General features: G+C 63.2%; 47 protein-coding genes, 4 tRNA genes, 2 pseudogenes and 1 riboswitch (1 of these 54 cut by a window edge). Of the genes and pseudogenes, 22 read left to right on the top strand and 31 right to left on the bottom strand.

Annotated features, from left to right (window positions below):
* Positions 1-435 carry the 5' portion of an MBL fold metallo-hydrolase gene (locus AB5Y72_RS13255; protein WP_325783295.1) on the bottom strand. 336 nt of this gene lie to the left of the window's left edge, so only the first 435 of its 771 coding nucleotides appear in the window; its start codon is at positions 433-435; the stop codon falls past the left edge of the window.
* Positions 436-691: 256 nt separating this feature from the next.
* On the opposite strand from AB5Y72_RS13255, the gene AB5Y72_RS13250 reads away from it, so the two are divergent.
* Entirely contained in the window at positions 692-1,105 is a 414-nt protein-coding gene (locus AB5Y72_RS13250) for an Hsp20 family protein (protein WP_043808971.1), read from the top strand.
* A 95-nt stretch (positions 1,106-1,200) separates the two neighbouring features.
* Positions 1,201-1,641 carry an Hsp20 family protein gene (locus AB5Y72_RS13245; RefSeq protein ID WP_325783296.1) on the top strand — a complete coding sequence of 147 codons (441 nt, stop codon included), beginning with the start codon at positions 1,201-1,203 and terminating at the stop codon, positions 1,639-1,641.
* A gap of 75 nt (positions 1,642-1,716) precedes the next feature.
* Here the strand turns inward: AB5Y72_RS13245 and AB5Y72_RS13240 are convergent, their stop codons facing one another.
* Complete coding sequence (locus AB5Y72_RS13240; protein ID WP_325783297.1) at positions 1,717-2,967, bottom strand: valine--pyruvate transaminase; 1,251 nt, start codon at positions 2,965-2,967, stop codon at positions 1,717-1,719.
* A 283-nt stretch (positions 2,968-3,250) separates the two neighbouring features.
* Between AB5Y72_RS13240 and AB5Y72_RS13235 the strand changes: the two genes are divergently transcribed.
* The gene (locus AB5Y72_RS13235) at positions 3,251-3,484 is read left to right on the top strand and encodes a hypothetical protein (protein ID WP_042079061.1); all 234 of its coding nucleotides are present in this window, start codon (positions 3,251-3,253) and stop codon (positions 3,482-3,484) included.
* On the opposite strand, the gene AB5Y72_RS13230 is transcribed toward AB5Y72_RS13235, so the two are convergent.
* Complete coding sequence (locus tag AB5Y72_RS13230; protein ID WP_318162335.1) at positions 3,414-4,238, bottom strand: helix-turn-helix transcriptional regulator; 825 nt, start codon at positions 4,236-4,238, stop codon at positions 3,414-3,416. The two genes, AB5Y72_RS13235 and AB5Y72_RS13230, sit on opposite strands and share 71 nt — an antisense overlap.
* Before the next feature lie 90 nt (positions 4,239-4,328).
* Here AB5Y72_RS13230 and AB5Y72_RS13225 point away from each other — a divergent pair, with 90 nt between their 5' ends.
* Positions 4,329-5,456, top strand: coding sequence for a multidrug effflux MFS transporter (locus AB5Y72_RS13225; protein ID WP_368199068.1), 1,128 nt, complete (start codon positions 4,329-4,331; stop codon positions 5,454-5,456).
* 96 nt (positions 5,457-5,552) lie between these two features.
* On the opposite strand, the gene AB5Y72_RS13220 is transcribed toward AB5Y72_RS13225, so the two are convergent.
* The 10 genes from AB5Y72_RS13220 to AB5Y72_RS13175 form a co-directional block, all read right to left on the bottom strand.
* Positions 5,553-6,236, bottom strand: a complete 684-nt coding sequence (locus AB5Y72_RS13220) for a response regulator (RefSeq protein ID WP_325783299.1) — start codon at positions 6,234-6,236, stop codon at positions 5,553-5,555.
* Positions 6,237-6,289: 53 nt separating this feature from the next.
* Positions 6,290-8,878, bottom strand: coding sequence for a sensor histidine kinase KdpD (locus AB5Y72_RS13215; RefSeq protein ID WP_325783300.1), 2,589 nt, complete (start codon positions 8,876-8,878; stop codon positions 6,290-6,292).
* Between the two features lie 118 nt (positions 8,879-8,996).
* On the bottom strand, positions 8,997-9,524 hold the full coding sequence (locus AB5Y72_RS13210; protein WP_325783301.1) for a potassium-transporting ATPase subunit C: 528 nt from the start codon (positions 9,522-9,524) through the stop codon (positions 8,997-8,999).
* Positions 9,525-9,682: 158 nt separating this feature from the next.
* Entirely contained in the window at positions 9,683-11,740 is a 2,058-nt protein-coding gene (gene kdpB / locus AB5Y72_RS13205; protein WP_368199067.1) for a potassium-transporting ATPase subunit KdpB, read from the bottom strand.
* Positions 11,741-11,795: 55 nt separating this feature from the next.
* Positions 11,796-13,478, bottom strand: coding sequence for a potassium-transporting ATPase subunit KdpA (kdpA, locus tag AB5Y72_RS13200; RefSeq protein ID WP_368199066.1), 1,683 nt, complete (start codon positions 13,476-13,478; stop codon positions 11,796-11,798).
* A gap of 325 nt (positions 13,479-13,803) precedes the next feature.
* Positions 13,804-15,153: a glutathione-disulfide reductase gene (gene gorA, locus AB5Y72_RS13195; RefSeq protein WP_368199065.1), complete on the bottom strand. Its 1,350-nt coding sequence runs from the start codon at positions 15,151-15,153 to the stop codon at positions 13,804-13,806.
* Positions 15,154-15,229: 76 nt separating this feature from the next.
* On the bottom strand, positions 15,230-17,188 hold the full coding sequence (locus tag AB5Y72_RS13190) for an ATP-binding protein (RefSeq protein WP_368199064.1): 1,959 nt from the start codon (positions 17,186-17,188) through the stop codon (positions 15,230-15,232).
* 120 nt (positions 17,189-17,308) lie between these two features.
* Positions 17,309-20,389 carry a multidrug efflux RND transporter permease subunit gene (locus tag AB5Y72_RS13185; RefSeq protein ID WP_042079049.1) on the bottom strand — a complete coding sequence of 1,027 codons (3,081 nt, stop codon included), beginning with the start codon at positions 20,387-20,389 and terminating at the stop codon, positions 17,309-17,311.
* A 15-nt stretch (positions 20,390-20,404) separates the two neighbouring features.
* On the bottom strand, positions 20,405-21,511 hold the full coding sequence (locus AB5Y72_RS13180; RefSeq protein WP_368199063.1) for an efflux RND transporter periplasmic adaptor subunit: 1,107 nt from the start codon (positions 21,509-21,511) through the stop codon (positions 20,405-20,407).
* A complete protein-coding gene (locus AB5Y72_RS13175) occupies positions 21,508-22,098 on the bottom strand; it encodes a TetR/AcrR family transcriptional regulator (protein WP_042079047.1) in 591 nt (196 codons plus the stop codon). The genes AB5Y72_RS13180 and AB5Y72_RS13175 overlap by 4 nt, the downstream gene beginning before the upstream one ends.
* Positions 22,099-22,367: 269 nt before the next feature.
* On the opposite strand from AB5Y72_RS13175, the gene AB5Y72_RS13170 reads away from it, so the two are divergent.
* The 5 genes and pseudogenes from AB5Y72_RS13170 (at position 22,368) to AB5Y72_RS13150 (ending at position 23,509) form a co-directional block, all read left to right on the top strand.
* Positions 22,368-22,444: transfer RNA gene (locus AB5Y72_RS13170), tRNA-Arg, on the top strand.
* 51 nt (positions 22,445-22,495) lie between these two features.
* Positions 22,496-22,571: transfer RNA gene (locus AB5Y72_RS13165), tRNA-His, on the top strand.
* A 20-nt stretch (positions 22,572-22,591) separates the two neighbouring features.
* Positions 22,592-22,677: transfer RNA gene (locus tag AB5Y72_RS13160), tRNA-Leu, on the top strand.
* Between the two features lie 64 nt (positions 22,678-22,741).
* Positions 22,742-22,818 (top strand) — tRNA-Pro (locus AB5Y72_RS13155).
* A 179-nt stretch (positions 22,819-22,997) separates the two neighbouring features.
* A pseudogene (locus tag AB5Y72_RS13150) lies at positions 22,998-23,509 on the top strand (ricin-type beta-trefoil lectin domain protein).
* Between the two features lie 58 nt (positions 23,510-23,567).
* Here AB5Y72_RS13150 and AB5Y72_RS13145 read toward each other — a convergent pair.
* The 8 genes and pseudogenes from AB5Y72_RS13145 to AB5Y72_RS13110 all read right to left on the bottom strand — a co-directional run bounded on the left by AB5Y72_RS13145 (position 23,568) and on the right by AB5Y72_RS13110 (position 31,060).
* On the bottom strand, positions 23,568-24,380 hold the full coding sequence (locus AB5Y72_RS13145; protein WP_325783309.1) for a Cof-type HAD-IIB family hydrolase: 813 nt from the start codon (positions 24,378-24,380) through the stop codon (positions 23,568-23,570).
* Between the two features lie 93 nt (positions 24,381-24,473).
* Entirely contained in the window at positions 24,474-25,514 is a 1,041-nt protein-coding gene (locus AB5Y72_RS13140; protein WP_325783310.1) for an alpha/beta fold hydrolase, read from the bottom strand.
* Positions 25,504-26,250 (bottom strand): tRNA (guanosine(18)-2'-O)-methyltransferase TrmH, encoded by a 747-nt coding sequence (gene trmH / locus AB5Y72_RS13135; RefSeq protein ID WP_368199072.1) that lies wholly within the window; start codon positions 26,248-26,250, stop codon positions 25,504-25,506. Before trmH ends, AB5Y72_RS13140 begins: the two co-directional genes overlap by 11 nt.
* A gap of 15 nt (positions 26,251-26,265) precedes the next feature.
* Positions 26,266-26,362 (bottom strand): annotated as a pseudogene (locus AB5Y72_RS13130) (tRNA (guanosine(18)-2'-O)-methyltransferase TrmH); the annotation flags it as partial.
* Between the two features lie 107 nt (positions 26,363-26,469).
* The gene (gene spoT / locus AB5Y72_RS13125) at positions 26,470-28,587 is read right to left on the bottom strand and encodes a bifunctional GTP diphosphokinase/guanosine-3',5'-bis pyrophosphate 3'-pyrophosphohydrolase (protein WP_042079042.1); all 2,118 of its coding nucleotides are present in this window, start codon (positions 28,585-28,587) and stop codon (positions 26,470-26,472) included.
* A gap of 135 nt (positions 28,588-28,722) precedes the next feature.
* Positions 28,723-28,998 (bottom strand): DNA-directed RNA polymerase subunit omega, encoded by a 276-nt coding sequence (rpoZ, locus tag AB5Y72_RS13120; RefSeq protein WP_005307060.1) that lies wholly within the window; start codon positions 28,996-28,998, stop codon positions 28,723-28,725.
* Between the two features lie 79 nt (positions 28,999-29,077).
* Complete coding sequence (gene gmk, locus AB5Y72_RS13115; protein WP_325783313.1) at positions 29,078-29,704, bottom strand: guanylate kinase; 627 nt, start codon at positions 29,702-29,704, stop codon at positions 29,078-29,080.
* 255 nt (positions 29,705-29,959) lie between these two features.
* On the bottom strand, positions 29,960-31,060 hold the full coding sequence (locus AB5Y72_RS13110; protein ID WP_325783314.1) for a glycosyltransferase family 9 protein: 1,101 nt from the start codon (positions 31,058-31,060) through the stop codon (positions 29,960-29,962).
* Between the two features lie 139 nt (positions 31,061-31,199).
* Here AB5Y72_RS13110 and AB5Y72_RS13105 point away from each other — a divergent pair, with 139 nt between their 5' ends.
* The gene (locus AB5Y72_RS13105; RefSeq protein WP_209794827.1) at positions 31,200-31,913 is read left to right on the top strand and encodes a 3-deoxy-D-manno-octulosonic acid kinase; all 714 of its coding nucleotides are present in this window, start codon (positions 31,200-31,202) and stop codon (positions 31,911-31,913) included.
* 238 nt (positions 31,914-32,151) lie between these two features.
* On the top strand, positions 32,152-33,015 hold the full coding sequence (locus AB5Y72_RS13100; protein ID WP_200163980.1) for a sensor domain-containing diguanylate cyclase: 864 nt from the start codon (positions 32,152-32,154) through the stop codon (positions 33,013-33,015).
* Positions 33,016-33,090: 75 nt separating this feature from the next.
* Here AB5Y72_RS13100 and AB5Y72_RS13095 read toward each other — a convergent pair whose 3' ends face one another.
* Entirely contained in the window at positions 33,091-33,945 is an 855-nt protein-coding gene (locus AB5Y72_RS13095; RefSeq protein ID WP_042079038.1) for a carboxylate/amino acid/amine transporter, read from the bottom strand.
* Positions 33,946-33,987: 42 nt separating this feature from the next.
* On the opposite strand from AB5Y72_RS13095, the gene AB5Y72_RS13090 reads away from it, so the two are divergent.
* Positions 33,988-34,458, top strand: coding sequence for a DUF6314 family protein (locus tag AB5Y72_RS13090; protein ID WP_325783325.1), 471 nt, complete (start codon positions 33,988-33,990; stop codon positions 34,456-34,458).
* A gap of 106 nt (positions 34,459-34,564) precedes the next feature.
* Here the strand turns inward: AB5Y72_RS13090 and AB5Y72_RS13085 are convergent, their stop codons facing one another.
* Together AB5Y72_RS13085 and AB5Y72_RS13080 are read right to left on the bottom strand one after the other, a co-directional pair.
* On the bottom strand, positions 34,565-34,726 hold the full coding sequence (locus AB5Y72_RS13085) for a hypothetical protein (RefSeq protein WP_084203067.1): 162 nt from the start codon (positions 34,724-34,726) through the stop codon (positions 34,565-34,567).
* Positions 34,711-35,610 carry a DMT family transporter gene (locus tag AB5Y72_RS13080; RefSeq protein WP_042079037.1) on the bottom strand — a complete coding sequence of 300 codons (900 nt, stop codon included), beginning with the start codon at positions 35,608-35,610 and terminating at the stop codon, positions 34,711-34,713. Before AB5Y72_RS13080 ends, AB5Y72_RS13085 begins: the two co-directional genes overlap by 16 nt.
* 91 nt (positions 35,611-35,701) lie before the next feature.
* On the opposite strand from AB5Y72_RS13080, the gene AB5Y72_RS13075 reads away from it, so the two are divergent.
* Positions 35,702-36,661 (top strand): LysR family transcriptional regulator, encoded by a 960-nt coding sequence (locus tag AB5Y72_RS13075; RefSeq protein ID WP_209794810.1) that lies wholly within the window; start codon positions 35,702-35,704, stop codon positions 36,659-36,661.
* On the opposite strand, the gene trpS is transcribed toward AB5Y72_RS13075, so the two are convergent.
* Both trpS and AB5Y72_RS13065 read right to left on the bottom strand, forming a co-directional pair.
* Complete coding sequence (trpS, locus tag AB5Y72_RS13070) at positions 36,640-37,653, bottom strand: tryptophan--tRNA ligase (RefSeq protein ID WP_368199062.1); 1,014 nt, start codon at positions 37,651-37,653, stop codon at positions 36,640-36,642. The genes AB5Y72_RS13075 and trpS overlap by 22 nt on opposite strands.
* A gap of 192 nt (positions 37,654-37,845) precedes the next feature.
* Positions 37,846-38,280, bottom strand: a complete 435-nt coding sequence (locus tag AB5Y72_RS13065) for a universal stress protein (protein WP_042079034.1) — start codon at positions 38,278-38,280, stop codon at positions 37,846-37,848.
* A gap of 454 nt (positions 38,281-38,734) precedes the next feature.
* Between AB5Y72_RS13065 and fabV the strand changes: the two genes are divergently transcribed.
* The gene (fabV, locus tag AB5Y72_RS13060) at positions 38,735-39,922 is read left to right on the top strand and encodes an enoyl-ACP reductase FabV (RefSeq protein ID WP_325783318.1); all 1,188 of its coding nucleotides are present in this window, start codon (positions 38,735-38,737) and stop codon (positions 39,920-39,922) included.
* 27 nt (positions 39,923-39,949) lie between these two features.
* Here the strand turns inward: fabV and AB5Y72_RS13055 are convergent, their stop codons facing one another.
* A complete protein-coding gene (locus tag AB5Y72_RS13055; RefSeq protein ID WP_042079032.1) occupies positions 39,950-41,731 on the bottom strand; it encodes a diguanylate cyclase in 1,782 nt (593 codons plus the stop codon).
* A gap of 209 nt (positions 41,732-41,940) precedes the next feature.
* Between AB5Y72_RS13055 and ftnA the strand changes: the two genes are divergently transcribed.
* The gene (gene ftnA / locus AB5Y72_RS13050; RefSeq protein ID WP_042079031.1) at positions 41,941-42,465 is read left to right on the top strand and encodes a non-heme ferritin; all 525 of its coding nucleotides are present in this window, start codon (positions 41,941-41,943) and stop codon (positions 42,463-42,465) included.
* A 158-nt stretch (positions 42,466-42,623) separates the two neighbouring features.
* The gene (locus AB5Y72_RS13045; protein WP_368199071.1) at positions 42,624-43,808 is read left to right on the top strand and encodes an NAD(P)/FAD-dependent oxidoreductase; all 1,185 of its coding nucleotides are present in this window, start codon (positions 42,624-42,626) and stop codon (positions 43,806-43,808) included.
* 75 nt (positions 43,809-43,883) lie between these two features.
* On the opposite strand, the gene AB5Y72_RS13040 is transcribed toward AB5Y72_RS13045, so the two are convergent.
* Complete coding sequence (locus tag AB5Y72_RS13040) at positions 43,884-45,101, bottom strand: MFS transporter (protein WP_216991396.1); 1,218 nt, start codon at positions 45,099-45,101, stop codon at positions 43,884-43,886.
* 299 nt (positions 45,102-45,400) lie between these two features.
* On the opposite strand from AB5Y72_RS13040, the gene leuE reads away from it, so the two are divergent.
* From leuE to AB5Y72_RS13020, 4 genes are all read left to right on the top strand, one after another.
* Positions 45,401-46,039 (top strand): leucine efflux protein LeuE, encoded by a 639-nt coding sequence (gene leuE, locus AB5Y72_RS13035; protein WP_216991397.1) that lies wholly within the window; start codon positions 45,401-45,403, stop codon positions 46,037-46,039.
* 196 nt (positions 46,040-46,235) lie between these two features.
* Positions 46,236-47,909 (top strand): sensor histidine kinase, encoded by a 1,674-nt coding sequence (locus tag AB5Y72_RS13030; RefSeq protein ID WP_325783319.1) that lies wholly within the window; start codon positions 46,236-46,238, stop codon positions 47,907-47,909.
* Positions 47,910-47,955: 46 nt separating this feature from the next.
* Positions 47,956-48,684, top strand: a complete 729-nt coding sequence (locus AB5Y72_RS13025) for a LytTR family DNA-binding domain-containing protein (protein WP_042079012.1) — start codon at positions 47,956-47,958, stop codon at positions 48,682-48,684.
* A gap of 109 nt (positions 48,685-48,793) precedes the next feature.
* Positions 48,794-49,990: an MFS transporter gene (locus AB5Y72_RS13020; protein ID WP_368199061.1), complete on the top strand. Its 1,197-nt coding sequence runs from the start codon at positions 48,794-48,796 to the stop codon at positions 49,988-49,990.
* Positions 49,991-50,061: 71 nt separating this feature from the next.
* Here the strand turns inward: AB5Y72_RS13020 and AB5Y72_RS13015 are convergent, their stop codons facing one another.
* Positions 50,062-51,186, bottom strand: a complete 1,125-nt coding sequence (locus tag AB5Y72_RS13015) for a 5-(carboxyamino)imidazole ribonucleotide synthase (RefSeq protein WP_368199060.1) — start codon at positions 51,184-51,186, stop codon at positions 50,062-50,064.
* Positions 51,183-51,692, bottom strand: coding sequence for a 5-(carboxyamino)imidazole ribonucleotide mutase (purE, locus tag AB5Y72_RS13010; RefSeq protein WP_029313402.1), 510 nt, complete (start codon positions 51,690-51,692; stop codon positions 51,183-51,185). The genes AB5Y72_RS13015 and purE overlap by 4 nt, the downstream gene beginning before the upstream one ends.
* A 207-nt stretch (positions 51,693-51,899) precedes the next feature.
* Positions 51,900-52,078: riboswitch (cobalamin riboswitch) on the top strand.
* A 51-nt stretch (positions 52,079-52,129) separates the two neighbouring features.
* Here purE and AB5Y72_RS13005 point away from each other — a divergent pair.
* Positions 52,130-53,995 carry a TonB-dependent receptor gene (locus tag AB5Y72_RS13005; RefSeq protein WP_325783322.1) on the top strand — a complete coding sequence of 622 codons (1,866 nt, stop codon included), beginning with the start codon at positions 52,130-52,132 and terminating at the stop codon, positions 53,993-53,995.
* A 108-nt stretch (positions 53,996-54,103) separates the two neighbouring features.
* Complete coding sequence (murI, locus tag AB5Y72_RS13000) at positions 54,104-54,892, top strand: glutamate racemase (RefSeq protein ID WP_325783323.1); 789 nt, start codon at positions 54,104-54,106, stop codon at positions 54,890-54,892.
* A gap of 4 nt (positions 54,893-54,896) precedes the next feature.
* On the opposite strand, the gene AB5Y72_RS12995 is transcribed toward murI, so the two are convergent.
* Positions 54,897-55,391, bottom strand: a complete 495-nt coding sequence (locus AB5Y72_RS12995; protein WP_042079006.1) for an RNA-binding protein — start codon at positions 55,389-55,391, stop codon at positions 54,897-54,899.
* Between the last annotated feature and the right edge of the window lie 536 nt (positions 55,392-55,927).

Below are 55,927 nucleotides of genomic sequence, written 5' to 3'. Positions count from 1 at the left end.
CCCGCTGACCTCGCCAAGGCGATCTCCCAGCAAGGCCATGATGGTGTCGCTGCCGTGTCGGCCTTCCGTCTGTTGCAGGCGGATGCCGGCGAACTCGCCGACCTCGCCCAGCAGGCGCACATCCTCGAAGCCGCATCCCCTCATGGTGTCGGCATCTTTCTGATGCTGTACGAACAGAGGGAGGTGCCTGGGGACCCGTTGCTGCGCGGCCGGGTCCCAGTGATCCAGATGGTCATGGGTGACGATCACCGCATCCACGTCCAGCAGGGTCGCCATGGGCAGCGGCAGCTCTACCAGGGGGTTACGAAGATGGCTGTTGGCCATGCCTTCGAAGCCGGGGTAGCTCCCCTTGGGGGCCAGCATGGGGTCGATGAGGAAGCGGGCTCCTGCGTAGTGGATGAGCAGGGTGGCGTTGCGAACCTGGGTAATCTTCATGGCGTGCTCCGGTTTCTCGTTGGGGACACGGCCAGTATGGAGGGATGGGGGGCGGATCATGAGTGGCCCGCAGGCAAATTATCGATCTAATCGGGCCATTCTTGATGGCCGGTATTTCTTTTGTTTTTACCCCTTGAAAGCCAAATGCTGGCCCCTATATAGATAACAAGGCCGGAACGCTCGACAGAGGTTTCGACCAGGCGCCCGTCCATCAGGAGGGCAAACAATCCGTTATCGCTCAAAAGAGGGTAATACTATGCGTTCTATCGACTTCTCTCCGCTCTATCGTTCTGCCATCGGTTTCGATCGTCTGGCCACTCTCATCGAATCTGCCGCCAGCAATGGCAATGCCGGTTACCCCCCCTACAACATCGAGCAGCTGGGTGACAGCGACTACCGCATCAGCATGGCGGTGGCGGGCTTTACCCAGGAAGAGCTGGAGCTGAGCTTCCAGGAGAATCTGCTGACGGTGAAGGGCAACAAACAGGCCGACACCGAGCGCAACTACCTCTATCAAGGCATAGCCGAACGCGGCTTCGAGCGTCGCTTCCAGCTGGCCGACTATGTGCGGGTGAAGGGCGCCGACCTGAAAAACGGTCTGCTGCACATCGACCTAGTGCGCGAAGTGCCCGAGGCGATGAAGCCCCGCAAGATCGAGATCAACGGCTGACAGCCAGACCTCGTTGCATTGTTGATGTTTCCCGGGTGCCGATTGACGGGCCCGTGGAGAGAGTAAACCCTGTTGCTTTATAGAAGGATAGGATCATGCGTAACCTCGATTTTTCTCATCTCTATTCCAATGCCGTCGGCTTCGAGCGGATGGCCCGCGAGCTGGAAGGCCTGTTCGATCAGAAGACCTCGGCCTACCCCCCGTACAACATCGAAAAGCGGGATCAGGACGGCTATCGCATCACGGTTGCCGTGGCTGGTTTCGATCGCAATGAGCTGGAGCTGGAGACCGAAAACGGCACCCTCAAGGTGAAGGGGCGCAAGGTCGCCTCCATGGGCGAGCGCCAGTTCCTTCATCAGGGGATCGCCGAGCGGGACTTCGAGCTCGCCTTCAAGCTGAGCCAGCACGTGGAAGTGCAGGGGGCCAAACTGGAGCACGGTCTGCTGACCATAGAGCTGGCCCGGGAGCTGCCGGAGGCGCTCAAGCCCCGCGCCATCCCCATCGGCAAACCCGAGCAACTGGCGCTGCCCGGCTAAACAGTATCGCTGACCACCCGATAGAAGAGAGGCCTGCATTTGCAGGCCTCTCTGTTTTTGTATCGCCGAGAGGGATTAGCCGGCGTAGAGAGCGTTGATCTCGTCGGCCAGAATGGCGATGCCGCGGCGTACCAGTTCCTCGCTCTGGGCATAGTTGAGGCGGATGCACTCCTGGCTGTGGCGCCACTCGGGGTCGTCGATGCCGGGGAAGAAGTAGTGGCCGGGCACGATCAGCAGGTTCTTCTCCTTCAACCGCTCGTAGAGCGCCTGACTGTGGATCGGCAGGTCTTCGAACCAGAGCCAGAGGAAGAGGGCACCCTCCGGCTTGTGGATGTGGAAGCGCGGATCCGGAATGGCCTCGCGCAGCAACTGGACCGCGAAAGCGGCTTTCTGCTGGTAGAAGGGTTTCACCACCTGTTCGCTCAGGGTGATGATGTCACCGCTCTCTATCATTGGAATGGTGATGGCGGGGCCCAGGCTGCCCGGCGCCAGATTGATGATGCCGCTCAGGTTGGTGATGGCCCGGATGATCTTCTCGTCGGCGATGACGATGCCGCAACGGGTGCCCGGCAGACCGAGCTTGGAGAGGCTCATGCAGAGGATGGTGTTGGCGTTCCAGAACGGCCTGGCTTCGCTGAAGATGATGCCGGGGAAGGGGACGCCGTAGGCGTTGTCGATGAGAAGCGGGATCCCCTTGTCACGGGCGATCTGATCGAGGTGCTCGATCTCCTCGTCGGTGAGCACGTTGCCGGTGGGGTTGGTTGGCCGGGAGACGCAGATCACCCCGATGTCGTCGCCCACCTGCAGGCTCTCGAAATCCACGTGGTATTTGAACTGGCCGTCGGGCAGCTTCTCTATGGTGGGCTTGTAGGCGACGAAGTGATCCTCCGAGAGGGCCGAGTCGGCATAGCCGATGTATTCGGGGGCAAGCGGGAACAGCACCTTCTTCTTGCGGCCGTCGGCGAACTCACCGGCCAGCAGGTTGAACAGATAGAAGAAGGCGTTCTGGCTGCCATTGGTCAGGGCGATGTTGCGGGACGAGATCGCCCAGCCCAGCTCCTTGCTGAGCAGCCCGGCCAGCGCTCTGGTGAATCTGTCCTTGCCCTGGGGGCCATCGTAGTTGGCCATGGCCTTGATCAGTTCGCCGTTGTCGAGCAGGGTTTTGGCCTCGGCCTGAAAGCGTTCCAGCATGGCGGGGATGGGGGCCGGGTTGCCGCCTCCCAGCATGATGGCGTCTGGGTTCAGCAGTCCCTGATTGAGGTCATCCATGAGTTGGGTAATACCGGCGTGGCGAGTGAACTTCTCGCCGAACAAGGAGAATTCCATTCGGTGGCAAATCCAGAGTCAGTTAGAGGAAGAGCTAGCACCATAGCTCACTTCAAAAGCGGGTGTCGATGAAAAAAACGGGACGTTCCACGTGGAACAGGGTTGCCATTATGGAGGTGGTAAAAAAAACCATTTATAGGTTTTAAAATAACCAATATTCGATCCGGGAAGGGGCGTGGAGGCATCAAAAAATTATTTATATCAATAAAATCATGATTTTATAAATCTGGCACAACTATTGGAATAACTCTCTGGTCATCTCAACCACACCGGAGCACACCAGATGAAGATCCTGATCGCTACCCTGATTGCCAGCAGCCTGAGCCTGAATGCCATGGCCGCCGAGAACCCCAGACCCGAACTGGACAGCGCCGGGTTGCAGCAGGAGGTGCTGGCCCTGCAGCAGCAGGCATCCCATGACGTAGTGGCAGAGGCCATCCACAACCTCAAGCCGCTGGCCCTGGAGACCCTGGTGGTGGAGGCGAGCTCGGCCGATGCGACTCACCCCGAGAGTTGAGGTAGCGCAAGGGGGTCTGCCCCGTGTGCTGCCTGAAGAAGCTGATGAAGGCGCTGTCGCTGGCAAACTCCAGGGCAGCCGCCACCCGGCTGATGGGCTCGGCATCGGCCAGCAGTTCCATGGCCCGCAACAGCCGCCACTGCTGGCGCCAGGCCTGGTAGCTCATGCCGGTCTCCCGCATGAAGATGCGACCTATGGTCTTGTCACTGGCACCCACCCGTTCGGCCAGCCGGTTGAGCCGATCGGGCAGGGTGTCACCCCGCTTTATCTCCTGCAGCCAGTCGACCAGACGCCCGTCTGACGGCAGCGGCAGCTGCCAGGATTCCCGCGGCGCTTGCGCCAGCTCCTCCTTCAGCAGCGCCAGGGTGCAATGCTGTTCCACCTCCGGTTTGTCCCACGGCCAGAGTGCCATCCGCTCGATGATCTCCCGCAGCAGCGGGTTGACCGCCAGCACCGCCATCTCGGTCGGCAATGCTGGTCTCGGCTGGAAATAGAGGGAGCGATAGGCCACCACCCCGCGCATCAGCACCCGATGGGGCAGGCCCGCTGGCAGCCAGGCTGCCCGCGTCGGCGGGAGCAGGCAGACCCGATTGTCCAGCTCTATGGTCATGCAGCCGGCCTGGGCGAACAGCAGCTGATGACGCCGGTGTTGATGGCGGCCGGAGTCGTGCCAGCCGAGGGCAGCGGCGATGCCAACCACGGGGCCATAGTGCTGGTCGGGGTCGAAGGGGTGATCGGGAAGAATAAAGGCCATGTGTCCGATTATTGATGTTTATAGTCCTGCTTATTGTAATCGGACAATCGGTGACTCTCTAGAATGACGCCTTTGTGAAGGAGGTATGTCATGAGCAACAGGTTGCCGCCGCGCTGGCTGCTGGTGGCTTTGATGATGTTTCCCCAGATAGTGGAGACCATCTACAGCCCGGTACTGACCCAGATCGCCACTGAGTTTCGGGTGAGCGATGGGCAGGCATCCCAGACCCTGTCGGTCTATTTTCTGGCGTTTGCGGCGGGCGTGGTCTGCTGGGGCCGGCTGTGCGATCTGGTCGGGCGGCGCCCCGCCATGCTGGCGGGGTTATTTACCTATGGCACCGGCACTCTGCTGGCGCTGCTGGCCACTCAATTTGAAACTCTGCTGCTGGCCCGGCTCATCGCGGCCTTCGGCGCCGCCGTGGGCTCCGTGGTGACCCAGACCATGCTGCGCGACAGCTATCGGGGCAGCGAGCTGGCGCGGGTCTTCTCGGTGATGGGCATAGCGCTCTCCCTGAGCCCGGTGCTGGGGTTGGTGAGCGGCGGCCAGCTGGTGAGCTGGTTCGGCTATCTCGGGGTGTTCGGCGCCCTGCTGGTGTTGGCCGCCGGATTGCTGTTGGTGGCCTGCTGGCAACTGCCGGAGACCCGCCCAGCCATCACGCAACAGATAGCCCTCTGGCCGCTGGCATGCCGGATGGCCCGTGACCCGGGCTTGTGGCGCAGCGCCGCTCTGGTGGCCCTGTTCAACACCATGCTGTTCGGTTACTACAGCCTGGCGCCCTTCCTGTTTGCCGGGTTGGGGCTGAGCGCGGGCGAGTTTGGTTACACAGGGATCCTGCTTGCTCTGGCGACCCTGGGGGGCAGCCTCCTGAACCAGCGGCTGCTGGGGCTTGGTTGGCCGCAGGCCTCAGTGGTTCGGCTAGCCTGCGGCCTGGCACTCATCTGCGGGGCCTGGGTGTGGCTCAGTCAGGGCGGCCTCTGGTTCCTGTTGCCCATGATGGGGGTGGTGGTGGCGTTTGGGCTGGCGATCCCCAATGTGCTGAGCCAGGCGCTGCTGGCCTATCGGGAGGTGGCGGGCAGTGCCGGCGCCCTGTTCGGGCTCGGCTACTATCTGCTGCTCGGTCTGGGGTTGGCCATCGCCGCCCTGTTGCAGGATCTTGGCCTGCTGCTCGGCGGCTGCGGTCTGCTGGCATTGATCTGCGGCTGGCGTCGTTCCACGTGAAACATCAGCTGCCGATAAAGCGGTAGCCGATGCCGGACTCAGTCTCGATAAGGGTGGGTTACTGGGAATGTTGCCGCCCAGCTTCTTGCTGCAACATCAACTGCCGATAAAGCGGTAGCCAATGCCGGATTCAGTCTCGATAAGGGTGGGTTGATGGGGATTGTCCCCCAGCTTCTTGCGCAGGCTGGCGATGAGGATGCGCAGGTAGTGGGTGTCCTCCTTGTGACTCGGTCCCCAGATGTCGTTGAGCAGCTGGGTCTGCTGCACCAGCTTGCCGGGGTGGCACACCAGTGCCTGCAACAGGGCGAACTCCTTGCGGGAGAGGGGGATCTCTTCGCCTTGCAGCGTGACTCTGTGGCTGCTGCTGTCCAGGGTCAGCCCGCACTGGGGGAAGTGGCGGCACTCGCCGCTGGTGGCCCCCGCACGCTGGCGCAGCAGCACCCGGATGCGGGCCATCATCTCGCCGACGCCGAACGGCTTGCTCATGTAGTCGTTCGCTCCCGCATCCAGCAATCGCACCTTCTCCTGCTCGGAGTCCCGCGCCGACAGCACCAGCACGGGGTTGGCGTGGTGCTCGCGAATGGCCTGCAGCACCTGGAGACCGTCACCGTCCGGCAGGCCGAGATCCAGAATCACCAGGTCGGGATTGAGGTGGCGATACTGCGCCAGCCCCTCGCCGATACTCACGGCTTCGCTCACCTGGTGCCCCTCGGCGACCAGGCTGATGCGCAGGAAGCGGCGGATGGCCGCTTCATCATCTATGACCAGGATATGGGCCATTCGACCTCCGGCAGTGAAGATGGAAGAGAGAGAAACCGGCCAGGCCTGTGCATCTACACCTCGGGCGCATTGAGGGCCAGCGGCAGGGAGATGCGCATGCAGGTGCCGTTGCCGTTTGGCCCGGCGAATGCCCAGATGCGGCCGCCGTGGGCCTCTATCATAGCGCGGGAAATGGCGAGGCCAAGCCCGGTGCCGCGGCTGCCGCAGTCGCCGACCGGCTGGGTGTAGAAGAGGTTGAAGATCTTGTCCCTGTCCGACTCGGCGATGCCGACCCCGATATCGATGATGTCGATGATGAGGTCGGGGTCCGCCAGCATCACCTTGAACTCGATGGGGGTGCCAGCTGGTGAGTAGCGGGAGGCATTGTCGAGGATGTTGACCAGCACCTGCTCGATCAGGGCGCCGTGCACATAGAGCCGGGGGAGCTGCTGATCGAAGTGCACCAGCAGCTTGTGCTGGCGCCAGGAGGAGTCGAGCCGCTTGCGGGCGCTCTCCACCAGATCGGCGAGCTCGACCCAGTCCCGCTTCAGCTGGAAGTCCGGCGAGCCGATGCGGGTCATGTCCAGCAGGTTCTGCACATAGCTGTGCAGGCGGCGCGCCTCGTCCTGCACCGAGTGCAGCAGTTCGCTGCGATCCTCCGCACTTATCCGATCACCGTATTCCAGCAGGGTGCTGCCGGCCCCCATGATGGTGGCGAGCGGCGTCTTCAGATCGTGGGAGACGGAGGAGAGCAGGGCGGCACGCATCCGATCCGTCTCCGCCTGCAGCTGGCTGTCCGCCAGCCGCTCGTTAAGATCGATACGGGCCAGGGCGGCACGGATGTCGGTGAGCAGCGCCTGCAGTTGATGCTCGGCGGAGGAGGCGAGCGGTTTGGCCAGCCGGATGCCGAGCACCAGCTCGTCGCTGAGGTGATGATACTGGGCCTCGGCCGCGTTGAGGGTGGCGGTGTGGGCGCCGGCGCTCTGCTTCTGGGCCAGGCACCAGTCGATAGCCGCCTTGTCGGTCTGGCCGGGTCCCCGCAGTTCGTCACCGGCCCTGTGCTGGTAATCCTCGTCGAGGGCAAACACCGGCTGGCCCAGGGCCAGGGCGATGGCCTGAGTGCCCTGTCGCAGCACTTCCACCGGGTTGCTGGCGGTGGCCAACCCCTGGCTCAACGACAGCAGGGCAGTGCCGAGCTGCTGGGTCTCGCGCAGCCCCACCAGCTGCTGGCGCTGGCGTGAGGCGAGCCGGCCGGCCGCGATGCCGACAATAAGCAGCACGAACAGGGTGAGCAGGTCGCTTTGGCTGGCCACGCTGAGTGAGAAATAGGGGGGCGTGAACAACAGGTTGTGGGCCACGAAGCCGAGCACCGCCGCCAGGATGGCGGGCACCAGGCTGGTGGTGAGGGCGGTGGCCAGCACCCCCAGCACGAACAGCATGGGCAGGGAGGCGGGTGGCAGCCAGTGGGAGAGCCCCCAGACGACGGCCGAGGTCGCGCCCATGATGGCGACTGCCAGCAGGCTCTGGCGGATGTCCTTGGGACCGACGGGGTGCAGACCCTTACCGGGCTTGCGCGTCTCCGTATCCACTAGCGTGATCTCGAACCCCTTGGCCTGTTTCAGCAGGTGCTGCACCAGGGAGCGGCGCCAGGGGGGATTGTGCGGTTTACCGAGCAGCAGCTGCGATACCTGCTGCTGCTCGGCGGTCTCCAGCAGGGCATCGGCCACCGCCGGGTTGGAGAGGGTCAGCACCCTGGCGCCGAGCTGGGAGGCCAGCGCCAGCGCCTGCTCCACCTCGGCCGAGCGTTGCCCCTTGCTGTCGATGTGCACCACCAGCCAGGGTAGCTGCCGGCGCTGGGCGAAGCGGTGGCCGTAGCGCACCAGGGAGGCGCCGTGCTGTTCGCCGAGACAGACCATCAGCTTGCCCCGCAGCGGCAGGGTGCTCTTGCCCGCCGCCTGCCACTGCAGTTGCAGATCCCCCTCCACATGGCTGGCGGCAGTCTGCATCGCCAGCTCGCGCAAGGCGGTCAGGTTGTTGAGGGAGAAGAAGGATTGCAGGGCGGCCTTGGCCTGGTGGGGCACATAGACCTTGCCCTCCTTGAGGCGGTCGAGCAGCTCCTTGGGGGGCAGGTCGATCAGGATGATGCTGTCGGCATCCAGCAGCACCTGATCCGGCAGGGTCTCCTTGACCCTGACCCCGGTCAGCTGCCACACCAGATCGTTGAGGCTCTCCAGGTGCTGCACGTTCAGGGTGGTGTAGACGTCGATGCCGGCGCCGAGCAATTCCTCCACATCCTGCCAGCGCTTCTCGTGGCGGCTGCCCGGGGCATTGGTGTGGGCCAGCTCGTCCACCACGGCGATGGCGGGCTTGCGCTCAAGCAGGCCATCGAGGTCCATCTCTTCCAGCCGCTGTTGACGGTGAGAGTAGAGTTGGCGCGGCTGGATGGGCAGTTTGTCCAGCAGGGCCAGGGTCTCCTGGCGGCCGTGGGTCTCCACCACGCCGATCAGGATGTCGACACCCTCCCTGGCCTGTTCCCGCACCGCCTGCAACATGGCGTAGGTCTTGCCGACCCCGGGGGCGGCGCCGAGGAAGACTTTCAGCTTGCCCTTGTGTTCCTCTTCCAGGCTGGCCAGCAAGGCGTCGGCCCTCACCTCATCACGCATCCCCGTGCTCCCGTTGCGTCGGCCTTACCGCGGCCGTGACCTCATTGCTCATGCTTGTCCCCGGCGGGCCCTGCGGCTGCGTTGAAAGGGGTGATCTACTGCATCGCAAGGAGCGCCCTCAGGCGCCCTTTTGATGATCGAGTTGCAGGTTCAACTGGAGAATGTTGACCACCTGCGGGCCAAGGATACCAGCTTGTGTCGCCGATTTGACCCGCTCCGTCAGCACGGCGGGATCCAGTCCCCGTTCCTTGGCCACCCTGTCCACCTGGGACAGCACAGCATCCAGCGGCAGGTGGGGATCCAGCCCCGAGCCGGAGCGCGTCAGCAGGGTCGGTGACGGGTTGCCGGGCTGGGCCTTGGCCGCCTCATTGGCAAACTCGGCCCGCAGGGGGGAGCTCATGCCGAGGTTGCTGGCGCCGCTGCCGATGGTGGCGAAGTCGCTGGCGGAGGGGCGGGAGTGGAAGTACTCCGCCCGCTCGAACTTCTGGGCCAGCAGGGCGCTGCCGATCAGCTGTTGCTTGTCGTCGTGCAGCTGGCTGCCGTTGGCCTGCCAGGGGAACAGCACCTGGGCCAGCCCGGTGACGGCCAGCGGATACGCCACCCCCAGCAGCAGGGTCAGGGTCAGCAGGGTTCTGATTGCGATCATGATGTAGTTGCTCCAAATGTGTTGAGTGGATGCGGGTCTGCCCCGCATCCGTTGATGCCGTTACACCAGCCCCAGGCCGGTGATGACCAGGTCGATCAACTTGATGCCGATGTATGGGTGCACGATCGGGCCGTAGATACCATTGCGCGGCGTTTTCATCACACCAGCCCCAGGCCGGTGATAACCAGGTCGATCAGCTTGATACCGATAAAGGGCACTATCAGACCGCCGACGCCGTAGATCAGCAGGTTGCGGCGCAGCAGGCTGGCGGCCGTGCCCTGCAGGCTGACCCCGCGCAGGGCCAGGGGCACCAGCGCGACGATGATCAGAGCGTTGAAGATGATGGCCGACAGGATGGCGCTCTCCGGACTGCCCAGCTGCATCAGGTTCAGCGCTCCCAGCTGCGGATAGGCGGCGATGAACAGGGCCGGCAGGATGGCGAAGTACTTGGCCACGTCGTTGGCGATGGAGAAGGTGGTCAGGGCGCCGCGGGTCACCAGCAGCTGCTTGCCCACCAGCACCACGTCCAGCAGCTTGGTAGGGTTGGAGTCGAGATCCACCAAGTTGCCCGCCTCCTTGGCGGCCTGGGTACCCTCGTTCATGGCCAGGCCCATGTCGGCCTGGGCCAGCGCCGGTGCATCGTTGGCGCCGTCCCCGCACATGGCGACCAGCCGGCCGTCTGCCTGCTCCTGGCGGATGTAGGCCAGCTTCTTCTCCGGGGTCGCCTCGGCGATGAAGTCGTCCACCCCGGCCTCGGCGGCGATGGCTGCGGCGGTCAGCGGGTTGTCCCCGGTGATCATCACAGTGCGTATCCCCATGTGGCGCAGGGTCTGGAAGCGTGCCTTGATGCCGGGCTTGATGATGTCCTTGAGGTACACCACCCCCAGCAGCTGCTCGTGGGTGCAGACCAGCAGCGGTGTGCCCCCCTGGCGGGCGATGTGATCGACGGATTTGAGGATGAGCTCGGGCACCCCCTTGCGCTCGAGGGAGAGGTAGCGCAGCACCGCATCCACCGCCCCCTTGCGGTATTGGTGGCCGTTGCGATCCAGCCCGCTCAACCGGGTTTCGGCGCTGAAGGGGATCACCTTGTCGCTCTCCAGCTGACTCGGCTTGGCCATGCTCTTGCCGGCCAGGGTCAAGATGGATTTGCCCTCCGGGGTGTTGTCACCCAGGGAGGCCAGCATGGCCGCCTGGGCCAGCAAGGAGGGATCCACCCCGGGTGCCGGGATCAGCTCGTCCGCCATCCGGTTGCCGAAGGTGATGGTGCCGGTCTTGTCCAGCAGCAGGGTGCGTACGTCACCGGCGGCCTCCACGGCACGGCCGGACTTGGCGATCACGTTGAGCTTCACCAGCCTGTCCATGCCGGCGATGCCGATGGCGGAGAGCAGGCCGCCTATGGTGGTCGGGATCAGAGTGATGAAGAGCGCGATCAGATAGAGACGCGGGACCTGGGTGTCGTTGTAGTCGAGGAACCAGGGCAGGGTGGCGACCACCAGCAGGAAGATCAGGGTCAACCCCACCAGCAGGGTGTCCAGTGCCATCTCGTTCGGGGTCTTCTGGCGCTTGGCCCCTTCCACCAGGGCGATCATGCGATCCAGGGTGCTTTCACCCGGGTTGTTGCTGACCCGGATCCAGATCTCGTCGGAGACGACTGTGGTGTTGCCGGTCACGCCGCTGCGGTCGGTGCCCGACTCGCGGATCACGGGGGCGGATTCCCCGGTGATGGCCGCCTCGTTGACCGAGGCGATGCCGGCGATGACCTCACCGTCTGCCGGGATCATCTCGCCGCTGCGAACCAGCACCAGGTCTCCCTTGAGCAGGCTGGTGGCCGGCACCCATTCCCCTTGCCCATCCCTGGGGTCTGTGACACGACGTGCCTTGAGCTGGCTCATGCCCGCCTTCAGGCTGTCGGCCCGCGCCTTGCCGCGACCTTCGGCCAGGGTTTCGGCGAAGTTCGCAAACCAGAGGGTCAGCCAGAGCCAGGCGGTGAGCTGCCAGGCCAGCGAAGGAGCGACTCCGGAGAGCGGTTGCCCCAGCAGCGACTCCAGGGTCGCCATCACGGCCGCCAGCCAGAGAGTGAACAGGATGGGGCTGCCCAGCAGTGCCCTGGGGTTGAAGCGATAGAGGGCTTCCACCATAGCCTGCAGGATCTGTGATTTCTGTTTCTTGCCCTTCACCTTGAGGGTGTCGGTGCTCATTGAAGCGGACTTGCTCATTGGAAAGCTCCCAGCATCGAATAGTTGGTCACGCAGATCAGTCGGGTGTGCAGCATCAGAAGGCACCTCCCAGCAGGCTCAGGTGTTCCGCCACCGGGCCCAGCGCCAGCACCGGCAGGAAGGAGAGACCCCCCATCAGCAGCACGGTGACGATCAGCAGGGTGATGAAGAGCGGGCCGCTGACGGGGAAGTCCCCTTCACTTCGCTCCTGACGAGGGGCGCGGGCCAGCTGGCCGGCGATGGCCAGCACGGGGATGATGTAGCCGAAGCGACCGAGCAGCATGGCCAGCCCGATGGCGATGCACTGCCAGCTGTCGGCGGCGGCAAAGCCTGCGAAGGCGGAGCCGTTGTTGCCGGCGGCCGAGGCGTAGGCATAGATCAGCCGTGACAGACCGTGGGGGCCATCGTGACCGATGACGGTGGCGGAGTCCGGCATCAGCAGGGTAATGCCGCCGATCACCAATACCCCGACCGGCATCACCAGCATGCTGGCGACCACCCACTTCATCTCGGTGATGCCGAGCCGTTTGCCCAGATAGGTGGGGGTGCGCCCCACCATCAGGCCGCACAGGAACACGGTGAGCAGCACGAACAGCATCATGCCGTAGATGCCGGCGCCGACGCCGCCGAACACCACTTCACCCAGCAGCATGTTGATCATGCCGACCATGCCGGCGAGGGGGGTGAAGCTGTCGTGCATGGCGTTGACCGAGCCGTTGGAGGCGGCGGTGGTGGCCACTTCCCAGATGCTGGACAGCACGGGGCCGAAACGGCTCTCCTTGCCTTCCCAATTGCCGGCTTCGCTGGTGAGGTGGGAGAGGGCGGGATCCGGTTTCAGCTCCTGGCCGATGGCGAGGCAGAGCCCCAGCACCAGCATGATGGTCATGGCGATGAGAATGGCGCGGCTGTGGGCCAGATCCTTCACGTAGCGACCCAGGGTGCAGACCATGGCGGCAGCCAGAGTCAGCAGGGCGACCATCTCCAGCCAGTTGGAGAGGGCGGTGGGGTTTTCGAACGGATGGGCCGAGTTGATGCCGAAGAAGCCGCCGCCGTTGGAGCCGAGCTGCTTGATGGCGATCTGGGAGGCGGCCGGGCCGAGCGGCAGCAGCTGTTCCTGGCCTTCCAGTCCGTGGAACGGCAGGTAGGCCGACAGGCTCTGGGGCACCCCCTGCCAGACCAGCAGCAGCGCCAGGATCAGCGCCATCGGCAGCAGCACATAGAGGCAGAAACGCACCAGATCCTGCCAGAAGTTGCCGAGGTGGGTGGTCTGCTGGCGGGCGATGCCGCGGAACAGGGCGACGGCGACGGCGGCACCGGTGCCGGCGGAGACGAAGTTCTGGGTGGTGAGCCCCACCATCTGGCTGAAGTAGGAGAGGCTGGCTTCGCCGGAGTAGGCCTGCCAGTTGGTGTTGGTCATGAAGCTGACCGCGGTGTTGAAGGCGAGTTGCCAGTTCAGCCCGGGCAGCTGTTGCGGGTTGAGGGGCAGCAGCCCCTGCGCCAGCAGGCTCAGGAACAGCAGGCCGAAGCCGGCGCCGTTGAAGGCCAGCAGGCTGAGGGCGTAGGACTTCCAGTCCTGCTCGCGCCCGTCCGTGCCACAGCAGGCCAGGGTGGCGCGCTCAAGCGGGGCCAGCCAGCGACTCTTGCCTTCAAACACCCGATAGAGGTAGTTGCCAAGCAGAGGTGCCGGCAGCAGCACCAGCAGCACGAACGCGACGGGATAGATGATCTCTTGCCACATATCCGGTTCCTCACTCATGGGTGCGCGCGAGGGCGCGCAGCAGATAACCCGCGAGGGCGAGGACCAGCAGCAGATATAGCCAATTCATAACGACTCCGTTGAGGTAATTAGCGTCAGGGACCGATGCATATCCGTGTCGATCCCAGAGGTGTCATTGACGCTGAAAGGGTATGAAAGAGGGGCGTAAAGGCGCCATAAAGCGGCCGGGAGCGGGCGTAAAATCGGCGTAAAGAAGGCGGGTGTTGCCGGCTGGTGGACGGGCAAGGCACAAAAAACCCGGCCTGGGCCGGGTTTGGTAGCAAGTTGCTGTGACCTTGATATGCGGTTAGCGCATGGTCACAAACTCTTCCGCACTGGTGGGGTGAATGGCGACGCAGTTGTCGAAGTCCGCCTTGGTGGCGCCCATCTTCATGGCGACGCCGAAGCCTTGCAGGATCTCGTCCATGGCGAAGCCGATGCCGTGCAGGCCGACCACCTTCTCTTCCGGCCCGACGCAGACCAGTTTCATCCGGGTGGGCTGGCGATGCTGGGTCAGGGCCGAGTACATGGCGGTGAACTGGCTGCGGTAGACCTTGACCTTATCTTCACCGTATTTGGCGACGGCTTCCGGCTCGGTCAGCCCTATGGTGCCGATGGGCGGGTGGCTGAACACCACGGTCGGCACCAGATCGTAGTTGAGGTGCTCGCCCGGCTTGTTGTTGAACAGCCGCTCGGAGAGGCGGCGGCCCGCCGCGACAGCCACCGGGGTGAGCTGGATGCGGCCTGTGTTGTCACCGACGGCATAGACGTTGGCGACATTGGTGTTCTGGAACTTGTCGGTCGGGATAAAGCCCTTCTCGTCCAGCTCGATGCCGGCGGCGGCCAGATTGAGGTTGTCGGTGGCCGGGACGCGGCCGATGGCCCAGATCAGGCAGTCGACGGTGAGGTGGCGACCATCTTCCAGTTGCAGGGTCAGGCTGTCGTCGGCGTTCTTGACCACCGCTTTCGGGATGGCGTGGGTGTGCAGCCTGGGCCCTTCCTGCGCCATGATCTCCACCAGGGTCTCGTGGATCATGGGGTCGAAGTTGCGCAGCGGCGCGTGCTTGCGCACCACCAGATGGGTCTCCGAGCCGAGCGCCTGCATCACGCCTGCGATCTCCACGGCGATGTAGCCGGCCCCCACCACGGCGACCCGTTTGGGCTGGCTTTGCAGGTCGAAGAAACCGTCGGAGTCGATGCCCAGTTCGGCGCCCGGAATGGTCGGGACCTCGGGGCGGCCGCCGGTGGCGATCAGTATGTGATCGGCCGTGTACTGCTCGCCGTTCACCTCGACGGTATGGTTGTCGACGAAGCGGGCGAAGCCCTTGATGACGGTGATCTGGTTCTTGCCCAGCACGTTCTGGTAGGACTGATGAATGCGGCCGATGTAGGCCTGGCGGGACTCGACCAGCCTGGCCCAGCTGAAGTGGTTGAGGGTGGTGTCGAAGCCGTAGTCGGCACCGTATTTCAGGGCATCGGCGATCTGGCCTGCATACCACATGGCCTTCTTCGGCACGCAGCCGACGTTGACGCAGGTGCCACCCAGCTCTTTGGCTTCGATCAGGGCGACTCTCTTGCCGTACATGGCGGCCCGGTTGGCCGAGGCGATGCCGCCGCTGCCGCCGCCGATGGCGATGTAGTCAAAATGCTGTGCCATTGCGAGGTTCTCCGCTCGTTGAGGATGCAATCACAGCATGATGGGGACAAAGCGGCCGGCTCACAAGAGCCGGTGCTCAGTTCTGCTGGATGGGCAGGCGAATGTGGAACTGGGCACCCTGCCCCGGTTCGCTGGCGCAGTGGATGCGGCCGCGCAGCAGTTGCACCACCAGGTTGTAGATGATGTGGGTGCCGAGCCCGCTGCCGCCATGGCCCCGCTTGGAGGTGACGAAGGGATCGAAGATGCGCGGCAGTATCTCCGGCGGGATGCCGCGACCGTTGTCGCTGTAGTCGATGACCAGCTCGTCTCCCTGCTGCTCCACCTTGATGGTGATCTTTCTGGGTCTGTCCCAGTCATCGAAACCGTGATGGATGGAGTTGAGGATCAGGTTGGAATAGATCTGGGTGAAGCTGCCAGGGAAGGAGTAGAGGGTCAGCTTGGGATCGCATTGAATGTCGACCTCGCACTGGGCCTTCTTCAGCTTGTAGCCGAGGGAGACCACCACCTGGTGCAGGTTGTCGGCGAGGCTGAAGTTGTAGCGCGCCTCGGACGACTGATCGACCGCCACCTGCTTGAAGCTGGCGATGAGCTCGGAGGCACGCCTCAGGTTGCCTTGCAGCAGCTGCATCGACTCGTCGAGATTCTGGGTGAACTCGTTGAGGTAGGAACGGGAGAGCTGCTTGGCCTCGAGGTGCTGCTTGAAGTCGGCGACTCGCTCCTGCAGATAGGAGGAGGCGGTCACGCTGATGCCGATGGGGGTGTTGATCTCGTGGGCCACGCCGGCGACAAGGGATCCGAGGGAGGCCATCTTCTCCGATTCCACCAGGGTCTGCTGGGCCTGCTTGAGATCGTCGTAGGCCTTGCCGAGCTGCTCGTTGGCATCGCTCAGGCTGCGGGTACGCTCCGCCACCTTGCCCTCCAGCTGCTCGTTGAACAGGGTGATCTCCCGCTCCACCTTCTTGAGGGGAGTGATGTCGTAGCCAAAGCCGATCAGGTACTTGAGATTGGGCCCCTCGTAGAAGGGGGCGAAGGTCCACTGCAGGACCAGCTCGTTGCCCTGCTGGTCGTGCATGGTGATCTCCCTGTCCTCCAGCGCCCCCTGTTCGGTCAGGATGGCGGCCAGCTCGTCGCGCTGCTCCTGGCTGACGAACAGATCCAGCCAGTTGTGCTGCAGCAGCTCCTCATGGTGATAGCCGGTCAGCAGTATGGCCGCCGGGTTGATGCTGGCGATGTTGAGATCCGGCTCCATGCAGCAGATGACCATGTTGGCGGAGTTGATCAGGGTGGCGGAGAAGTCCCGCTCCTGTTGCAGCTGATCGGCGGCCTGGTGGCGGGCCGTGAACTCGTCGTTCAGCCGGGTGCGCATCTGGTTGAGGGTGGCGGCCAGCGTATCGAACTCGTCCGGGTGCTTGCGGGGCAGGGGGCGCCCCTCCAGGGTCAGCTCGACCGCCAGGCGATCCAGGCTAAGTTTCTGGGCGTAGCTGACGATGCGGTTGATATGACGGATCACCAGATAGTAGATGATGACCAGGATGCAGAAGGAGACCACCAGGGTCTTGATGGTCTGGCTGACCAGGATCAGCACGGACTTCTCGATGAGGCGCTGATAGACCTGATCCAGCGAGGCGGCGACGAACAGCTTGCCAACCACTTCCCCCTGGTAGCTGAGGGTGAATTCGCGGGAGATGTCGTACTGGGCCTGCTCCACTCCCTGGGTTAGCAGGGGCACCTCGGAGTTGCCCAGCATCTCCTTGACCATGACGAACTGCATGTTGGGCAGGTTCATGATGCCTTCGATCTGCACCTTGACCTGCTCTTCATCCAAGTTCCACAGGCTGGCGGAGATGGGCTGCAGGAAGGAGGCCTCGATCTGGTCGATGCTGGCCTCGATGACGGTCACGTCCTTGTTGTAGTCCCAGGCGAGCTGCAGCACAGTGATGGCCAGCGCCAGCAACGTGCTGCAGATCAGAATGTAGGAAAGCAGACGATATGAGAGTCCGTTAAGGCCGACGGCCTTGGAGAAGAGTCCTGACATGGCGTCCTTGCGGTCTGGATTGAGAACGGTTTAGTGTAACTGCTTCATGGACTTGTGTCGTGTGTGATCAAATGGATAAAAATAAGGCCCCTTTCGGGGCCTTATTTGTGTGGGCAGGGATCAGTGACCGCCCTTGGCCTTGGCCGGAATGGACTCGTCGAATTCCGGCAGCGGCTTGTGCTCCGAGGCCAGGAAGGTGTAGATCACCGGCAGCACGAACAGGGTGAACAGGGTGCCGATGGCCAGTCCCGCCACGATGACGATGCCGATGCTGAAGCGCTGGGCCGCGCCCGCCCCCGAGGCATAGAGCAGGGGGATCAGACCGGCGATCATGGCTGCCGTGGTCATCAGGATGGGGCGCAGACGCACCTTGGCGGCCTGCATCACGGCCTGCATCCGGTTCAGGCCGTGCAGCAGCTGCTCCTCCTTCGCCACCTCGCAGATCAAAATACCATGCTTGGTAATCAGACCGACCAGGGTGATGAGACCGACCTGGGAGTAGATGTTCATGGTGGCCATGCCCCATGCCAGGGCGATCAGCGCGCCGCTGATGGCGAGCGGCACCGACACCATGATCACCAGGGGATCGCGCACCGATTCGAACTGGATGGCCAGCACCAGGAAGATGATGGCCAGGGCCAGGGCGAAGGTGGCGTAGAGCGCATTGCCTTCGGTCACGAACTGGCGGGCTTCCCCCATGAAGTCATAACGATAGCCTTGGGGCAGCTTCTCTTCCGCGGTGGCCTTGAACCAGTTGATCGCATCCCCCATGGCCACGCCAGGTGCCGGAACGGCGCCTATGGTGGCGGAGTTCAGCTGGTTGAAGTGGGGCAGGGCACGGGGCTCGCCCACCACCTCAATCTTGATCAGGCTGCCCAGCGGGATCGACTTGCCGTCGGCGGCACGCACGTAGTAGCCCTTGAGGGACTCGGGGTTCAGGCGGTACTTGCGTTCCACCTGCGGGATCACCTCGTAGGAGCGGCCATCCAGATCGATACGGTTGACGTAACCGTCCGCCATCATGGTGCCCATGGTGATGCCGATGTCCTGCATGGTGATGCCGTAGGCACCCGCCTTGTCCTTGTCGATGCTGATCTTCATGGTGGCCGAGTCGTAGTTCAGATCGAGATCCGAATAGACGAACTGGCCGTTGGCCTGGGTGGCCGCCAGCATCTCACCCGCGATCAGGAACAGGCTCTCGAAGCTGTTCGGGGTGGTGATGACGAACTGGATGGGCAGACCGCTCGACGCACCCGGCAGCTCGGGGAACTGGAAGGTGGTGATGGCCATCCCGGGGATGCCCTGCACCAGACCGGCGACCCGATCCAGCACCTCTTTCTGGCTCGCCTCACGCTGGCTCCAGGGCACCATGGAGGCGATGCCGAAGGCCTGGTTGGCGTTGAACACCCCGGAGAAGACCTGGGAGTAGGCGATCTCGGGCTGGTCGTCCAGGATCTTGTTCACGTCCGCCATGGTGTTTTCGATGTAGTCCAGGTTGGCGTTGGAGGGCGCCGTGCCCAGCACGGCCATGACCCCCTTGTCCTCGGACGGCGCCAATTCGCTCGGGATGAACTTGAACAGCAGCGGCAGGCTGGCGAACACGATGACGGCGAACAGGATGACCACGATGCGCTTTTGCATCACGGCATGCAGCATGCTGTCGTAGCGGGCCGTCATCCGGTCCAGCAGATCGTGCACGGTACGCTCGAACTTGCCCGGCTCCTCGTTGGCCCTGAGCATCTTGGCGCACATCATGGGCGACAGGGTCAGGGCGATGATGCCGGAGACGAAGACCGCCCCCGCCAGGGTCAGCGCGAACTCCTTGAACAGGGAGCCTGTGATGCCCCCCATCAGGGCGATGGGCGCGTACACCGCGGCCAGGGTGACCGTCATGGCGATGACGGGCACGGCGATCTCCCGGGTGCCTATGATGGCGGCCCGGAACGGCTCTTCCCCTTCCTTGATGTGACGGTCGACGTTCTCCAGCACCACGATGGCGTCATCCACCACCAGGCCGATCGCCAGCACCATGGCCAGCAGGGTCATCAGGTTTATCGAGAAGCCGAACATGTCCATCATCATCACCACCCCGATGAGGCTCAGCGGTATGGTGATGATGGGGATGATGACCGCCCGGAACGAACCCAGGAACAGGGTGATCACGACCAGCACTATAGCGGCCGCCTCCAGTATGGTCTTGATGACCTCGTGGATGGACTCGTTGATGGCGATGGTGGAGTCATACAGGACGTTCACCTGCATGGTGCTCGGCATGTTGCTCTTCAGGCTCGGCAGCAGCTCCAGCACATCGTGGGCGATGTTGATGGGGTTGGCGGTCGGTGCCGCGTTGATGGCCAGTACCACGGCCTCGCGGCCGTTGGCGCTGGCGCGATAGATGTCGTGGCTCTTCTCCAACGACACCTTGGCGATGTCGGAGAGGCGGATCACCTTGCTGTCCCGGGTCGCCACCACCAGGCGCTTGAGCTCCTCGATGTTGCTGACCTGGGTTTCGGCGTTGCCGTTGAACAGGGTGAAGTAACCCGTGGCCTGGCCGGTGGCAGACTGATAGTTGTTGCTGTTGAGCACAGTCATCACGTCGCTGGAGGTCAGGTCAAAGGCGGCCATCTTGGCCGGATCCAGCCACACCCGCAGGGCGAACTCGACCCCACCGTACAGATCCACCTTGGAGACCCCCCCCACGGTGAACAGCTGGGGCTTGATGACCCGTTCCAGGTAGTCGGTGATCTGGCTGGAGTTGAGCTCAGGGCTGGTGAAGCCCATGTAGAGCACCGCCGTGGTGGAGCCGGTGGAGGAGGTGACCGAGGGGTCTTCCGCCTCTTTGGGCAACTGGGAACGCACCGAGTTGACCTTGGCCAGGATGTCGGACAGCGCGGCATTGGGATCGGTGTTCAGCTTCATGTAGGCCGTTACCGTGGAGCTGCCCAGCTGGCTCGAGGAGGTCATGAAGTCGATGTTGTCGGCTTGTGCGACCGCCTGCTCCAGCGGCTGGGTGATGAAGCCCTGGATCAGGTCCGAACTGGCGCCGTAGTAGCTGGTGGTGACCGTGATCACCGTGTTGGTGACCTCGGGGTATTCCCGCACCTGCATCTTGAAGATGGCCTGGAAGCCCAGCAGGGCTATCAGGAAGCTGAGCGAGATCGCCAGCACCGGCCGTTTTATGAATATGTCGGTAAATCGCATCGCAGATCTCCGCGTTTACAGCATCGGGGTTTGTGCCGGGACGGCGAGGGCATCGTTCTCGACCACGCGTACCTTGGTGTCGTTGCTCAGGCGAACCTGGCCCGACAGCACGATTTGATCGCCGGCCTTGATGCCGGAGAGCACATGGACGTCGTTGCCACGGCGCTCACCCGCCTTGACCACTACCTGCTTGGCGCGTTTCATGCCGTCCACCTCGTGAATGACGTAGACGTTCTCGCCATAGAGGGTGAAGGAGATGGCGGACTGCGGGATCACGATCTGATCCTTCACCGTGGGCAGTATGATGCTGGCGCGGGCGAACATGCCGGAGCGGAGCTGACCCTCGTTGTTCGGGATGTCCGCCTGCACCTGGACCAGGCCGCTCTGGTAGTTGACCGCAGGTTCGATGGCGGTGATCTGGCCGTCAAACTGGGTCTGGGGATAGGCATCCACGTTGATCTTGATGGTCTGGCCCAGGGTAATCCTGGAGATGTCGGTCTGGGGCACGGTGAAGCGCAGGCGCATCACGCTGGTGTCTTCCAGCCGCACTATCTCGGTTCCCGGCTCCAGGTACTGACCGAGGAAGACGTTGCGCAGGCCCACGGCGCCGCTGAAGGGGGCGCGCACTTCGCGACGGGCTATGGTGGCCTTCAGGCTGTCGATGTCCGCCTCCAGGGAGCGGTAGCTCGCCTCGGCATCATCCAGCTGGTCCCGGGAGATAGAGTTCTTCTGGTACAGGTTCTTGTAGCGCTCGAACTTGGCCCGGGCCGCCGGCAGTCTGGCCTGGGAAGAGTTCAGGTTGGCCTTTTCCACGCTGGAGTCCAGGCTCAGCAGCAGCTGATCCGCCTTGACGTGCGCCCCGGATTCAAACCGGATGGCGTCGATGGTGCCTGACAGCTCGCTGGAGAGGGTGACCCCCTGATTCGGCTCGATGAAGCCGATCGCCTCTATGGTGGGGACCCAGTCCTGGGCCTTGGTCACCATGGCGGTCACCGGGAACTCTGGCTCGGGTCGATTGGCCATGAACTCTGCGATCTTCTTCTGTTTGAACATATTGAAACCGATGACACTGCCAAACAGGGCGAGTGCTATCAGCAGCATGACGGCCATCCACTTTTTCATGAACAGGCTCCTGTGATGGAAACATTAGGGTTTAAAATGGCATTCCAGCTGGCCCGGATGACCGTCTCCAGCTGTTCCTGCGTCAATTCGAAATCGTGAACCCGGCGTTGCTGTGCCAGGTTGGCCACGCAATCCAGACTCAATGCCTGCAACACCAGGACGGGGAGGTCGATGAAGAGTCCCTGCTGGCGTCCCTGCTCGAAGAAGCGCTCAAGTGGCGCCCACGTCGCCATTATGACCGGATCCCGCTCCAATTCAGCCCCCAATGGAGAACTTTCGTACTGCAATTTGCACTTGAGTGCATTGGGGTAGCTGGTAAAGATGGCATCTATGTTGAGCCAGAGGCGGCGATACTGCCGGTATGACACCTCCTCTATCTGCACGCCCTCCATGACCAGGGGATGACATTTGAGAATAGTGTGCTGATAGAGCTGGCGGATCAGATCATCCTTGTCGCTGAAGTAGCGATAGATGGTCCCTGCCGCCACCTTGGCTTTCTTGGCGACCACGGCAATGGAAAGGCCGTAGAAGCCTTGCTCGCCGAGGATCTCGTGAGCCGCTTCAAAAATGCGTTCTTTCTTATCCATGGTTATCAGAAATCAATGACTGAATGAACGTTCATTCATTCTAGGTGGGTCGTGAGGCAAGTCAAGACTCTGCCCGTCATCGATCGCTGTATGGTGGCTGTATGAGGGGAGTCAAAAGTAGCGGGTAAAGCTGGATCCAGGCTGAACAAAACAAAAATACTTGAAAAGGACCGAAAGTGATTGAAAAACAGTCACTTGATTCTTTGTGTCAAAAAAAGAGTGGACAAGGTGAGCGCCATCATCAATAATGCGCCCCGTTCGACAGCGTAGCGCCCGTAGCTCAGCTGGATAGAGCGCTGCCCTCCGGAGGCAGAGGTCACAGGTTCGAATCCTGTCGGGCGCACCATCCAACGTGCGCCGGTTAAACGGGCGTGTTGAAGAACGAAAAACAGCTGTGGTGGCTGTAGCTCAGTTGGTAGAGTCCCGGATTGTGATTCCGGTTGTCGTGGGTTCGAGCCCCATCAGCCACCCCATTTTACAGCTTGTCAGGTATGCGAAGGTGGCGGAATTGGTAGACGCGCTAGCTTCAGGTGTTAGTGCCCCCCGGGTGTGAGGGTTCGAGTCCCTCTCTTCGCACCATACTTGCTGTATAACGAGGATGACCACAGGGTCGTCTTTGTTTTTTGTAAAATCAAAATAGTTTCGGTGATTAGCGCAGCCCGGTAGCGCATCTGGTTTGGGACCAGAGGGTCAAAGGTTCGAATCCTTTATCACCGACCACATTCTGAAAAACCCCGCCATGCGGGGTTTTTTGCTTTCTGTCCTCTGGCGGCCTTTCCGCTCTGTCACGTCTGTTTACAATTCAGTTAGCTCTTTCCCGTACAGGCTTCGGGTATGCTGGGGCTGACCCGCTATCCGCGGGCATTCGTGATCGAACACACTGCAGGCCTGCATGCCCTATGTCCCCTAACACTGTTCGCGCCAACGCCCTGGCGCTGGCTGTCGTGGCCCTCGGTGGCTGCGCCTACAAGCCGCAACCCGACGAGCTCCTGATGGGGGCCGCCCCCATGCAGAGCCCCCCCCTGCCTCGGCGCTGGTGACAGACGGGGGCTTCTGCGTGGCCATGGATGCCCGGGAGCGGCTGATCACCCAGCCTTGTGACCTGAGTGTCCGCCAGCAATTCAGCTGGGATGCCGGCGCCCTGCAACTGGCGCAGCGTTGCCTGGTCGCCAGAGGGGAGGGAGAGCTGGCCATGACCGAGTGTGGAGATGAGAGCCGCCAATGGCAGTGGCAGGGGGATCGTCTGTTCAACCGCAAGACCGGCCTCTGCCTGGACGTGGCTGGACGTCGCCACCAGCCGGGAACACCGCTGCGACTGGCCGAATGTTACGGCGGCGCCAACCAGAGTTTCGCGTGGCAGCCGGAAGAGGGGATGATGACACTGCCGGATCTGAAAAGCCTTATCCGCTGAGGCGCAGGTCGTTGCAGAGGATGGTGCCATGGGCAGGGGATGCCCATGGCGGAAGGGGTCAGGCGACGTTGACGCCGGTCAGTGCGAACAGCTGCTCCAGATAGACGGCGACACCGTCTTCATCGGAAGTGAGGGTCTGCTCGTGGTGCGCCAGGGCCAGCTTGAGGCGATCGTGGGCGTTGCCCATCACCACACCACGACCCACCATACTCAGCATCTCGAAGTCGTTCATGCCATCGCCGAAGGCCACCGCCTGGGACATCTCCAGCCCGTGCTGCTCCAGCACGGCGCGCACGGCATTGCCCTTGTGCACTCCGGCGTGCATCACCTCGAGACAGTCCGGCAGGGAGAAGGTGACGTTGATCCGGTCGCCGTAACGCTGGTTGAGCTCGGCCTCGATCAGCAGCAGCTTCTCGTGGTCGCCGATGTAAAACACCTTGTTGATCTTGTCCAGCGGGTGGCTTGCGAGATCGGTCAGACGGTAGCTGAAACCGGAGTCGTGATGGAACTGCAGCAGCCAGGGCATCTCCTCTTCCACCAGCCATTCGTCGCCGTAGTAGACGTTGATGTGGATGGAAGGGTCGCGCTCCAGCGCGATCAGCTCGGCCGCGACCGTGCTCGGCAGCGCCTGGTTGTAGACCAGATGATCCTGCTTGTCGTGCACCACGGCGCCGTTGGAGGTGATGAGATAGATATCGAGTCCGAGGGTGTCGCGGATGCTGCGCACGTCCACATGATGCCGGCCTGTGGCCACCACGAACTTGACACCCTGTGCCACCAGGCGGTGCAGGGTATCCCGGGTACGGGGGGAGATCTGGTGCTGCCCGTTGAGCAGGGTACCATCGAGATCGGATACAACGACCTTATACATCATCACCTCGGGGTTACGAATGAAAGCGGGAGCAGTGTACAGCAACCGCTCCCGCGACCCCATTTATTTAGGGGTACAAAAAATAACCAGCCGCTAGTAGCGTGCGAAGAAGGCCAGGGTTGCGTTGAGCGCGGCCTGGCGCTGGGGATCCGCCTCGATGAAAAGCTCGTGCCAGGCCCCCTCGATGCGAAGCGGCTTGCCCCCTTCGCAACGGGCGTTGGCACAGAAGGCATCCTGCGCCGCGTTGTCTACCACGCTGTCGTCGCCGGCCTGCAGCACCAGCAGCGGCGTCTTGATGGCGCCCGCGTCGGCCACGGCGGCATCGGAGCCGGCGATGCCCTGGTGGATCCAGTGGGCTGTGGCCCCCCCCAGCCGGATCTGCGGATGCTGCGCATAGACCTGCCGGAAGGCCTGATAGCGCGCCTCGCTGTGGGTCAGCTCGTTGTCGGCAAAGCCGTGATCCTCGTAAGGCCCCTGGCCAGGACCATAAGGGGCCTCGCCAAACCAGCCCCCGACCCTGCCCATGGTGGCCGCCAGCCCCTTGGCCAGCCACTTGGGCAGGCCGCCCAGATTGATGCCCATCATGGGGGAGGAGAGCACCGCCGCCTGGATGTCGCCCGGCCAGCGCTCCAGATAGCGGGCCGAGATGGCGCCACCCATGGAGTGGGCCAGCAGGAACAGCTTGGCGGGCTTGTCCTGCGCGATCACCTCGTCATGGAACTGCTTGAGATCCACCACATAATCGTCGAACTGGTCGACATACCCCTTCTCGGGATCCACCAGCATCCGGCCGGAGAGCCCCTGGCCGCGGTGATCGATGAGGTAGAGGCTGTAGCCCTGGCGCCACAGATCCCAGGCCAGCTCCTGGTACTTGAGATAGCTCTCGACCCGGCCGTTGACGATGAGGATGGCTCTGTCCACCTTGGCCTGGCGCAGGGCGGCGTAGCGGATGGTGATCCCGTCCTTGCCCTTGAAGGCCCCCTCGACGGCGTGCTGGCGCCAGAAGTCGGGCAGGGTCTGCTGATAGAGGGCGGGGACCTCGTGCTCTGTGGTGAGTGGGACGGCATGGTTCACGGCAAGGGCTCCGGCAGAAAACAGGGTCAGGGCCAGCAAGGGCAGGCAGTTAATTTTCATCGTCGGGATACTCCATCTCCATCGTCTCTTCCTGTTGTGCGGCCCACCCCTTGCGGGTCAGCTGCATCTGCTGCCACCAACGCTCGTCCGCCAGGATTTCGCCGGCCGGGCCGAGCTGGGGGTAGGGCATCTCTTTCTCCTTGCAGAGCTGGGCATAGACGGGATAGCCCCCCTCGAACAAGATGGTGTTCTGCTCTTCCAAACTGAGCGGACAGCCGCGCTGGTAGCAGCCGGCCAGCTGGCGCTGGCGCTGGGCCTCATAGAGGATGGCTGCGGCGGCCACCGAGACGTTGAGGGACTGCACCATGCCCACCATGGGGATGACGATATGGTGATCGGCCAGGGCCAGCGCCTCTTCACCGATGCCGTGCTTCTCCTGGCCCACCAGTATGGCGGTGGGCCTGGTGTAGTCGATGGAGCGAAAGTCCACCGAGCTGTCGGAAAGGTGAGTCGCCAGGATCTGCATGCCGGAGGCTTTGAGTTCGGCCACCGCGCTGCCGATGTCCGGATGCAGCTTCACGTCCACCCAGTTCTGGCTGCCGCGGGCGGTGCCCTTGCGCTTGTGGATCCAGCTCTTGGGCCAGACCGCGTGCACCCGGTGAATGCCGATGGCGTCGGCGGTACGCACGATGGCGGCCAGGTTGTGCGGCTTGTGGACCTCTTCCATGCAGACGGTCAGGTCGAGCTGGCGTTGGGCCAGCATGTCGGAAATGCGTTTGAAGCGTTCAGGAGTCATATCAGTTTCTATGTCGTGAGGCTTGTGCACGCATCTCTTGCATGCAGACGGTCAAATCGAGCTGGTGTTGGGCCAGCATGTCGGAAATGCGTTTGAAGCGTTCAGGAGTCATGTCGGTTTCTATGTCGTGAGGCTGGTCCACGCAACAAGGCTGGTGGCCTGCCGCATGGGGCCATGGGTATCTCTTGAAAAGCAGCAGGCGGCTTGCGCCGCCTGTGTTCAGTTCTTCTGTCGGCTCACCCTGAGCACGTTGGGCATCACCCGGATCTTGCGCATGATGTTGGCGAGGTGGATCCGGCTCTTGGTGGTGATGAGCAGGGTGACCACATAGACCCGGCCATCCTTCTCCTCGGTGCTGATGGCGTGGATGTTGGCACCGGTGGCGGCAATCACGTTGGCCAGCTCCGCCAGGGCGCCCTGGTGGTTGACGATCTCGATGCTGATGCCGGTGCGGAACTCCTGTTCCTGCTCCTTGTCGACTTCCCACTGTACCGGCAGGTACTTGTCCGGTTCGCGGCTGTAGCCCTTGATGTTGCGGCAGGACTCCTGGTGGATCACCAGGCCCTTGCCCGGGCTGATGTGGGCGATGATGGCGTCCCCCGGAATGGGGCGGCAGCAGTTGGCGAAGGTGACCAGCATGCCGTCGGCCCCCTTGATCGGCATCTTCTTGCTGGTGGATTTGGGCTGCTCTTCCGGTGGCAGTTCATCCCCCAGCATGCGGCGCGCCACCATGACGCTCATGGCGTTGCCAAGGCCTACGTCGGCCAGCAGCCCCTGCAGGTTCTCGTGTTTGGTGTCGGCCAGCACCTGCTTGACGCGGGCTTCCGGGATGTCTTCGATGTTCTTGGCGCCGAGCGCATGGTTCAGCAGGCGGCGGCCCAGCACTACCGACTCCTCGGTGCGCAGGTTCTTGAGGAACTGGCGGATCTTGGAGCGTGCCTTGGTGGTCACCACGAAGTTGAGCCAGGCCGCGTTCGGGCGGGCGCCCGGCGCCGTGATGATCTCCACCGTCTGACCCGAGTGCAACGGGCTGCTGAGCGGGTAGGGGTGGCGGTCGACCCGGGAGCCGACGCAGGCGTGGCCGATGTCGGTGTGCACCGTGTAGGCGAAGTCCACCGGGGTGGCGCCGGCGGGCAGCTCCATGATGCGCCCTTCCGGCGTGAAGACGTAGATCTCGTCGGGGAAGAGGTCGGTCTTGACCCCCTCGATGAACTCGAAGGAGCTGCCGGCGCTCTGCTGCAGCTCCAGCAGGCTCTGCATCCAGCGCTGGGCGCGGATCTGCGCCGTGGTGCCCGAGCTGTCGCCATCCTGCTTGTAGGCCCAGTGGGCGGCGACCCCCTTGTCGGCCATCTGGTCCATGAACTCGGTGCGGATCTGCACCTCCACCGGCACACCGTGCGGCCCCACCAGGGAGGTATGCAGGGACTGGTAGCCGTTGGTCTTGGGGATGGCGATGTAATCCTTGAAGCGACCGGGGCGCGGCTTGTAGAGGCTGTGCATCTGCCCAAGCACCCGGTAGCAGGTGTCGATGTCCTTCACCCGGACACGGAAGGCATAGATATCCATCACTTCGTGGAATTGCAGCTCTTTTTTCTCCATCTTGTTGTAGATGGAGAACAGGTTCTTCTCGCGTCCACTCACCTGGGCGTCGATGCCGGCTTCCCGCAGACGCCCCTCAATCTCGCTCTGGATGGAATCGATGATCTCGCGGCGGTTGCCGCGGGCGCGACGCACCGATTCCCGCAGCACGCGGGAGCGCATGGGGTAGAGCGCCTCGAAGCCGAGCTCTTCCAGCTCGTTCTTCATGGTGTGGATGCCGAGACGGTTGGCGATGGGGGCGAAGATCTCCAGGGTCTCGCGGGCGATGCGGCGGCGCTTGTCGGGCCGCAATGAGCCCAGGGTGCGCATGTTGTGGGTGCGGTCGGCGAGCTTGATCAGGATGACCCGGATGTCCTGGGTCATGGCCATCATCATCTTGCGGAAGTTCTCGACCTGGGCTTCCTTGCGATCGCGGAACTTCAGCTTGTCGAGCTTGGAGACGCCGGACACCAGTTCGGCGACCGCGTTGCCAAACAGCTCGGCCAGGTCGTCCTTGGTGACAGGGGTATCTTCGATGACGTCGTGCAGCACGGCGGCCATCAGGGTTTCGTGATCGAGGCGCATGTCGCCCAGGATGCGGGCCACGGCAACGGGGTGGGTGATGTAGGGTTCACCGCTGGAACGCATCTGTCCCTGGTGAGCGTCGCGGGCTACCACATAGGCTTGCCTGAGCTTCTCAACCTGCTCGGGTGGCAGGTAGGAACTGGCTATTTCTTTAAGGTTTTCAAATAAATACAAGACAGTCCCCGCAGCGGTTAAACGGCAATCCGTGAAATTGAGGGTATGCCCTCGAGTTTGCGAGGTTTTCGAGCGGTTGTAAATGGGGATAACAGCCGGCACCCGGGCGGGCGCCGACTATGGGAAACGACTGACTTAGCCGCGACCTTCGGCGATGGCGGCAACGGCAGCCAGCTCGGCGGCTTCCTGCTCTTGCTGCTCATAACGGTCCTGGGTATCCATCACCTGGTTGTTGACCAGACCCAGTTCGATCTCGCGGAGGGCGATCACGGTCGGCTTGTCGTTCTCTTCGTCGACCAGGGGATCCTTGCCTTGTACCGCGATTTGACGGGCGCGGCGCGCGGCGACCAGCACCAGGTCAAAACGGTTACCTACCTGTTTTACAGCATCTTCTACAGTAACGCGGGCCATGCGGGACTCCAGTGTTTGGGCTTTCTGTGATTGAAAAAGCGGTGTTTAAAAATGACGCAAAAGTTTACTTGTTTTTGGCTTACTCTGCCAGTAGCTGTTTCAGCAAGTTTTGCTGGGCCTGCTGTTGCTGGCGCAATTCCAGGCGCTGGCACTCTATGATGGCCCTGAGCTGGAACAGTGCCTGCTCAAAGTCTTCATTGATGATGACATAGTCATATTCGTCATAGTGCACCATTTCGGCAATGGCTTTCTCCATCCGGCCCCTGATCACCTCGGCACTGTCCTGGCCACGGCCGATCAGGCGGCGCTCCAGCTCCTCGCGGCTGGGGGGCAGGATGAAGATGGACTTGGTCGGCATCAGTTCGCGGATCTGGCGGGCCCCCTGCCAGTCGATGTCGAGGAAGACGTCGATCCCCTGGGCCAGGCAGGCCTCGATGGCGGCGCGGGAGGTGCCGTAGTAGTTGCCGAACACCTCGGCCCACTCCAGAAAGTCGCCGCGCTCGATCAGCTCCTTGAAGGTCTCCACCTGCACGAAGTGGTAGTGCACCCCGTGTTCCTCGCCGGGACGGCTGGCGCGGGTGGTGTGGGAGACCGACAGCTGCATCTTGCCTGCGCTGTTGTGTTTGGTCAGCAAGGCGTTGAGCAGACTGGACTTACCGGCCCCGCTCGGGGAGGAGATGATGTAGAGAGTGCCTTGTTGCGCCATGTCTGTACCTTTAAACGATGAGCCGCGCTTTGGTTGTAGCAGAGGCCGCCGTCTTGTGCCCGACAGGGAGACGGTTGCTCGCAATACGCGGAAGAATCAGAGCCAGGAGGATGTAAAGGCGGCGAATGTTAGCAGATGGGGGCGGATAAAAAAACGGCCGGAATCATATTCCAGCCGATCAAAATATTCGTAGCTTGCTGCGGGAGCGTTACCCACATTGGCCGCCATTCTGCCTCCGGTGCCGGGGAAGGGCCATCAGATTATCCCTGCCTCATGGCTCGGAATTTCCGAGTTGCCCCGGGCGGGCAGGAGATGGCGAGCGGCGCAGAGGCGGTCGAAGGCGGCGATGACGCTCTCGCGGGTTATTTTGCTCATGGCGTCCGGATCCTTGAGGCGGGTACGCCAGTCGAGCTCGGCCAGCGGCTTGCCGGTCTCCAGCTCGATCAGTTCCTGATAGACGCTGACCAGGTAATCGCGGCACAGGTAGGGGCCGGTGCGCGCCGGGTTGTGGTGGGCGTAGAGGCCGATCACCGGTGTCCCCACCAGGGTGGCCATGTGGGCCGGGCCGGTATCCGGGGCCAGCACCAGGCTGGCTTCGCTGATCAGCGCCAGCAGCTGCTTGAGGTTGGTCTGCCCCACCAGATCCACCGGTTTGCTGCGGCTCAGGCGCTGGATCTCGGCGGCGAGATCCCGCTCCAGCCTGGCCGGGCCGCCGCACAGATAGACCAGAAAGCCCTTGCCGGCCGCGTGATCCGCCAGGGCGGCATAGCCTTCGGCCGTCCAGTTCTTGAAGGGTTTGCTCGCGGCGGCGCAGATGAGCAGGGTCGGTTTGCCGCCGATCGTCTCCCTGGCCCAGGCCTGGTGCTCGGCGCTAAGGGGGAGCTGCCAGTCAGGGGTCAGATCTTCGATGCCGAGCTCTTTGGCAAAGGCGAGAAAGCCGTCCAGCACGTGGGGGGAGGCGGGCGAGGGGACGCTGTGGTTGGTGAACAGCCACTGGCCGTCGCTGGCCCGCTCCCGGTCAAAGCCGAGCTTGACCTTGGCGCGGATGCCTAAGGTGGCGATGCTGGCTCGCAGGGCCGCCTGCAGATGGAGCAGTGCATCGAACCTGCGTCCCTTTAGGGTGCGCCAGAGATCGCGATAGCCACGCCAGCCCTTGCTCTTGTCGAAGGGGATGACCTCGACGCCGGGCAGATCGGCAAACAGCGTTGCCTCTATCTTGCCGGTGATCCAGGTGATGCGGGTCTGGGGCCACGCCCGCTGGATGACGCGCACCAGCGCCAGCGCGTGGCAGCAATCCCCGATGGCGGAGAGCCGCAGGATGCAGATGGAGGAGGGCGGCGTTTGGAACAGCGGCATGATGTGGCGCAACGATGGCAAAATGGATGGATGGCATTATGCAAACTCCCCTGCGGATTGTAAAATTGCGCCAGCTGCCCGATCGGCACAGTCCCCTGAAGGGGGGCCCTGCATCCCACTATCGACCGGAATTCTCATGATGCTGACACAGACCACCCACAACCAGATCTGCTGGTATGCCGACGGTGCCTTCCGCGATCCTTCCCCCTCCCTGTTCGATCCGGCCTGGTGGCAGACCCATCGTCAGGTGGTGGGTTCCTCCATCGGCCGCGGAGTGACCTGGTTCGTGAAGGATGAGTCGCGCCACCTGGTGCTGCGCCACTACTACCGTGGTGGCATGGTGGGCAAGCTGGTGCGGGATCGCTTCTGGTTCGAAGGGGTTGAGTCGAGCCGGGCCATGGCCGAGTACCGCCTGCTGGCCACCCTGAGCGAGCAGGGACTGCCGGTGCCGCGCCCGTTCGCGGCGCGCATGGTCAAACAGGGGCCCTTCTATCGGGCCGACATCCTGATCGAGCGCATCCGCGGTGCCAAGGATCTGGTGGCCCTGCTCAAGCAGGGGCCGATCGCCGGTGAGGTCTGGCACAAGATAGGCAAGACGGTGCGCCAGCTGCACGATGCCGGCGTCTATCACGCGGATCTCAACAGTCACAACCTGCTGCTCGACAAGGAGGGCAAGGTGTGGGTGATCGACTTCGACAAGGGGGCGATCCGCTCCCCAGGCAGCTGGCAGCAGGCCAATCTGGAGCGGTTGCTGCGCTCCTTCAACAAGGAGTCCCAGCTGCATACCAGTTTCCACTTCGTGCCGGAGAACTGGCATGAACTGATGAATGGCTATCAGGACAAGACGGACTGAACCCGGTCTCCACTTCGTGTCTGGAGGCTGGCAGGCACTGATAAAGGGCTATCAGGACAAGACGGACTGAACCCGACCTCCACTTAGTGTCTGGAGGTTGGCAGGCTCTGATAAAGGGCTATCAGGGCCTGGAGGGGTGAGGAAGTGGTGCTGGCGCGGTTGCTCGGCGCCAGTGCCAATGTTACTTATTGAGAGTGTTTGATTGGTCAGATATTCGGATCCGGTGTCGAGGCGCGTGATGGAAAGGTATGAGACTCCCAGGGTTGAGGTCACCACTCCCCTTGAGGTGACGCTGATGGCACAAGCCATGGCGATGTTGGAGGCCGGGATCTGGACCTGGTCGGCCGAGCGCGGCCTGAGGCGCGATCCCTCCTGCCTGCAGCTGCTGGGGCTGGAGGGAAGCGAGCTGGATGATCTCGGCTGGCTGGACCGGGTGCACCCGGACGATGCCCCCCGCCTGGCCGAGGCCCTGGAGGCCTGTCAGGAGGGACGCAGCAGCGGGCTGCGGCTCGAGTACCGCATCCTGCACCATCAGGGCCATTACATCCGGCTGGAGGAGCGGGTTCGTCGCGACGAGCGGGGGCAGTTGCTGGGAGTGGTGCGCCATCTGGATGCGGCCATGCCGCCCCTGGACGATCGCCATGACACGGATCCCCTCACCGGCCTCGAGAGTCGCAGCCACTTCGAGATGCTGCTGGACGAGCGGCTGGCCAGCGAGAGCGGCAGCTTCTGTCTGCTGCAATTCAGCGTGGATCACCGCAGCAAGATCCTGCAGCTGTTCGGGGAGGCCGCCTGCGACGCCATGCTGGCCAAGCTGGCCCGTATCGTGCGCCGCGAGCTGCGGCGGGAAGATCCCTTCGCCCGCTGGGACGAGGACGGCTTCATCCTGATGCTGTCCCAGACCGATCGCCTGAGCGGGCTGGAGATCGCCGAGCGGCTGCGCCTCGAAATCGCCGATGCCAGCCTGCTGCCCCAGCGCCCGGTGACCGTCAGCATCGGCCTGGTGCAGAGCCAGAGTGCCGAGCAGCTCGATCATCTGCTGGCCCGACTGGCCTCCTGCCACGGCCAGGCGAAGCGGGAACACAACACCGTCGTCGGCTGATCTTCAGTCAGCGCTCACTCACCCGCGAATACCTGTGGAACCAAAGAGGGCCAGCCTGGGCGGGCCCGTTTCCTGTCAGCCTTCACTGACCCGGCGACGCTGGCAGACCCAGAGGGATGCCAGCATCAGCAGGGCGCCCAAGGTGAGCCTGAGCAGGTCGGTATCCTTGCCCCAGAGCACCAGATTGACCAGCAGGCCCGCCGGGATCAGGGCGTTGTTCATGATGGCCAGCACGCCGCTGCTGACCAGGGTTGCCCCCTTGTTCCACAGGAAGTAACCGAGCCCGGATGCCCCCACCCCCAGCCAGATCAGAATGCCCCATTGCAGGTTGCTGGTCGGGTACTGGGGCTGGCCCAGCAGCCACCAGGCTGGCAGCGCGATCACCAGGGCCCCCAGATAGAAGCAGCCGAACACGGCGAGCTGGGGCGGCTGCTCGGCCTCCCGTGCCAGCAGCACCTTGTAGCCCACCTGGCCCAGGGCGAAGCAGACGTTGGCCCCCTGCACCACCAGGAATCCCAGCACATAGCTTTCGGTCAGACCGTCGAAGCGAATGACGGCCGCACCCAGCACCGCCAGCAGGGCACCCCAGAGATAGGTCGGCTTGAAGCGGCCCTCCAGCAGATCGTGGATCAGGGTCACGTAGATGGGGGTAAAGATGGTGAACACCAGCACTTCCGGCACCGTCAGCAGCAGGAAGGAGTGGTAGTAGAAGAGGTACATGATGCCAAGCTGGATGGCGCCGAGCGCCATCAGCTTGGCGACCAGATCGGGGCGCAGCCAGCGGCGGCGCAGGAAGGGCAGGAACACCAGGCTGGCGAGGACGATGCGGGTCAGCACGGAGAAGTAGGCATCCACCTGGCCGGCGAGGTAGACCCCGATCAGGCTGAAGGAGAAGGACCAGAGCAGGGTAACCCCTATCAAGTAGTTCATGTGATTGAAATGTCGTCAATTGTCAATTTGGAGGGCGCTATGATGGCCGAGTTGGAAGGCGCGATCCAGCGTTTATGGGAAGGCTTGCCACAGATCGGAGCATTTGCCTTCGAGGCGAGCAACGGGGCTGGCTCCGCCACCGACTGGTGCGGCCGCGGCGAGGGGGTGGTGACGGTGACCGATCACCAGGGAGGCTGGTTGTTTGCCGAGCGCGGCCACTACACCACCCCCCATGGCCGGGTGCTGGCTATGCACAACCGTTTCTGGTGGCAGCGCACCCCGAGGGGGATTCTGCTCTCCCACCTGCGCTACGAGCAGCCGGTGGCGCTGTTCGAGCTGCTGCCCCAAGCGGATGGCCGCTGGCTCACCGCCGAGCCCCACCTGTGTGGCCAGGATCACTACAGTGCCGAGCTGACCGAGACAGAGGGCGGCTTCCTGCTCGGCTGGCAGATCCGGGGGCCGCTCAAGAACGAGCGGCTGAGCTACCGCTACGGGCCCGGGGGGCAGGCATAAAAAAACCGGCGCAGGGCGCCGGTAGAAGGGACAAATCGGAGGTTTTTTCAAAACGGTCCCAAAAAACAGGAGAGACTCACTCTCGTCACACACGCAGAGAGGGTCTTCAGGCACTCAGCGCATAGTTCAGCATGGCTTGCAGCTTGCTGTCGAAGAACCAGGGCAGCAGCACCATCAGCAGACCCAGCACCCCGGCCAGACGGTGGCGATACTGCCAGCTGGCGATCAGCACCAGGCCGCCGCAGAGCGTGGTCAGGATGCCTGACATGGGGCGGCCTCCCGCTGGTTGCGGCGCTGCTGGGCCCACTGGTTGAGGGCGACCGAGCCCAGGATCAGCGCCAGCGCCACACCCGTGGTGGACTGGATCTGCTCGCCGAGGAACAGGGCCCCCAGCATGACGCCGAACAGCGGCACCAGGTAGTTGCTGAAGGAGGCGAAGGTCGGGCCCGCCTTCTGGATCAGCGCCATATAGAGGAAGTAGACCAGACCGGTGCAGAAGATCCCCAGCATGGCGACGGCGCCCATGGCCTGCTGGCTCGGCAGGGTGAAGGCGCTCAGGTCCGCGACGAAGGGTGCGGCCAGCAGCAGCTGCGCGGCGGACGAGATCAGGATGTTGCGTGCCACCACCACGGGGTGATCCTTGGCGAAGCGCTTGATCATCAGCAGGCCGATGGCGAAGCAGCTGGCCCCGAACAGTATGGCCATGGCGCCGAGCAGGCCGGCATTCATGCCGCTGGCCAGCTTCGGCCAGAACAGCACCAGCACGCCGACGAAACCGATGAGCACGGAGACGAGGCCACCCTTGGTGATTCTTTCACCAGAAATAAACAAGGGGGCCGCCAAAATGGTCACAAAGGGGATACAACCCATGACCACGGCGGCGATGGCGCTGTCCACGTACTGCTGGCCCCAGGCCACCATGATGAAGGGGAGAGTGGCGTCGAGCAGGGCGATCAGCATGTAGGTGCGCCAGGGGGTGTGTTCGCTCTTGAGGCGCATGAACAGGCAGAGCAGGCCCAGGGTCAGGCTGCCACACAGGGCGCGGCCGGCCGCCACCAGGATGGGGGGCAGTTCCGCCACGGCCTGGTGCATAAAGATGAACTGGGAGCCCCACAACAGGCCGATCGCCAGCAACAACAGATAGCTACGCATTTGAATCTCCGATGTAATTCGCCTGCGCATTCTATGCAATCTGATACTATGCCAAAAATGAATTGTCGTCATTCAACTATGGCCAATATCGATGGAACTGCCCCTCTCCCGCCTCGACCTCAACCTGCTCACCGTGTTCGACATGCTGATGCAGGAGCGCAACGTCACCCGTGCCGCCGAACGGCTGCACCTCTCCCAGTCCACCGTCAGCCACGCCCTGGGGCGGCTGCGCAGTGCGCTGGATGACCCCCTGTTCGTGATGAGCCGGCGCGAGATGATGCCGACCGAGCGGGCCAAGGCGCTGGCGGGACCGGTACGCCAGGCGCTGGCCATGCTGGAGCAGGGGCTGCGGCAGGCCAAGGACTTCGATCCCGCCAACGCCCAGCGGGTGTTTCGCATCGCCACCCCGGGGTCGGTGGAGCACGGCCTGGTCCCGACGCTGGTAGAGCGCATGGTGCAGCTGGCGCCCCACTGCCGTCTGGAAGTGTGCGAGCTGGCGGACAGCGACTACGAGCGGGAGCTGGAGAAGGGGGAGCTGGATCTGGTGATCGGGTTCGCCGGCGCCAACCATCTCTCCCCCCGGCTGTGGCGGGAGGAGTGGTTCAGCAACCCCCTGGTCTGCCTGTCACCGCTTGGCAGCGCGCTGCCCGAGGCACTGGGGCCGGACGATCTGGTCAGTCGGCCCCACATCCACACCTCCAGCTGGGGCCACAGCCAGGCCATGGTGGATCTCTGGCTGGGGCGCTTCGGGGTGGAGCGGGAATTGGGTGTCCGACTGCCGAGCTTCATGGCGGTGCCGCCCCTGATGGCGACCGGACGCTACCTGGTGGTGGTGCCCGAGATGATAGGGCGCCACTTCTGCCGCCATTATCCGCTGCGCCTCCATCCGCTGGATCCCGCCATCCCCATCGTCTATCTGATGGCGGGCCACCCGCTCAGCGCCCACGACGAGGCGATCCGCTGGTTCAAGAGCCTGCTGCACGGCCTCGCCTTCGAGCGCTACGGCGAGGCCGCGCTGGGCACGCCGGCTCAGCGCAGCCCGGCGAAGTAGTCCAGCCCCATGGCTCCCTTCACCTCGGCCAGCACCTCGTCGGTGAGGGCCCGGGCCTGCAGCGTGCCCCGGTGCAGCAGCGCCAGCAGCTGGCCCTTGTCGGCGATGGCGGCCTGGCGCAGCTCCCGCATGGGGGCGAGCAGACTCTGCAGGCAGTCGTTCAGCTCCTGCTTGCAGCGCATGTCGCCGAGGCCGCCGCGCCTGTAGTGCGCCTTCATCTCGGCCACCAGGGCCTTGTCCGGGTGGAAGGCATCCAGATAGGCGAACACCGTATTGCCCTCCACCCGGCCCGGGTCGCTCACCTTGAGGTGCTCGGGGTCCGTGTACATGGCGAACACCGCCTGTTTGATCTCGTCGCTCGACATGCCGAGCTCTATGGTGTTGCCGAGGGACTTGGACATCTTGGCCTTGCCGTCGATGCCGGGCAGGCGGCCGGTGTCGCTCAGGATCGGTTGGCACTCGGTCAGCACCTCCTTGCCCACCAGGGCGTTGAAGCGGCGCACTATCTCGTTGGTCTGCTCCAGCATGGGCAGCTGATCCTCCCCCACGGGCACATGGGTGGCGCGAAAGGCCGTGATGTCGGCGGCCTGGCTGACCGGGTAGACCAGGAAGCCGGCGGGCAGGCTGCGCTCGAACCCTTTCTGCTGGATCTCCGCCTTCACCGTGGGATTGCGCTCCAGCCGGGCGACGCTGACCAGGTTCAGGTAGTAGCAGGTGAGCTCGGCGAGAGCGGGCAGGGCGCTCTGCAGGCAGAAGGTGGTCCTGGCCGGGTCGAGGCCGGCCGCCAGGTAGTCGGCCATCACCTCCAGCACGTGATCTGTCACCTTGGCCGGGTTGTGGCCGTTGTCGGTCAGCGCCTGCAGATCGGCGATCATCACGAACTGGCGGTAATGGTGCTGGGCCGCCACGCGCTGGCGCAGGGAGCCGACATAGTGGCCGATGTGCAGTTTGCCGGTGGGACGATCGCCGGTCAGTATGATGGGGTTGTGCATGTCACTCTCTCCGGTTGGGGTGGGCCGGGAGGCGACAAAGGGATGAAAACAATGACCGCCTCTCGGCGGTCACGGTGTTTTCTTTGGGAAAATTTACATAGAAAAGCAGCGCCGCCTGTTTAGAAGCGGCACCACCAGTTCTTGTGATTGAATGAGGTCATGTTCATGGCAAATCAAGCTACGCCTGTTTGATCACTTCTGCAAGGGCACGACCAGCAGATCGCAGGGCACGGTATTCATCAGCTGGCGGGCACTGGAGGTCAGCAGGCTCCAGAAGCTCTGACGATGGCCGCACACCAGCAGATCTATCTGGTAATCCTTGACCGCCTGGTTGACCCGCTCGCTGAGATCACCGCAGATCACCAGCTTCTTCTCGATGGGGTAGTCCACCGAGGCCAGGAAGGTTTCCAGCTTCTCCTTCGCCTCGGCGATCACCTGGTCCTGCACGTTGTCGATGTCGATGTCGATCATCTCGGTGTAGAGATCCTTGAGGTCCACATCCACATGGATCACCGACAGCTTGGCGCCGTTGGAGCGGGCCCGGTCGACCGCCTTCTCGATCACCTTGCGGTTGTCTTCCGACAGGTCGATCGCGGCCAGTACGTGTTTGTAATAGGTTCCATTCATGGGAGTTCTCCTCACTGATCCTGGGTCCACTATACCAATGTCTGCTGAAACTAAAACGGCGGCGTTGCCACAGTTTCAGGATTTGCATGGGCCCCGTACACCCGGGCTGCCGTGCCCGATGAAAAGGTAGTGCATATTTTGAACAGGAGTTTGAAGCCGATCACAGGCGGTCTATTGCCCCGACAGAGGGAGGGGCATAGGATGTGCCCGTGCTTCGCAATGAACACAAAACAACAAAAAGCATCTGAATACCGCTTTGGGGAGCCTCGCGCTCCCTTTTGTTTTTCTGCCCTTTTCCCGTCGATATTCCGCCCCATGTCAAGGTAATCCCCCGCCGCTTGGTTATGCTGTAGCCAGTTCCCTTGGCAAACCGTCGTGCGTCACCGGGCCCCGAGAGCGGGCCGGCCCGCCACGGACGTTCCTCCTGTTGCACCCCTTTCCCGGAGACTCCTCGATGATCATTCACCCGCAAATCCAGGGCTGTGTTGCCCGCAACTGCCACCCCATCGGCTGCCGCGCCGCCGTGATGCAGCAGATTGCCAGCGTCAGGGCGGCGGGATCGTTCAACGGGCCCAAACGGGTTCTGGTGCTGGGGGCCTCGTCCGGTTTCGGGCTGGCGTCTCGCATCGCGCTCGCCTTCGGTGCCGGTGCCGACACCGTCGGCGTGTCGTTCGAGCGCGGCCCCTCCGACAAGGGGCTGGGCAGCGCCGGCTGGTACAACAACATCTGGTTTCGCAAGGAGGCGGAGCAGGCAGGGCGCATCGCCGTCAACCTGATCGGCGATGCCTTCTCCGATGCCATGCGCCAGCAGGCCATCGAGACCATACGCCAGCAGCTCGGGCAGGTGGACCTGGTCATCTATTCGCTGGCGAGCGGCATCCGGGTGTTGCCTGACGGCACCCAGGTGCGCTCCGTGCTCAAGACCACGGGCCAGCCCTTCAGCGGCTGGGGGCTGGATCTGGAGCACGATGCCCTGGTGCAGCAATCCCTGGCTCCCGCCACCCCGGAGGAGATCCGCGACACCGTCACCGTGATGGGCGGCGAGGACTGGCAGCTCTGGATGCAGGCGCTGCAACAGGCGGATTGCCTCGCCCCCGGCGCGCAAACCGTGGCCTACTCCTACATAGGCCCCGAATCCACCTATCCCCTCTACCGGGACGGCACCATCGGCTATGCCAAGGAGCATCTGCACGCCACCGCCGAGACCATCAACCTGCAACTGGCGGAAGTCGGCGGCCACGCCTGGGTGTCGGTCTGCAAGGCGCTGGTGACCAAGGCGAGCGCCTATATTCCGGTGCTGCCTGTCTACCTCGGTCTGCTGATGGGGGTGATGAAGGAACGCGGTGTGCACGAGGGCTGCATCGAGCAGATGCAGCGGCTGTTCGCCACCAAGATGTACGGACCCAGAGGGGTGGTGGCCGACGGCAACCGGCTGATCCGGATGGACGACCACGAGCTCGACCCGGCCATTCAGGCCGCCGTCTCGGCGCTCTGGTCCAAGGTGACGCCGGACAACTTCCACGCCCTGGGGGACTTTGCCGGGCTGCGTCAGGATTTCCTGCAGCTCAACGGTTTCGGGCTGCCGGGGGTGGACTACGGGGAACCGGTGAGTGTGGCGTCGCTCACCGAGCTGACGCCCTGATCCTGACGGTAGGCCCGAGCCTACGCCTCAGGCGACGTTGCAGGCGAGTTCGTCCTGGGCCTGGGGAGCCAGGGCCAGGACGGTCTGGTTGCGCCCCTGGCGCTTGGCCTGATACATGGCCATGTCGGCCCGGTGGATGAGCTGGCCCAGGTTGTCATCGTCCGGTGAACGCTCCGCCACCCCTATGCTGATGGTCATGTGGGGGGCGGCAAGGTAGGCGATCCGGTTTCTCAGCTGTTCGGCAAGCCGCCAGCAGGTGGCGCCATCCTGCTCCATGGCCACCAGAAATTCCTCCCCGCCCAGGCGCCCGATCTGGTGCTGGTCCGGCGCCCAGCTCTTGAGCTCCCTGGCCAGTTGCCGGATGGCCTGGTCCCCGGCCTGGTGACCGTGCCTGTCGTTGATCTGCTTGAAATGATCGATGTCGATGATGATCAGGGTCAGGGGAACTTCCAGCTGCCACTGCTGCGCCAGCCGCTCCAGCAGGGCTCGCCGGTTCGGCAGCCCGGTCAGTTGATCGAAGGTAGCCAGCTTGTAGAGGTGGCGCGAGCTGCGGTGCAGCCGGTGAGTGGTGAGCCCGAGCAGCAGCAGGGCGCCGGCCAGCAGGCCGACCAGCATCAGCTGGTAGTAACGGGCGCTCTGCTGATGCAGCAGTTGCTGGCGCTTGCTCTCGTTCTCCTGCTGCAGCGCCCGGTTGCTGGCCTCGCTGCGGGCCAGATCCATCTCGGCCTGGAAGGCGGCAGCATGCTGACTCAGGGTCTGGTTGAAGTGCTGCTTGTAGTCGCTCACGTATTCACTGAGCGCCCGGTAGGCCTCGGGATAGCGTCCCTGATCGGCCAGCAGGCTGGCCTGCAGCGCCTTGCTGCTGGCTCCCGCGGCGCCCCGGGTGGTCAGCAGTTGCAGTGCCAGCTGCTTCTCGCCAGTGCCCTGTAGTGCCCGGGCCCGGGTCTCCAGCAGGCGTGCTCCGGCATCCGGATAACCCAGCTGCTGATAGAGCGCCTGGGCCTCGTCCAGGGTGCGCAGGGCACCCGCCCAGTCGCGCTGTGCGTTGAGCGCCATGGCCTGATAACCCAGGATGATGGCGCGGTAATCCGGTGCCAGCGCCGGGTTGGCCAGCAGGTTGTCGAGCAGTCGCCTGGCCTGGGCGGGGCGATCCGTATCGATATAGAGTCGCGCCATGTTGGCGCGGATGATGATCTGGCTGTTGGGCTCGTTCAGCAGCACCATGCGTTGCAGGGCCTCCAGATAATAGCCTTCGGCCTCCCGGGGCAGGCTCAGATCGGCATAGAGGTTGCCCAGCGTCATCAGCAGGCGGGCACACTGCAGGCTGGCGATGGGGGAGTCGGGCGCCGCCTGCTTGAGGCGGAAGGCGGTCTTGAGCTCGGCGATCGCCGCGCTCAGCTGCTGGGTGCGATAGAGGGCGAGTCCGTTGAGGGCGTGCCACTCCGACAGCAGGGCAGGGTGGTCGCCGATCTCGGGTTGCAGCAGCGCCAGCAGCCGGAGGGCCCGGTGCGGTTCTTCGGTATCCAGGGTGAGGGCCGCCTGCTGCAGCCGGAAATCCAGCAGTCGGGTGGTTTCATGGCGGGCGGTGGCCAGGGCGCGGGCACGGGCGTTGTCCAGCAGGGCGTCGGGATAGCGCCCCAGCGCCGCCTTGGCCAGGGATCTGGCATGAAACAGCTCCATCTCCTGCTGGGGGCTGGCATCGAGGCGTTGAAGATATCCGATAGGATCCCTTGCTGCCTGCAATTCTGCCTCGCTGAGCAAGGAGGGAGCGGCCTGCAGCTGGATCATCCAGAGCAGTGCCAGTGTCATAATGAATCTCATTGAATCCTGTCCCTGACCACTGGCGCCATCATAATGGCTGACGTCACCTACACCATGTTTCTTTGCTTCTCTATAACCGTATGGGGGACAGGATGAGGCGGGAAACCGTCATGACTGCGCGCGCCGACGGTCGTATCTGGTTGCGTCAGGATGCAACAGTGGCGACAATCGTGAGCAAATCACAGTGGAGAATCATCATGTTGGCCAAAGCCATGATCGAGAAGTTGAACGAGCAGATTAATCTTGAATTCTATTCCTCCAACCTCTACCTGCAGATGAGCGCCTGGTGCGAGGACAGGGGCTTTGAAGGGGCGGCCAACTTCCTGCGCCAGCACGCCGTCGAGGAGCGCCAGCACATGGAGCGCCTGTTCACCTATGTGAGCGAGACCGGTGCCATGCCGCTGCTGGGGGCCATCGAGGCGCCTCCCCACGAGTTCAACTCCCTTGGCGACATCTTCCGCACCACCCTTGAGCACGAGTACCACATCACCAAGTGCATCAACGGCCTGGCCCACGTGGCCTTCACCACCCAGGACTACTCCACCTTCAACTTCCTGCAGTGGTATGTGGCCGAGCAGCACGAGGAGGAGAAGCTGTTCAAGAGCATCGTCGATCGTCTGTCGCTGGTGGGCGAGGATGGCAAGGGCCTCTACTTCATCGACAAGGAGCTGGCCGAGCTGGCCAAGGGCGCTCCCGCCAGTATCATGGACGGCGCTGCCTGATAGTCGTGGACACTCAGTGTTCAGCCAGTACAATGACGGCCCCTTGCAAAGGGGCCGTTTTTTATTGGACATGCCATGAAACCGCGGCGATGGTTTCTGCCGGGTACAATGACGGTCTTTCGTACAGGGGCCGTTTTTCTTTTGATGGGTGAGTGATGATGAAGCAGCTTGACGTGGTGGTGATCGGCGCCGGGGCGGCCGGGTTGATGTGTGCGGCCCAGGCCGGTTATCGGGGCCGTTCCGTGCTGGTGCTGGACAACGCCAAGAAGCCGGGCCGCAAGATCCTCATCAGCGGCGGCGGTCGCTGCAACTTCACCAACCACCAGGCCGGGCCCCACGCCTTCCTCTCGGCCAACCCCCACTTCTGCAAGTCGGCGCTGGCGCGCTACACCCAGCAGGACTTCATCGATCTGGTGGACCGGCACGGGCTGCGCTATCACGAGAAGACGCTCGGCCAGCTGTTCTGCGACGAGAGCGCCAAGGAGATCGTCGACATCCTGCTGACCGAGTGCGACTGGGCCGGCGTGACCCTGCAGTTCCAGACCGAGATCCTCACCGTCAGCAAGACCGAAGAGGGCTTCATGCTGACCACCAGTCAGGGAGACGTCAGCTGCCACTCCCTGGTGGTGGCCACCGGCGGCCTCTCCATGCCCAAGCTCGGTGCCACCCCCTACGGCTTCAAGCTGGCGGAGCAGTTCGGCCTCAGGGTGCTGCCGACCCGTGCAGGCCTGGTGCCCTTCACCCTGCATCAGGCCGACAAGGAGGCCTTCGCCGATCTGGCCGGGGTCAGCCTGCCGGTGGCGGTGACCGCCGAGGATGGCACCCGCTTCAAGGAGGCCATGCTGTTCACCCATCGCGGCCTCTCGGGCCCGGCCATCCTGCAGATCTCCTCCTTCTGGCTGGCGGGGGAGAAGATCCACATCAACCTGCTGCCGGAGCTGGACATTCCGACGGCCCTCAAGGAGTGGGCCCAGGCCCACCCGGCCCAGGAGTTGAAGACGGTGCTGGGGCGCGAGCTGCCCAAACGCTTCGTCGACAAGCTGGTGGAGCTGGGTCAGCTGGTCAGCAAGCCGATGCGCCAGTACAACGAGCGGGAGCTGGAGGCCGTCGCCACCCTGCTGGGGGACTGGCAGATCCTGCCGAACGGCACCGAGGACTATCGCACCGCCGAGGTGACCCTGGGGGGGGTGGACACCAACGAGCTCTCCTCCAAGACCATGGAGGCGCGCAAGGTGCCCGGACTCTACTTCATCGGCGAGGTGGTGGACGTGACCGGCTGGCTCGGCGGCTACAACTTCCAGTGGGCCTGGTCATCCGGCTGGGTGGCCGGCCAGTACTGCTGACCTGCCCTTGTTCTCATCCACTTCAGACGCGGCCTCTCAGGCCGCGTTTTTTATGGTCGGCATTCCTCGCGGGCGCTAGCCCTTTCTGATGGTCGGCAAGCAGGCGGTCAGCAAGCCGATGAGCGGCAGGTAGGCGCAGACCTGATACACGGTCTCTATGCTGGTGGCATCCGCCAGCCGGCCCAGCAGGGCCGCCCCTATGCCCCCCATGCCGAAGGCGAAACCGAAGAAGAGGCCGGAGATGGTGCCGACCTTGCCGGGGACCAGATCCTGGGCATAGACCAGGATGGCGGAGAAGGCCGATGCCAGGATCAGGCCGATGATCATCGACAGCACCGTGGTCCAGAACAGGTCGACATGGGGCAGCAGCAGGGTGAAGGGGGCGACGCCCAGGATGGAGATCCAGATCACCCGCTTGCGGCCGATGCGGTCGCCGACCGGCCCGCCGAGCACTGTGCCCGCCGCGACGGCAAACAGGAAGGCGAACAGATGGAGCTGGGCTCTGTCCAGCGACAGGCCGAACTTGTCCATCAGGTAGAAGGCGTAATAGCTGCTCAGGCTGGTCATGTAGAAGAACTTGGAGAACATCAGCAGGCCCAGGATGGCCAGGGACCAGCCGATCTGGCGGCGACTAAGGCCGTTGCCGATCTGGGCCTTCATCCTGCGGTGGAAGTGGGCACCGTGCTGGCTTGACCAGCGCCCGACGAAGACGAGCACCACGACACCGACCAGGGCGAACAGGGAGAACCAGGCGGCGCTGCCCTGACCCTGCGGCACTATGATCAGGGCCGCGAGCAGGGGACCTATGGCCGATCCCAGGTTGCCGCCGATCTGGAACAGCGACTGGGCCAGGCCGGGCTGGTTGCCGGCCGCCATGCGGGCGACCCGGGAGGATTCCGGGTGGAACACCGACGAGCCCATGCCGATGAGCATGGCCGACAGCAGCACGGCGCCGAAGCTGTCCGCCTGGGAGAGGGAGAGCAGTCCCACCAGGGTGAACCCCATGCCGAGGGGCAGGGAGTAGGGCATGGGCCTGCGATCGGTGCAGAGGCCGATCAGCGGCTGCAACAGCGAGCCCGTGAACTGGTAGGTGAGGGTGATGAGGCCGATCTGGGCGAACGACAGGTCGAGACCAAGTTTGAGCAGCGGATAGATGGCCAGCAGCACCGACTGCATCATGTCGTTCAACAGGTGCGAGAAGCTGATGGCGGCGATCACGGGGTATCGGGTGGTGTTCAGGGCATCGGCTGCGGGGGGCGCGTCGAGCGTCTCTGTGCTCAGGGTCTTTTCCATGGGGTGTGGTGTCTGTGGCTCAAAACGCCTTCTACCATGCCTTATCCCGGCGCGTCTGGACATAACCAAAGTGGGCGAACTCCGGGGTGGCTCTCGATCGGCGCGCAGGCCGTTCATCCTGAAAGCGTGTGGAGAGCAGGCCAGATCTTGTGCTTGGCGGGGGGCGGATTAGTATAGAAGGCCTGCCGCCGTTATCCGGTTCATCACCCGCCATGGAGGGAACATGTTCGAAAGCCTGGGTTTCATCAACGTCTGGGCCTGCCTGACCGGGCTATTTTCCAAGTCCAGGGGGGCGCGTCATGTTTGAGAGTTTGGGAGTCATCAACGTCTGGACCTATCTGGTGGGTCTCTTCTTCATCATCATAGCGCCGGGGCCCAACTCCCTGTACGTGCTGCGTACCGGAGTGGTGCGCGGCATAGGCCCGGGTTACAAGGCGGCTCTCGGGGTCTTCGTCGGCGACGCCATCCTGATCTTCTGCGCCTACCTGGGGATCGCCTCCCTCATTCGCACCACCCCATTGCTGTTTACCCTGGTGCGCTACCTCGGCGCCCTCTATCTGCTCTACCTGGGGGTGAAGATATTGCATGCCAACTTCGTCGCCAGAAAGGCGGGGCAGGCGTCGGTGATGGACCCGGGGGAGCGCTACTTCACCAAGGCGCTCACCTTAAGCCTCACCAACCCCAAGGCGATCCTGTTCTACGTATCGTTCTTCGTGCAGTTCATCGACTTCAGCTATGCCCACACCTGGATCTCCTATCTGGTGCTGGCCGGCATGCTGGAGGCCATGAGCTTCGTCTACCTTACCCTGCTGATCTTCGGCGGCACCCTGATGGCGCGCTTCTTCGCGCGCAAGCGGCGGCTTGCCCGGCTCGGCAACGGCCTGATCGGCCTGTTCTTCATGGGCTTCGCCGCCCGGCTGGCAACCCTCTCCTCCTGACACCCTCCAACCGGCTGGCCGTCTCCCGGCCAGCCGGCAATGCCGTTGCTCCCTTGGCGGGTCGTCTGAGGTAAACTGGGGCCCGCTCAGGGGTTGCCCATCCTGCTGTGTTCTCCTTTCCCCTTGCTCGGGGCCGGCAACCCATGACCCCATACACCCTATAGTGCGCCCCTCGTGGCCCTAGGCCGGAGGCCCCATGCTCGAGAATCAGATGATGTTGTTGGCGGTGTTTGAGCGGGCGGCGCTGATGTTGATGACGCTCTTCCTCCTGACCCGCACCCGGCCGTTCCAGCGGCTGTTCCAGAAGCGGGACCACACCCCGGCCGAGCTGGTGCTGGTGGCCAGCATCTTCAGCCTGTTTGCGGTGTTCAGCACCTACACCGGCATCCCGGTGGAAGGGGCGCTGATCAACGTGCGGATCATCGCCATCATCTCCGGCGGCATCCTGTTCGGCCCCTGGGTCGGCATTCCGGCTGGGGTCATCTCGGGGCTGCACCGCTACCTCATCGACATGGACGGTCACACTTCTATTCCCTGTCTCATCGCCAGCATCATCGCCGGCTTGCTCGCCACCTGGCTGCACCTGCGCTGCCGCAAGTCGCGGCTCTGGCTGTACGGCATCCTGGCGGGCATGGCCTGCGAGGGGCTGACCATGCTGCTCATCTGGCAGCTGACCGAGCCCCACGATATCGGGGTGGAGATCGTCAGCCACATCGCTTACCCGATGATCGCGGGCACCCTCTGCATCGGGCTCATCATCAAGCTGGTGCAGGATCTGGATGACGAGAAGGAGCTGATTGCCGCCAAGCAGGCCAAGCTGGCGCTCGACATCGCGAACAAGACGCTGCCCTTCTTCCAGAACATCGACCGCCACTCCCTCGGTCAGGTGTGCGGCATCATTCGCAGCGAGATCAGTGCCGATGCGGTGGCCATCACCGACACCCGGGACGTGCTGGCCTATGTGGGGGTGGGCAAGGACTACTACGAGCTGGACGAGCACCACGCCATCAGCGACATGACCCAGCGGGCGGTGCTGCTGGATCAGATCATCATCAACAACGATCTGCGTCAGTACCATCTGGCCGACTTCCACTCGGTCATCATCATCCCGCTGCGGGAGAATGGCGCCGTCAGCGGCACCCTCAAGATCTACTATCGCCGCACCCACAGCATCACCAGCTCCCTGAAGGAGATGGCGGTGGGCCTCTCCCAGCTCATCTCCACCCAGATGGAGGTGTCGCGCATCGAGCAGCTCAAGGAGATGACCCGCAAGGCGGAGTTCACCGCGCTGCAGAGCAAGATCAACCCGCACTTCCTGTTCAACGCCCTCAACGCCATCTCGTCCCTCATCCGCATCCGTCCCCAGCAGGCGCGCCAGCTCATCGCCAATCTGGCGGACTACCTGCGCTACAACCTCAACAAGGGGGATACCCTCATCGACATCCAGGAGGAGCTGCAGCAGGTGCGCGACTACGTGGCCATCGAGCAGGCCCGCTTCGGCGACAAGCTGGAGGTGGTGTTCGAGGTGGACGATGTGCACATCCAGGTGCCGAGCCTGCTGTTGCAGCCCCTGGTGGAAAACGCCATTCTGCACGGCATCCAGCCCCGCAGTGCGCCGGGTCGGGTCACCATCGAGGTGAAGCAGCTGGCGGGCGGCATCCGGGTCGCGGTGCGCGACACCGGCTACGGCATCAGCCAGGCGGTGATCGACGGGGTGGCCGCCGGTCGGGTGGAGAGCCGCAGCATCGGCCTGATGAACGTGCATCAGCGGGTCAAGCTGCTCTATGGCGACGGCCTGCACCTTAAGCGGCTGGAACCCGGCACCGAAGTCTGTTTCTATCTGCCGGATCCGGAGGCCATGCCGTGCTGATCGCCATCAATATTGATAAGAACGCCATGACGCGAGAGGGACAGCCATGTTGAGAGCCATCATAGTCGAAGATGAATACCTGGCCAGGGAGGAGCTCGCCTATCTGGTGAACCAGCACAGCACCATAGAGATAGTGGCGAGCTTCGAGGACGGGCTGGAGGCGTTCAAGTACCTGCAGGATCACGAGGTGGACGTGGTGTTCCTCGATATCCAGATCCCCGCCATCGACGGCTTGCTGCTGGCCAAGAACCTGCACAAGTCCAGTCACCCGCCCCACATCGTCTTCGTCACCGCCTACAAGGAGTTCGCGGTGGAGGCGTTCGAGCTGGAGGCGTTCGATTACATCCTCAAGCCCTACAACGAGCCGCGCCTCATCAATCTGCTGCAGAAGCTCGAACTGGCGGGCAAGTCCCAGCCCCAGGGCGCGGAGTCAGGGACGCCACAGAACCGCACGGTCAACCTGGTGAAGGGGGAGCGCATCATCGTCACCCCCTGCGAGCAGATCTACTATGCGGAAGCCGACGAGAAGCTGACCTATGTCTACACCCGTACCGATCGCTACGTGATGACCATGACCCTCAGCGAGTTCGTCAGCCGGCTGCCCGCCGAGGGGTTCTTCCGTTGTCACCGCTCCTACTGCGTCAACATCAACAAGATCCGCGAGATAGTGCCCTGGTTCAACAGCACCTATCTCATCCGGCTCCATGACCTGCCGTTCGAGGTGCCGGTCAGCCGCAGCAACATCAAGGCGTTCCGTCAGCTGATGCGGCTCTGATTGTCATTCATTCCCGCCGATCTGCATTTCATGCCGTAATCGGTCGGCGGGAGCGGCGTCTTGCCTATAGTGGCCCCAGTTTCCTTAAGGCCATCGACCGAGACGCATCATGACCAGAGAGATGAATCGCACCCGCTACCTCACCCTGTTGGGGACCATCATCACCCAGTTCGCGCTGGGATCCGTTTACACCTGGAGCCTGTTCAACGCCCAGCTCTCCGACAAGCTGGACGAGCCGGTGAGCCAGGTCGCCTTCGCCTTCGGCCTGCTCAGCCTCTCCCTGGCGGTGGCCTCCTCCCTGGCGGGCAAGCTGCAGGAGCGGTTCGGGGTGCGCAACGTTACCCTAGGGGCCGGCGTGCTGCTTGGCATCGGCTTCTTCCTCACCGCCCATGCCAGCAACCTGGCGATGCTCTACCTCTGCGCCGGCATCCTGGTGGGCTTCGCCGACGGCACCGGCTACCTGATGACCCTCTCCAACTGCGTGAAGTGGTTCCCGGAGCGCAAGGGGCTGATCTCCGCCTGCTCCATCGGTGCTTATGGCCTCGGCAGCCTGGGCTTCAAGTACATCAACCTGCTGCTGCTCTCCAGCAACGGCCTTGAGACCACCTTCCAGCTGTGGGGGCTGATTGCGATGTCCATGGTGCTGGTGGGCGGCATGCTGATGAAGGATGCACCCAAGCAGGCGGCCGCCGTGCAGCAGAGCGAGAGCCGCGACTTCACCCTGGCGGAGGCGATGCGCAAGCCGCAGTACTGGATGCTGGCGCTGATGTTCCTCACCGCCTGCATGAGCGGCCTCTACGTCATCGGCGTGGCCAAGGATATCGGCGAGAACATGGTGGGTCTGCCTGCCGTGGTCGCTGCCAATGCCGTCGCCATCATCGCCATGGCCAACCTGGGCGGCCGGCTGGTGCTGGGCATCCTCTCCGACAAGATGTCCCGCATCCGGGTCATCACCATCGCCCAGCTGATTACCCTGGTGGGGATGGCACTGCTGCTGTTCGTGCCGCTCAACGCCAACCTGTTCTTCGTGGCGGTGGCCTGCGTGGCGTTCAGCTTCGGCGGCACCATCACCGTCTACCCCTCGCTGGTGAGCGACTTCTTCGGTCTCAACAACCTGACCAAGAACTACGGCGTCATCTATCTGGGCTTTGGTCTGGGCAGCATCATCGGCTCCATCGTGGCCTCCCTGTTCGGCGGCTTCATGGCGACCTTCAACCTGATCCTGGTGTTGCTGGTGGTGGCCCTGGTGCTCTCCCTCACCATCCGCCTGCCGGCTCCCGTCGCCGTGGTGGTGGATCGGGGCTGACCCCGGCGAACGAACGCCAAAAAGAAGACCCGGGCCTTGGCCCGGGTCTTTTCGTTGGTACCTGCGCCGCTTTAGCGGGGCGGCAGGCCCAGCAGGGCGCGCAGCTGGTGCGCGGTGACCTCGACCGCCGGCCAGTCGCGGCCGGTGACGGTGACGTGGCCCATCTTGCGACCGGGGCGGGCCTCGCCCTTGCCGTAGAGGTGCAGGTGCACCCCGGGCAGGGCCAGGGCGCCGGCCCAGTCCGGCGTGCCGTCTTGCCACAGATCCCCGAGCAGGTTGAGCAGGATGGCGGGCTGAACCTCAGCCTGTGCCGGCAGCGGCAGATCGCACAGGGCGCGCACCTGCAGCTCGAACTGGCTGCAACCGGCGTTGTCGATGCTGGGATGGCCGGAGTTGTGGGGGCGGGGCGCCATCTCGTTGACCAGCAGCTGGCCGCCGACCAGGAAGAACTCCACCGTCAGCACGCCCACATAATCGAGGGCGGCGATGATGTGCTCGGCGATGCGCTGGGCCTCGGCCTCCAGGGCGGGCACATTGGCCGGGGAGCGGGTCTGATCCAGGATGCCGCCGCTGTGCCAGTTTTGCACCAGGGGCAGGGCGCTGATGGCACCGCTCGGGCTGCGCGCGAGCGTCAGGGCGAACTCCCCCTCCAGCGGCAGCCGCTTCTCCAGCACGCAGGGCACGCCGCTGGCGGCCAGGGCCCCCGGCAGCTCGTCGGCCTGGTGGATGGTCCACTGCCCCTTGCCGTCGTAGCCCTCGCGGGCGGTCTTGAGGATGGCGGGGAAGAGGTCGCTGGGCAGGGCGGGCAGCGGCTCACCCGGCAACAGGGTCAGGTTCGGGGCGACCGGTACGCCGGCGCGGGTCAGGAAGGCCTTCTCTTCCCGGCGATCCTGGCAGACGCGCACCGCGCTCGCTGCCGGGCGCACCGGTTTGTACTGCTCCAGCAGGGCCAGGGAGGCCGCCGGCACGTTCTCGAACTCGCAGGTGATGGCGTCGCAGCGGCTGGCCAGATCGCGCAGGGCATCGGCATCGTCATAGGCGGCCACGATCTGCTCGTCGGCGGCAGCACCGGCGATGCTGACGGGATCCGGATCCAGCACTATCACCTTGTACCCGAGGCGGTGGGCGGACATCACGAAGTAGCGGCCGAGCTGGCCGCCACCGAGCATCCCCAGGGTGGCGGGAGGCAGTATCATGCCGGCTCCTCCAGGGTGAGGGCCAGCACCCGGTCACGCTCCTTGGCGCGGAAGCCGTCGAGCTGCTGGTGATAACGGGGAGCGTCGCCATCCTGGGCGACGGAGAGCAGGGACACGGCGAACAGACCGGCATTGGCGGCACCCGCCTCGCCGATGGCGAAGGTGGCGACCGGCACGCCCTTGGGCATCTGCACGATGGAGAGCAGGGAGTCCATCCCCTTGAGCTGGCGGGTGGGGATGGGCACGCCCAGCACCGGGATCGTGGTCTTGGCGGCCAGCATGCCCGGCAGGTGGGCTGCGCCGCCGGCGCCGGCGATGATGGCGCGCAGACCGCGATCGCGCGCACTGGCGGCATATTCAAACAGGAGATCCGGGGTGCGATGGGCGGATACGACGCGCGCTTCATAGGGCACGCCGTGCTCCTTGAGGATGCGGGCGGCGGCCTGCATCACGGGCCAGTCAGAGTCGGAGCCCATTACCAGGCCGATCATAGGGGGGGTCGTCATTACGGCTTCCTCGGATGTCAAACGTTTGCCGCATGTTACCAAAAAGCCGTGGGATCTGGCTCAACATTTCGCGTCTCTGTCCCTCTCAGAGGGTCGTCAGCGGGCCTGACGGCAGAGGAGGGGGTAGTAACTGAGCCACTCGGCTCTGCCGGAAGGGAAAAAACGAAAACAGAAATCTAGATGGCTATACATCCAATCTGGCTCTGCCTATAATCCTCCCGCTTTGGCGCATCCTGCTTAAAAGGGAATCCGGTGAGAATCCGGAGCTGGCGCGCAGCGGTAAGGGGGAACGAAGCGACATCAGGGCACTGCCGTCAGGTGGGAAGCCGTCGCCTTAGGCCATCAGCCCCCAAGCCCGAAGACCTGCCAAAGTTCGTATTTCGGGCCGAGAGAAACCGGCCACGAAGTAGATGCTTACGCGAACCTAAGGATCTCTCATGTCCAAGACATTATTGGCGGCTGCCCTGTTGCCAACGGCGGCCTTTGCCCAACAACTGACCATTCCCGTCAACCCCACCATGGTGGTGACCGCTACCCGTGTCGCCCAGCCTGCCTCCAGTGTGCTGGCTCCCGTCAACGTGGTGACCCGTGACGAGATCGATCGCCTGCAAGCCCAGACCGTGACCGACGTGGTCAAGACCCTGCCCGGCGTGGAAGTGGTCAGCAACGGCGGCCGCGGCCAGCTCAGCTCGCTGCGGGTGCGTGGCGGCACTTCCTCCCAGACCCTGGTGCTGGTGGACGGGGTGCGCAGCGCCTCCCTGACTGCAGGGATGACAGAGCTCAACAACCTGCCCCTCAACCAGGTGGAGCGGATCGAATATATCCGCGGTGCGCGCGCCACCATCTACGGGTCCGATGCCATCGGTGGCGTCATCAACATCATCACCCGCCCGGATCAGGGGACCAATCAGCACAAGTTCAACCTGGGGGCCGGCTCCAACAAGCAGCGCCAGGCCGCCTTCAGCAGCGCCAGCCAGGTCGGCGAGGCGGGCCAGCTCAAGGTCGCCGGAGGTTTCGATGACGAGACCGGCTACAACGTGCACCCCATTCCGGGGGTGAACGATGGGGACAAGCATGGCCACCGGGGCTACAACGCCATGGTGGATTATCAGCAGGCGCTGGCCGGCAACTGGGATCTGTTCGGGACGACCCGCTGGTTCCGCAACATCGCCCAGTACGACAGATCCTCTGCCGCTTCCGCCTGGGGCCCGGCATTCCATCAGCGCAACGAAACCTGGACCGAGAACCAGAGCTACCAGCTCGGCTCCCGCTATCATGACGAGCGCTACCTGAGCGAACTGCGCGGGGCCTTCTCCAAGCAGGATGCCTACGACTATCCGGATACCAGCGGTCGCGATCAGTCCGCCGATCGGCTTTATACCCGCCAATACACCCTGAACTGGGTCAACAGCGTCAAGCTGGACGAGCACTGGACCCTGGGCGGTGGCGCAGACTGGCAGCGCGACATGCTGGACGAGCGTTCCCGCTCCTCTGGCGTCGCCTTCCCGAGCGATGCCGATGAGCGCGACAACACCGGGCTCTATGCCCTGGCCCAGTTTGACAACCAGGTGTGGCAGGCGGAGCTGAGCGGTCGCAGCGATGACAACGAGCAGTTCGGTCGTCACAACACCTGGCAGACCGGCGCTGGCTGGCGCTTCGTGGAGGATTACCGTCTCAGCGCCCGCTACGGCACTGGCTTCCGCGCCCCCTCTTTCAACGATCTGTATTACCCGGGCTCCGGCAACCCCGAGCTGAAGCCGGAAGAGTCGAAGAGCAGCGAGCTGATGCTGGATGGCCAGACCGCCGGCGTGGAGTGGCGTGTGACCGGCTATCGCAACGACTTCGAGCAGATGATCCAGTGGGCACCGGACAGCCAGGGCATGTGGACGCCGCAGAACGTCGGCAAGGCTCGGATTGAAGGGGTCGAGCTGGAAGGGGAGTTCGACACCGGCTGGTTGACCCATCGAATCTCAGCCGAATACAAGGATCCCAAGGACAAGGTCACCGACAAGCAGTTGCAGCTGATCTCCCGCAAGGGGGTCAAATGGGTTGGCCTGGCACAGTGGCAGCAGTTCGACGGCTCCCTGAGCTGGATCTACCAGGGTGAGCGCTATGGTGACGCCGCCAATACCACCCAGCTGGGCGGTTACAGCGTGTGGAACCTGGCGGTCGGTTATCGGGTCGCGCCTTCCTGGAAGGTCTCCGGCAAGATCAGCAACCTGCTGGACAAGGAGTACCAGACCTCGGTGGGCTACCCGGCGGACGAGCGTGCCTACTATGTGACGGTGGACTACGCGCTCTGATCCCGTCGTCCGGATCGGAAAAATCAGGGGCCCTGCCATTGGCGGGGCCTTTTCTATTGGCGCCGGGCGGGAGTATGATCGCCGCCTCGCATCCAAGGGGGAGCTCAGGTGGCCAATATTCTCGTGTTCGACTCCGGTATGGGCGGGCTGACCGTCTATGGGGAGATCCGTCGCGCCCTGCCGGCACACAACTATTTCTACTGTTTCGACAATGCCCACTTCCCCTACGGCGAGTTGAGCGAATCAGAGCTGATTTCTGCCTGCACCGGATTGGTTAGCCACATGGTGGCCAAGCACGCCATCGATCTGGTGGTGATCGCCTGCAACACCGCCAGCACCATAGCGCTGCCTGCCCTGCGTGCCTCCCTGAATATCCCGGTGGTGGGGGTGGTGCCCGCCATCAAGCCCGCCGCCGCCCTGACCCGCAATGGCTGCATCGGCCTGCTGGCCACGCCAGGCACCGTCAGCCGCGCCTATACCCATGAACTCATCGCCCAGTTTGCACCGGGCAAGCGCGTGTTGCTCAAGGGGGCCACCGAGCTGGTGATCGAGGCCGAGCGCAAGCTGGCGGGATTGCCTGTCAACATGGCGCTACTGAGAGAGGTACTGGTGGATTGGATAGAAGGAGAGGAGAGGCCGGATACTCTGGTGCTGGGGTGCACCCATTTCCCGCTGCTGAATGAAGAGATTCGACAACTGATGCCGGAGTGTCAGCTGGTGGATTCGGGCTGTGCCGTCGCAAGGCGGGTGGCCCATCTGCTGACGGCGATTCCGTCCTCCCTCCCCGACGAGGGGACAGGTCTTGCCTACTGCAGCCGGTTGGATGCCCAGGCCCAAAAACTGACAGCCCCCTTGCAGGCATGGGGGCTGTCATCACTGGAAGAGGTCGAATGCTGATCTCTCAGGCGTCGACGTCGTTTCCTTCCTTCTCATCCCTGTCCCGCTTGTCATTGGCCTCGCGTACTTTCAGAGTGCGCTGCTGATACTCCTTGTCGTTGAGCGCGGCGATGGCCTTGGCCGCATCGGCGACGGGCATCTCCACAAACCCAAAGCCCCTGCGCTTGCCGGTGGCCTTGTCTTTCATCAGACGGACCGAGATCACCTGGCCCTGTTCGGCAAAGAGCTCGCGTACGGCGATCTCGTTGGCGCGATAGGGCAGGTTGCCTACATATAATGTGCAGGTCTCCTGGCTGGAAGTCTGTTCAGTGGTACCAACCGGTGCGCGGTTGTTGAGGAACAGCGGTACTACGAAACCGCCGATGGCCAGACCCACGGCAAAAATCACCTCGGCTTTCAGAGAAAACTGCAGGGCCTGGGCAACCAGATAGCCGAGCAACGCCAATACCAGAGCAAGCACTGCAGCCTGCACATAAACGGGAAACTTGGATAAATTCATCTTTAAAGACCTTTTGTAAATGAAAGCAAAAAAGGTGCAACACTCTATTCACCTCCATGGTAACCAGCTTTACGAGCAGGCGCTACCATGGACCACTCGGGACATATTATCCGCTTCAGTATGGCATTCCTTCGGCATGGAAGATCCGAATAAGTGCCAATAAAACAGGGCTGAAATCATCGGCTTGTGGATAACATTGTATATATACACTGGGTAAGTTGTTTCTAACCGGATAATTTAAAGTTTCCGTGACTTTCTTCAAAAAATCCCTTGTCATCGCTGCGCGGCTCCCTATAATGCGCCCCTACCAGCACGGCGGACCACGCCAACCTGATGAGCCAGCTTCCTCGTGAAGTCAGCGCCGAAAGAAAAGCGAAAACAACCGCTTGACTTTCGAAGTGAGGAGCGTAAGATGCGCCACCTCAACGCGATAAGCGTGATGCTCTTTAACAATTTGAATCAAGCAATCTGTGTGGGCACTCACAGCATCGAGCATCAAAAACAATTTTTGATATCAATGTCTGATGAAGTGACCA

It is taken from the genome of Aeromonas sp. R7-4 (assembly GCF_040908055.1).
GTDB classification, from domain to species: Bacteria; Pseudomonadota; Gammaproteobacteria; order Enterobacterales; family Aeromonadaceae; genus Aeromonas; species Aeromonas sanarellii.
Note: the sequence above shows the minus strand (reverse complement) of the source record. Positions and strands in the feature narration are given on the sequence as shown.

Excerpts from the sequence above, each read along its gene's own strand:
- AB5Y72_RS13250 (WP_043808971.1), top strand. The coding sequence starts at position 692 with ATGCGTTCTATCGACTTCTCTCCGCTCTATCGTTCTGCCATCGGTTTC.
- AB5Y72_RS13245 (WP_325783296.1), top strand. The coding sequence starts at position 1,201 with ATGCGTAACCTCGATTTTTCTCATCTCTATTCCAATGCCGTCGGCTTC.
- AB5Y72_RS13240 (WP_325783297.1), bottom strand. The coding sequence starts at position 2,967 with ATGGAATTCTCCTTGTTCGGCGAGAAGTTCACTCGCCACGCCGGTATT.
- AB5Y72_RS13235 (WP_042079061.1), top strand. The coding sequence starts at position 3,251 with ATGAAGATCCTGATCGCTACCCTGATTGCCAGCAGCCTGAGCCTGAAT.
- AB5Y72_RS13230 (WP_318162335.1), bottom strand. The coding sequence starts at position 4,238 with ATGGCCTTTATTCTTCCCGATCACCCCTTCGACCCCGACCAGCACTAT.
- AB5Y72_RS13225 (WP_368199068.1), top strand. The coding sequence starts at position 4,329 with ATGAGCAACAGGTTGCCGCCGCGCTGGCTGCTGGTGGCTTTGATGATG.
- AB5Y72_RS13220 (WP_325783299.1), bottom strand. The coding sequence starts at position 6,236 with ATGGCCCATATCCTGGTCATAGATGATGAAGCGGCCATCCGCCGCTTC.
- AB5Y72_RS13215 (WP_325783300.1), bottom strand. The coding sequence starts at position 8,878 with ATGCGTGATGAGGTGAGGGCCGACGCCTTGCTGGCCAGCCTGGAAGAG.
- AB5Y72_RS13210 (WP_325783301.1), bottom strand. The coding sequence starts at position 9,524 with ATGATCGCAATCAGAACCCTGCTGACCCTGACCCTGCTGCTGGGGGTG.
- kdpB (WP_368199067.1), bottom strand. The coding sequence starts at position 11,740 with ATGAGCAAGTCCGCTTCAATGAGCACCGACACCCTCAAGGTGAAGGGC.
- kdpA (WP_368199066.1), bottom strand. The coding sequence starts at position 13,478 with ATGTGGCAAGAGATCATCTATCCCGTCGCGTTCGTGCTGCTGGTGCTG.
- gorA (WP_368199065.1), bottom strand. The coding sequence starts at position 15,153 with ATGGCACAGCATTTTGACTACATCGCCATCGGCGGCGGCAGCGGCGGC.
- AB5Y72_RS13190 (WP_368199064.1), bottom strand. The coding sequence starts at position 17,188 with ATGTCAGGACTCTTCTCCAAGGCCGTCGGCCTTAACGGACTCTCATAT.
- AB5Y72_RS13185 (WP_042079049.1), bottom strand. The coding sequence starts at position 20,389 with ATGCGATTTACCGACATATTCATAAAACGGCCGGTGCTGGCGATCTCG.
- AB5Y72_RS13180 (WP_368199063.1), bottom strand. The coding sequence starts at position 21,511 with ATGAAAAAGTGGATGGCCGTCATGCTGCTGATAGCACTCGCCCTGTTT.
- AB5Y72_RS13175 (WP_042079047.1), bottom strand. The coding sequence starts at position 22,098 with ATGGATAAGAAAGAACGCATTTTTGAAGCGGCTCACGAGATCCTCGGC.
- AB5Y72_RS13145 (WP_325783309.1), bottom strand. The coding sequence starts at position 24,380 with ATGTATAAGGTCGTTGTATCCGATCTCGATGGTACCCTGCTCAACGGG.
- AB5Y72_RS13140 (WP_325783310.1), bottom strand. The coding sequence starts at position 25,514 with ATGAAAATTAACTGCCTGCCCTTGCTGGCCCTGACCCTGTTTTCTGCC.
- trmH (WP_368199072.1), bottom strand. The coding sequence starts at position 26,250 with ATGACTCCTGAACGCTTCAAACGCATTTCCGACATGCTGGCCCAACGC.
- rpoZ (WP_005307060.1), bottom strand. The coding sequence starts at position 28,998 with ATGGCCCGCGTTACTGTAGAAGATGCTGTAAAACAGGTAGGTAACCGT.
- gmk (WP_325783313.1), bottom strand. The coding sequence starts at position 29,704 with ATGGCGCAACAAGGCACTCTCTACATCATCTCCTCCCCGAGCGGGGCC.
- AB5Y72_RS13110 (WP_325783314.1), bottom strand. The coding sequence starts at position 31,060 with ATGCCGCTGTTCCAAACGCCGCCCTCCTCCATCTGCATCCTGCGGCTC.
- AB5Y72_RS13105 (WP_209794827.1), top strand. The coding sequence starts at position 31,200 with ATGCTGACACAGACCACCCACAACCAGATCTGCTGGTATGCCGACGGT.
- AB5Y72_RS13100 (WP_200163980.1), top strand. The coding sequence starts at position 32,152 with ATGGAAAGGTATGAGACTCCCAGGGTTGAGGTCACCACTCCCCTTGAG.
- AB5Y72_RS13095 (WP_042079038.1), bottom strand. The coding sequence starts at position 33,945 with ATGAACTACTTGATAGGGGTTACCCTGCTCTGGTCCTTCTCCTTCAGC.
- AB5Y72_RS13090 (WP_325783325.1), top strand. The coding sequence starts at position 33,988 with ATGGCCGAGTTGGAAGGCGCGATCCAGCGTTTATGGGAAGGCTTGCCA.
- AB5Y72_RS13085 (WP_084203067.1), bottom strand. The coding sequence starts at position 34,726 with ATGTCAGGCATCCTGACCACGCTCTGCGGCGGCCTGGTGCTGATCGCC.
- AB5Y72_RS13080 (WP_042079037.1), bottom strand. The coding sequence starts at position 35,610 with ATGCGTAGCTATCTGTTGTTGCTGGCGATCGGCCTGTTGTGGGGCTCC.
- AB5Y72_RS13075 (WP_209794810.1), top strand. The coding sequence starts at position 35,702 with ATGGAACTGCCCCTCTCCCGCCTCGACCTCAACCTGCTCACCGTGTTC.
- trpS (WP_368199062.1), bottom strand. The coding sequence starts at position 37,653 with ATGCACAACCCCATCATACTGACCGGCGATCGTCCCACCGGCAAACTG.
- AB5Y72_RS13065 (WP_042079034.1), bottom strand. The coding sequence starts at position 38,280 with ATGAATGGAACCTATTACAAACACGTACTGGCCGCGATCGACCTGTCG.
- fabV (WP_325783318.1), top strand. The coding sequence starts at position 38,735 with ATGATCATTCACCCGCAAATCCAGGGCTGTGTTGCCCGCAACTGCCAC.
- AB5Y72_RS13055 (WP_042079032.1), bottom strand. The coding sequence starts at position 41,731 with ATGACACTGGCACTGCTCTGGATGATCCAGCTGCAGGCCGCTCCCTCC.
- ftnA (WP_042079031.1), top strand. The coding sequence starts at position 41,941 with ATGTTGGCCAAAGCCATGATCGAGAAGTTGAACGAGCAGATTAATCTT.
- AB5Y72_RS13045 (WP_368199071.1), top strand. The coding sequence starts at position 42,624 with ATGAAGCAGCTTGACGTGGTGGTGATCGGCGCCGGGGCGGCCGGGTTG.
- AB5Y72_RS13040 (WP_216991396.1), bottom strand. The coding sequence starts at position 45,101 with ATGGAAAAGACCCTGAGCACAGAGACGCTCGACGCGCCCCCCGCAGCC.
- leuE (WP_216991397.1), top strand. The coding sequence starts at position 45,401 with ATGTTTGAGAGTTTGGGAGTCATCAACGTCTGGACCTATCTGGTGGGT.
- AB5Y72_RS13030 (WP_325783319.1), top strand. The coding sequence starts at position 46,236 with ATGCTCGAGAATCAGATGATGTTGTTGGCGGTGTTTGAGCGGGCGGCG.
- AB5Y72_RS13025 (WP_042079012.1), top strand. The coding sequence starts at position 47,956 with ATGTTGAGAGCCATCATAGTCGAAGATGAATACCTGGCCAGGGAGGAG.
- AB5Y72_RS13020 (WP_368199061.1), top strand. The coding sequence starts at position 48,794 with ATGACCAGAGAGATGAATCGCACCCGCTACCTCACCCTGTTGGGGACC.
- AB5Y72_RS13015 (WP_368199060.1), bottom strand. The coding sequence starts at position 51,186 with ATGATACTGCCTCCCGCCACCCTGGGGATGCTCGGTGGCGGCCAGCTC.
- purE (WP_029313402.1), bottom strand. The coding sequence starts at position 51,692 with ATGACGACCCCCCCTATGATCGGCCTGGTAATGGGCTCCGACTCTGAC.
- AB5Y72_RS13005 (WP_325783322.1), top strand. The coding sequence starts at position 52,130 with ATGTCCAAGACATTATTGGCGGCTGCCCTGTTGCCAACGGCGGCCTTT.
- AB5Y72_RS12995 (WP_042079006.1), bottom strand. The coding sequence starts at position 55,391 with ATGAATTTATCCAAGTTTCCCGTTTATGTGCAGGCTGCAGTGCTTGCT.